Here is a 41,356-nt window from a genome sequence, read left to right as displayed (position 1 = left end):
GCTAGATTCATCCCCGAAGGGATTCCTCTCGCTCGACTTGCATGTGTTAGGCACGCCGCCAGCGTTCGTCCTGAGCCAGGATCAAACTCTCAATTTATAAGTTTAATCATTTGCTCATTCGTTGATTCTCTTTAGAATCGACTGGTTTCATTCCTCTGTTTAATTTTCAAAGACCATTGCCGCAAATTCGCGACTACCTTATGTTATCACTTAAATTTATTTTTGTCAACATTTTTTTTCGTTTTTTATAAATTTAAGTATCATTTTGTTTGCTTAGCTTGTCACTCATCTCGCAGCGACAAAAGTTATTTTATCAAATTTATTCTCTCTCGCATATTAATTATATTGCATTATCTGAAATTATATTATTAATAATCCTTAAATCTTATTTTTTCTTAATATTTCTCATAGTGATACGCTAGACAAAGTTGATATAATTTTATATAAAAATAGAAGCTATCTAATGAGTTTAATCCCATTAGATAGCCTTTATCTTCTTATTATTCTTCTGCTTCTTCTGTATTAACTACTTCTTCTTCTATATTAATTTTCTCATCATCATCATCTTCTTCAGCACTTATTTTTGCTATAGCTAATATTTTTTCATCTTTATCAGTTTTCATTAACGTTACACCCATAGCACTTCTACTAGTTATACTTACATCTGATACACATATTCTTATAGCTGTATTACTGCTATTTATAAGCATTAATTCATCACCATCTTTTACTACCCTAGCAGATGCTAATTTTCCTGTCTTTTCTGTTACTTTATAAGTTAACATACCCTTTCCACCTCTATTTTGTAGGGTGTATTCAGAAACAGGAGTTCTTTTTCCAAATCCATTCTTACTTACAACTAAAACATATTCATCTTCAACAAGTATATCCATACTAACTGCTATATCACCATTTCTTAAGCTTATAGCTCTTACTCCTGTAGCAGTTCTTCCCATAGGTCTTATATCTTTTTCACTAAATCTTATAGAGTATCCATTTTGAGTTACTATTAATATTTCTGCGTCTCCTCTTGTTACTTTAACTTTCAATAACTCATCATCTTCTCTTAAAGTAATTGCGTTTAAACCATTTTTTCTAATAGAAGAGAATTCTTTTATTGGCGTCTTTTTAATAATTCCACCTTTGGTAGCTATCATTAAATAACCCTTATCAATTTTCTCCCTCATTGCTATTACTTCTTTTATGTTTTCATCTGGATTTAAAGGTATTAAGTTAATTATATTAGTACCTTTAGCAGTTCTTCCTGCATCAGGTATTTGGTACGCCTTAATAGTATATACTCTTCCTGTATTAGTAAAGAATAATAAATCACTGTGGGTTGAAGTAATAAATACTCTCTTTATAAAGTCATCTTCCTTAGTTGTGGCTGCCTGTATACCCTTTCCCCCTCTTTTTTGGGATGAGTATGCATCGGCAGATATTCTCTTAATATAACCTGAATGAGTTAAAGTAATTACTACATCTTCTTCTTGTATTAAATCTTCAATGTTTATTTCATCAATATTTTGTTCTATTAAAGTTCTTCTTTCATCGCCATATTTATTCTTTATTTCATTCAACTCATCTTTTATTATACCGAGTACCAATTGCTCATTAGCTAATATTTCTTTTAGATGAGATATAGTCTTAACTAATTCATTATACTCATCTTCAATTTTATCTCTTTCTAACCCAGTTAATCTTTGAAGTCTCATATCCAATATAGCTTGAGCTTGTTTTTCCGTTAACCCAAATCTATTCATTAAGCCATTTCTTGCTTCTTCTGCATTTTTAGATGATCTTATTAAATTTATAACTTCATCAATATGATCAAGAGCAATTCTAAGACCTTCTAAAATATGTGCACGTGCTAATGCTTTATCTAATTCAAATTGAGTTCTTCTTCTAATTATTTCTTTTTGGAAGTCTAGATAATATACAAGCATTTGTTTTAAATTTAATACCTGTGGCTCATTATCTACTAAAGATAACATTATAACTCCAAAAGTATCTTGCATTTTTGTATGCTTATATAACTGATTTAAAACAACATTAGGATTTGAATCTCTTTTTATTTCTATAACTATTCTCATTCCCTCTCTATCGGATTCATCCCTAATATCTGATATTCCCTCTATTTTTTTATCTTTTACTAATTCAGCCATGTTTTCAATAAGTTTAGCTTTATTTACTTGATAAGGTAGTTCTGTAACTATAATTCTATGTCTATTCTTTTCTTCTTCAATATCTGCCTTTGCTCTTACAATTATTTTACCTCTACCTGTTTCATAAGCTTCCCTTATGCCACTAGTACCTATAATTGTACCTGCTGTAGGAAAATCTGGTCCCTTTATTCTAGTCATAAGCTCATGAATAGTAACTTCAGAATTGTCAATTATCATGCTTATTCCATCTATAACTTCATTTAAGTTGTGTGGAGGTATGTTTGTAGCCATACCTACAGCTATACCTGAAGAACCATTAACTAATAGGTTCGGAAACCTTGATGGTATTACTACTGGTTCTTTTTCTGATCCATCAAAGTTTGGAGCAAAATCAACAGTTTCTTTGTTTATATCTCTTAACATTTCTACTGCAATTTTACTCATCTTAGCTTCTGTATATCTCATAGCCGCTGCTGAATCTCCATCTACAGAACCAAAGTTTCCGTGTCCATCCACTAGAGTGTATCTAATTGAAAAATCCTGTGCCATTCTAACAAGAGCATCATAAACTGAGCTATCTCCATGAGGATGATATTTACCTAAAACATCCCCTACGATTCTAGCACATTTTCTATAAGATTTTTCTGGTGCTAATCCTAGTTCGTACATAGAATAAAGTATTCTTCTATGTACTGGTTTTAAGCCATCTCTAACATCTGGAAGAGCACGACCAACGATAACACTCATTGCATAGTCAATGTAGCATTTTTTCATCTCTTGCTTTATATCAATTTCCAAAACTTTTCCTTCATTGTACATCCAATTTCACACCTTCCACCTTATATATCAAGGTTTATAACTTTCTTAGCATTCTCCTGAATAAATTCCCTACGAGGCTCAACCTTATCCCCCATAAGTATAGTAAATATTTCATCAGCAGCCATTGCATCTTCAACTGTAGCTCTCAGTAAAACTCTATGTTCTGGATTCATAGTTGTTTCCCAGAGCTGTTCTGCATTCATTTCTCCTAAACCTTTATATCTTTGAATTTGTGTGTTATTATCTCTTCCACCCATTTCCTCTAATCTTTGTTCTAGCTCTTTATCAGAATAAACATATTGCTCTTTTTTATTTTTAGCTATCTTATATAGTGGTGGTTGAGCTATATACACATGTCCTTGCTCTATTAATTCTCTCATATATCTATAGAAGAACGTAAGTAGAAGAGTTCTAATATGTGCTCCATCTACGTCTGCGTCTGTCATTATAATTATTCGATGATATCTTATTTTCTCTAAATCAAAATCCTTACCTATCCCTGCACCAAAGGCAGTTATCATGGATCTTATTGTTTCTGAATTTAATATTTTATCTAATCTTTGCTTTTCAACATTCATGATTTTACCACGTAATGGCAGTATAGCCTGGAATCTTCTATCTCTTCCCTGCTTTGCAGAACCTCCCGCAGAGTCACCTTCTACTATATAGATTTCGCATTCCTTTGGATCCTTTGATGAGCAATCTGCCAATTTTCCAGGTAGTGCGTTACTTTCTAAAACTGACTTTCTTCTAGTTAACTCTCTTGCCTTTCTTGCTGCTTCTCTTGCTCTAGATGCCATCAAACCTTTATCTATAATTATTTTTCCTACATTAGGATTCTCTTCTAAGAAATTTCCTACACCTTCTCCTAGTACACTATCTACTATTCCTCTTACTTCACTATTACCAAGCTTTGTTTTAGTCTGTCCTTCGAATTGAGGGTTAGTTAGCTTTACTGATATTACAGCAGTTAGTCCTTCTCTAATATCATCACCAGATAAGTTTTTATCATTTTCTTTTAAATGTCCAAACTTCTTAGCATAATCGTTTAACACTCTTGTAAGGGCTGCTTTAAAACCTGCTAAATGTGTTCCACCTTCCATAGTATCAATGTTATTTGCAAAGGCAAATATATTTTCATTATATCCATCATTATATTGTAAAGCTATTTCAACGGAGCAATCATCTCTTTTACCTTCTATGTAAATAGGCTCTGTATGAAGTGCTACTTTATTTCTGTTTAAGTAAGAAACGAAGGATTTTATACCTCCTTCATAATGAAACTCTTCTTTTTTATCTATTCTTTTATCATTTAGTACTATCTTAATTCCCTTATTTAAAAAAGCTAGCTCTCTGAGTCTTTGAGCTAATGTGTCATAATCAAAATCTAACTCCTCAAATATTTCTGAATCAGGTTTAAAATATGTTGTAGTTCCATGTTCCTCTGTTTCACCGATTTTTTCTAGCCCAGTTACAGCTACCCCTCTTTCATATATTTGTCTCCATAGGTATCCATCTCTAGCTACTTGAACTTCGCAAACTTCTGAAAGAGCATTAACTACAGAAGCTCCAACACCATGAAGTCCTCCTGAAACTTTATATCCTTCTCCTCCAAATTTTCCACCAGCATGTAGAATTGTCATTATAACTTCTACTGTAGGTTTGTTCATTTTAGGATGCATTCCTACAGGCATCCCCCTGCCATTGTCTTTGATAGTCATTGAATTATCCTCATTGATAATTATATCTATCTTGTCACAATATCCAGCTAATGCTTCGTCTATACTATTATCAACTATTTCATATACAAGATGATGAAGACCTCTTAAACTAGTGCTTCCTATATACATCCCTGGTCTTTTTCTAACTGCTTCTAACCCTTCTAATACCTGTATCTGACTTTCATCATAATTTTGTTGATTCTTTTCTTCTAACATATTTATCCTCCTTAAATTTAAGGTTCATAGTATACTACTTGAGTTCTTTTAGCTAATGTTGCAGATGAAATCGGTGATAAATATATTTTGCTTTTTTTATTTACCTCTGCTATTATAAACGATTTCGGCTTTTCTTTAGTTATTCTTTCTACAAATCCATCTTCTTCAGCCAACCTTAAAAATTGCATAGTATCTGAACTATACATAGATTTTTCTATATCGAAAATTCCTATTACGTCTTTCAAAGGAACAACTACATTTTCTCCCAAATGTAAAAACACAAAAATTCCTCCTCTTTATTATTTATATCTTTTATACTCAATACAGTTTCCATTAGCCACTTTAAATATTTTTCCATTGTCATCTATATAATTTTCTATATGTTCTAATCCCGTACAAGTTATTATGGTCTGAATATCCTTAATTGATTTTAAAATATATTTTTGCCTCTTAGAATCAAGTTCTGAAAGAACATCATCTAATAGCAATACAGGATATTCACCAGTTAAATTTTTAATGATTTGGAGTGAGGAAAATTTAATAGTTAAAATAGATGTCCTTTGCTGTCCTTGCGATCCAAAGCTTCTAACATCTATATCATTTATTTTTATACTAAAGTCCTCTCTATGCGGCCCTATTGAGGTTATCTTTTTTTCAAAATCATTTTTTCTATTTTTCACTAAACCATTATAAAAATCATTTTCTATATTTCCCTTTAGAGAAATTGTAGAGATATATTCAAATTTAATGTTTTCTTTTGCAGATGTTATATCCCTATGTATATTATTGCCAATAAAATTCATTTCATTTACGTAATTTTCTCTTGACTTAATTAAATAACTACCATATTTTGATAATTGCTTATCATATACATCTATAATATTTTTATTATTCTCATCATTTTTCTTTAATAATGCATTTCTCTCGTTTAATACTTTATTATATTGAACTAAATTATAATAATATTTTTCATTTAATTTACATAATTCAATATCTAAAAACTTTCTCCTATAAGAGGGAGATTCTTTTACCACTTTTAAATCTTCTGGTGAAAACATAACTACATTGAGTATTTTAAAAAGATCATTTATTTTATTAATTTTTATTGTATTTACGTTAATTCCTTTTTTGCCTTCTTTAAATATTTTAATTTCAATTTTTTTATCTAGTCTTTGATTAGCTACATAAAGTTGTATATAGGCATTTTGTGCATTCCAATTGATCATTTCTTTATCTTTGTTGGTTCTATGAGATCTGCCTATACTAGAATAATAAATACTTTCAAGAATATTGGTTTTACCTTGAGCATTATCTCCAATAAATACATTTACATTTTTACTTAGCTCAATAAATAATTCCTTATAATTTCTAAAATTGATTAATTGCAAATATTTAACATACATAAAAACACCTTTTAATAATTATTATATCATAATATAAATATTCCACAAATTAGTATGCACAATGTATAGAAGATTATTTTAAGATATACATTGTGCACTAATAGGCTCTAAACTACAATATAACATTCATTTTCGATTTCTATTTTATCACCTTTAGTTATTTTTCTTCCTCTTCTGGTTTCTACCTCACCATTTACTTTAACCATTCCTTCACTAATTATTATCTTTGCGTCAGATCCATTAACAACTATACCTGACCATTTTAGAAAAGAATCTAGTTTTATTATCTCTGTAGTTATTTCTACTTCTTTCATAATACCAATTTCTCCTTAATTGTTTAATAATCTAACAGGTAAAATTAAATAAGTACAATTATCTATATCTTTATTTTTTATTATGCATGGAGTGATACTGCTAGATAACTCCATAACTATTTCATTTTCATCCATTATTTTCAATACATCTATAAGATATTTTGAGTTAAATGCAATTTGCAATGACTGCCCTTGCAATATTATGCCAAACTCTTCTCTAACCATTCCCAATTGAGAATTCGAAGTTATCACCATAGTATCATCTTCTATGTTAAATTTAATCAAACTTGTATTTCCGTCTTTAGCCATTAGAGATGCTCTTTCTATACAGTTTAATAAATCAGATCTTTTAGCAATAACTTTTAAATTATATTCTTCAGGAATTATTGAATTATATTTAATAAATTCTCCTTCTAAAAGTCTTGAAATTATTTTTGTCTCTCCAATGCTAAATAATATGTGATTAGGTGTAAAAGTAATGTTTACAACTTCATCACTTTCTTCTAATATTTTTGAAACTTCATTTAAAGTTTTTCCAGGAATAACTGCACTAATATTATTTTCATTATCTATATATTCAGTTTTTAGTGCCAATCTATATCCATCTAAGGCAACTAAATTTAGTTTTTTATCTTTTACTTCAAATAAAACACCAGTTAAAATTGGCCTAGTTTCTTCTTGTGCAGTAGCAAATATCACTGCTCTTATCATATTTTTTAATATTTTTTGTGAAATAGAAAATATGATATTTTCATTGATTTTAGGTAACTCTGGAAAATCCGTTGCATTCATATGTATTAAATTAAATTTAGATTTTTGGCATATTATATCAATAGTGTTATTTTCTTTTGAATATATTTCTATTTTATCATTTGGAAGTTTTCTTATAATTTCTCCAAATATCTTAGAATCAACAACAAAGGAACCCTCTTCAAAAACTTCTGCTTTTGTTTTAGTTTCAATACTTAAATCTATATCAGAGCCAGTAAATTTTATACTATCCTTTTCTACGTTAATAAGTATACCTTGAAGTATTTGCATTGTTGATTTCCCTGTAACTGCTTTTTGAGCTATAGATATAGCTTCACTCAATATATTTTTTTCACAAACAAATTTCATAAATGGGACCTCCTCAAAAATAATCCACATGTTATTTTTAGTATAGTATAGAGAAGATATTAAGAATTAATTTAGTAGTAATAGTAGTAGGGGCTGTGAATATGTTAATAACCCCTAAAACCATTGAAATCTCTAGGGAATAATGTACAAAATAATTGTGGATAAGTATCTATAAATCCTATACATTTATCCACATTATAAAGTTGAAAAAAATATTTTTTTATAATCAACAATCTGTTAAAGGGTTATTATAAACAGATGTTGATTATTTTTGATTAATTTTTTTCGTTAAGTCTCCTATTGCGTTTTGAAGGGATTCATCTTCCTTTAAGCTGGTAGATATTTTTTCGTATGCATGTATTACTGTAGTATGATCTCTACCACCAAATTCTTCTCCTATTTTAGGTAAAGAAGTATCGGTAAGCTTTCTACAAAGATACATTGCTATTTGTCTTGGGAAAGCTACATTTCTTGTTCTTCTTGCAGATTTGAAATCTTCTACTCTTAAACTGAAATAACTTGCTACTATATCTTGAATAAGTTCAATCGTTACCTGTTTTGAATGTTTATTAGAAATGATATCTTTTAATGCTTCTGATGCTAGATCAACACTGATTTCTTTATTAGTTAGTGAAGAGAAAGCCACAATTCTAATTAAAGCTCCTTCTAGTTCTCTTATATTAGATTTGATTTTAGTTGCTATATACACCATTACTTCGTTTGGTATATTTAAATGTTCAACATCAGCTTTTTTCTTTAATATTGCCATTCTTGTTTCAAAATCAGGTGCTTGTATATCAGCGATAAGTCCCCATTCAAATCTAGAACGCAATCTATCTTCTAAAGTAGGAATTTCTTTTGGGGGTCTATCACTAGATAATATAATTTGTTTATTTGCTTCATAAAGAGCATTGAAAGTATGGAAGAATTCTTCTTGAGTACGCTCTTTTCCAGCAATAAACTGAATATCGTCAATTAGTAAAATATCTACATTTCTATATTTATTTCTAAATTCAACGTTTTTATCATCTTTTATCGAATTTATCAATTCATTTGTAAATTTTTCAGAAGAAACGTATACTACCTTTGACTTTGAATTATTTTGTAAAACATAATGACCTATAGCATGCATTAAGTGGGTTTTTCCAAGTCCAACTCCTCCATATATAAACAGAGGATTGTATGCTTTAGCAGGAGCTTCGGCAACTGCTAAGGATGCAGCATGAGCAAATCTATTACTATTACCTATAACAAAAGAATCAAAAGTATATTTAGGATTTAACATAGTAGACATTTCATCATTTACTACTATATTAGTACCTTTTTTTATTTCTAGATTTTCTTCTTTATTATTACTAGTGTCTGCTGTAGCTTCTTCAGATGTAATGTAGAATTCAATATTATATTTTTTTGAAGTAATTAATTTTAATCCATTAACTATTAACTCCTTATATCTACTATTTAATATTCCTCTCGTAAAATCATTTGGAACACATAGATATACAGTATCATTTTCTAGTTTTAATGGAGTAATACTTTTAATCCAGGTGTTAAAACTTACTTCGGTAAGTTCACCCTTAATAATATTTAAGGTTTTTTCCCAAATATCATTTAATTGGATACTCATTTTTTATCCTCCAGTTCAAATTTATAATAATTAACAATTTATATACATAAATAAAAGACTATCTTAATTTCTTGACAAATGTTAATAAAATTATTCACATGTTCATAATAAAGTTAATATTTATTGGATATAATTAATTATCTACAGGTGTTGATAAAAGTTTTTAACATTATTAATATGTAAATAATAAAGAAAAAATAGGTTAAAATAAGAGTATAAATAAAAAAACAACAAGTTATACACAAAGTTATCAACAGCTGTTGATAACTTTTTTTGAATATGAAGTTATCAACATGTCTTTTATAATAATATCAGAACAGATACATGGTTTCAAGAAGTTATCCACAAAAAATATTTTTAAATATTAACAGTAGCCTTTTTCTTGACATTGAAGGGTCATGAATATATAATTTAATAGTAAAACTATAAACTGATAGTAAGTTATTTGCTATACATTATAATTAGTATAAAGGGGGTGTAGTTTGCATGTTTATGACATACCAACCAAAAAAGAGACAGAGAAAGAAAGAACACGGTTTCAGAAAGAGAATGAAAACTTCATCAGGAAGAAGAATTCTGAAGAGTAGAAGACAAAAAGGTAGAAAAAGATTGACAGCTTAAGGCCGCTATTATTGTGGCCTTTTTCTGCAACTGCAGAAAAAAGGAGTTTTCAATATGAAAAAATATAAGTTAAGAAAAAATGCTGAGTTTAGGGTTGTTTACAGAAGGGGAAGATCTATTTCCAATGATCTACTTGTGTTATATACACATAGAAATGGAAAGAATAATTTCAATAGATTAGGTGTTTCAGTAAGTAAGAAAGTCGGCAAGAGTGTAGTAAGGAATAGAACAAGAAGGTTAATAAAAGAAACATATAGGCTTAACAGTAGTAGAATAAAGCAAGGTTATGACTTAGTTGTTATAGCAAGAACTAATGCAAAAAATAAAAGTTATAGGCAAATAGAAAATTCATTAATAAATCTATTTAAAAGGGCAGGTATATTAAATAATTGAAAAGATTTTTAGTATATTTAATTAATTTTTATAGAAATAATCTATCACCTCTAAAAAGACCTTGTTGTAAATATTATCCGACTTGTTCACAATATGCATTGGATGCGATTAATAAATATGGAGCTTTAAAAGGTACTTTTATGGCTATTATAAGAATATTAAGATGTAATCCTTTTAGTAAAGGTGGGTATGACCCCGTTAAATAAAGTATCTGGAGGTTTAGGATGACTACTTATTTAAATAACTTTTTGGTTGAGTGCTTTGTTTTTATACATAACTTAGTTAACTCTGTGATTACAAATCCTAATTTTTCTTATGGTTTAGCAATAATATTATTTACGTTGATAATAAAGTTATTGCTTATGCCACTTAACGTAAAGTCAATAAGATCAAGTATAAGAATGAATAAAATGCAGCCAGAAATGAAAAAGATTCAAGATAAATATAAAAATGATCCTCAAAGGGCTCAACAAGAAATTATGAAAATGTATAAAGATAAAGGAGTAAGTCCTTTTGGAGGTTGTTTACCCTTATTATTACAATGGCCTATACTAATAGCTTTGTATTATGTGTTTAATAATATACAAGGAATTAATGGAGTTTCTTTTTTATGGATAAAAGATTTAAGTAAGCCAGATATAGTTCTTGCTGTTCTATCTGGAGCAACACAGTATTATTCAGGATTAATAATGAATCCACCTGGAGATAATCCTCAAGCAAAGCAAGCTAGCACAATGAATTTAAGTATGTCTTTAATGATGATTTTCATAACGTTTAGAATAAAAGCTGCTTTAGGACTATATTGGGTGGCAAGTAATATAATACAAACAGCTCAATCAGTAATTACTAAGAAGTTAGAAGAAAAACATATGGCAGAAAAAGATGCCTAGGGGGTGCTTACGGTATGAAAACTTTGGATATGGTAGGTAAGACCGTTGAAGATGCTATAAGTTCTGCTTTAAAGGAACTAAATCTAACTAGAGATAAAGTTGATGTAGAAATACTAGATGAAGGTAGTAGAGGTTTATTTAAACTTATTGGAGCAAGACCTGCTAAAGTAAGAGTTATAGTTAAAAGAGATTATGAATATGAAGCTAAAAACTTCTTAAGAGAAGTATTATTGTCTATGGGGATACAGGCTGAAATTAGAGTAAAAGATGAAGAAGACTCTTTAAAAATATCTATGACTGGTCCAGACATGGGTGTACTTATAGGTTATAGGGGAGAGACTTTAGATTCTCTTCAATATTTAGTTAGTTTAATAATAAACAAAGATCAAGATTCAGAATATAAAAGAGTTATTTTAGATACTGAAAATTATAGGCAAAAAAGAGAAGAAACTCTTAAAAGACTTGCTTTTAAAATAGCAAATAAGGCAAAAAGAACAGGAAGAACTGTTAAGTTAGAACCTATGAATCCTTATGAAAGAAGAATAATTCATTCAGTATTGCAAAATGACCCTTATGTTAAGACATATAGTGAAGGTGAAGAACCTTACAGAAGAGTTATTGTTGATTTAAAGAAAGCCTAAAGTGGCTTTCTTTTTAAATTTTTTAAATTATAGCCGATAAAATTTAATTTATCTCATAGATAAGCAGTTCTAGTATTCCCATCTATATAAAATGAGATTTCTCTATTACGAGAAGTAAGCTATTCGCGCAAAATCAAAAGTTTTAGACCACTGATTAGGTGGGAGATAAGTTCTGTTAAGCTGCTGGATAGTTTTCTAAGATTCAGCTAAAGTAAGTATTTCATATAAGAAAATTTTAGTTGAAACTTAGGATTACTTGATTGCTTATATTATAAGGAGGTGTAATAATTGAGAGAATTTGACACTATAGCCGCTATTGCAACAGTACTCGGAGAAGGCGGAATATCAATAATTAGAGTTTCAGGTAGCGAGAGTTTAAGAATAGTTGATAAGATTTTTAAAGGTAAAAAAGAAGGTAGTATTTTAAATATGAAGCCCTATACCATGAAATATGGACATATAATTGAAATGGATAGTGGAGAGATATTAGATGAAGTTTTAATAAGCTTTATGAAGGGGCCTAGAAGTTTTACTGCAGAAGATACAGTTGAGATTAATTGTCATGGAGGAGTAACCCCAACTAAAAGAATATTAGAAGAAGTTATAAAAGCAGGAGCTAGAATTGCAGAGCCAGGAGAATTTACTAAGAGAGCATTTTTAAACGGAAGAATAGATTTAAGTCAAGCAGAAGCTGTTATAGATATTATAAGAGCTAAAACAGAATTATCTATGAAATCTGCAGTATTACAATCTGGAGGTAGAATATCTAAAGAAATAGATTATTTAAGAAATAGACTACTTGAAACTATTGCTCATATAGAAGCTACTGTAGATTATCCAGAGGACGACTTAGAAGAAGTAACTGCAAGTGGAGTAAAAAAAGAATTAGATGAAATAAATAAAAATATAAATAGATTACTTACTACTGCTGAAGAGGGTAAAATATTAAGAGAAGGTTTAAATGTAATTATAGTTGGAAAACCTAATGTAGGAAAATCCTCTCTTTTAAATGCCCTACTTATGGAAAAAAGAGCTATTGTTACAGATATACCAGGTACCACTAGAGATGTAATCGAGGAATATATAAACTTAGATGGAGTGCCTATAAAAGTAGTAGATACTGCAGGGATAAGAGACACTGATGATGTTGTCGAAAAAATTGGAGTAGAAAAATCTAAAGAAAAAATAGATGAAGGTGATCTTATAATTCTAATGCTTGATTTAAGTAGAGAATTAGATCAAGAGGATTATGAGATAATAAACTATATAAAGGATAAAAAAAGTATTGTTCTTTTGAACAAAGTAGATCTAGAAAATAGATTTAATAAAAATGTATTGGAAGATATAGATTCAAAATATATAATAGAAACTTCAGCTAAGACAGGAGAGGGATTAGAAAAATTAAAAGAGTGTATTAAAGATCTATTTTTCGGCGGTGAGGTAAAGGCGGGAGATCTTATAATCACTAATACAAGACATAAAGAAGCACTAATAAGGGCTAGAGAAAGCCTAAATTCTGCCTTAGATGTTTTAGAGGTAACATTAGCTATAGATTTAGCCTCTATAGATATAAGGAATGCCTGGATAAGGCTTGGAGAAATAACTGGTGATACAGTTGAAGAAGATATTATAGATAAAATATTCTCAGAATTTTGTTTAGGAAAGTAGGGAGAATAGAAGATGAGTTATTTTGCAGGAGATTATGATGTAGTTGTAGTAGGAGCTGGTCATGCAGGTTGTGAAGCAGCATTAGCTGCTGCCAGAATAGGATGTAAGGTTTTAATATGTACTATAAATTTGGATAGTGTTGCTATGATGCCATGCAACCCTAATATAGGTGGTACAGCAAAAGGTCATTTGGTAAGAGAAATTGATGCACTTGGTGGAGAGATGGGTATAAATATAGACTATACCTTTATACAATCAAGGATGTTAAATACATCAAAAGGACCTGCTGTACATTCACTAAGAGCTCAAGCTGATAAAGCTAAGTATTCTACAAGGATGAAAGAAATTCTTGAGAAAGAAGAAAATTTAACGTTAAAGCAAGTAGAAGTAATAAAAATAGATATAGAAGATGGAAAAGTTAAGGGAGTGCTAACCAAGAATGGTGGATATTATAACACTAAATCTGTTATTCTTGCTACAGGAACATATTTAAATGCGAGAATAATAATAGGTGAAATATCTTATAGCAGTGGTCCTAATGGATTATTCCCAGCAAAGGAATTAACGCAAAATTTAATGGATTTAGATATAAACATCAGAAGATTTAAAACAGGAACGCCTGCTAGAATTAACAAAAAAACAGTAGACTTTTCTAAGATGATAGAGCAACCAGGGGATGAAAAAATAGTTCCTTTCTCATTTATTAGTGGAAATTTATCTAGAGACCAAGTATCGTGTTATTTGACATATACTAATGAAAAAACCCACGAAGTAATAAGAGAAAACCTTCATAGATCTCCTATGTTTAATGGTTCAATAGAAGGAGTTGGCGCTAGATATTGTCCTTCTATTGAGGATAAAGTAAATAGATTCCCAGATAAAGATAGACATCAAGTTTTCATTGAACCAGAAGGAGAAAACACAAATGAACTTTACGTTGCTGGACTATCTAGTTCTCTTCCAGAAGACGTTCAAATTGCTATGTATAGGACTGTTCCAGGACTTGAAAATGCAGAGCTGTTAAGGACAGCATATGCTATAGAATATGATTGTATAGATCCCCAACAGTTAAAGCTATCCTTAGAATTTAAAGAAATAGATGGCTTGTTTAGTGCTGGTCAAATAAACGGAAGTTCAGGATATGAAGAAGCGGGTGCACAAGGATTAATTGCAGGAATAAATGCTGCAATGAAAATAAAAGGAAAAGATTCATTAATTTTAACTAGATCTGATGGATATATAGGTGTGTTAATTGATGATTTGGTTACTAAAGGTACAAATGAACCTTATAGAATGATGACATCACGTTCTGAGTATAGACTTATATTAAGGCAAGATAATGCAGATTTAAGATTAACAGAAAAAGGTTATGATGTTGGATTAGTAACTGAGGAAAGATACAACAAATATATACAGAGAAAAGAATTTATAGAAAAAGAAATAGAAAGAATAAAAAGCTTACAAATAACTAATAAGAAAGAAGTAAATGAATTTTTATTATCTTTAGAGTCCTCTGAATTAAAAAAACCAATAAGTATGTATGAATTAATCAAAAGGCCAGAATTAGACTATTTTAAAGTTAAACAATTAGATGAATTTAGACCAGAATTACCTGAAGATGTTCAAGAAGAAGTAAATACTATGGCAAAATATGAAGGATACATTCAAAAGCAAATAGAGCAAGTAAATCAGTTTAAAAAATTGGAGAATAGATTAATTCCTTCAGATATAGAGTATAGTAATATTCACGGATTAAGGATTGAAGCAATTCAAAAGCTGGCTAAAGTAAAGCCTATGAATATAGGTCAGGCTTCTAGAATTTCAGGAGTATCACCGGCAGATATTTCTGTATTACTAATTTATTTAGAGCAAAAGTACAGAAGGGATAATTTATAATTATCCCTCAATAGCTTTGGAGGTAAAAATGCAATATTATGATATTTTAAAAACTGCGTGTTCAGATGTAGGTATAGATTTTAATGAAGAACAATATAGTAAATTTATTAAATACAAAGATATGATAAAAGATTGGAATAATAAAATTAATTTAACTGCTATTACTGAAGATGAAGAGATAATAAAAAAGCATTTTATAGATTGTATAAAGATATACAAATGTTCAGTATTAAGAGATTTAAACGATATAATAGATATTGGCACAGGAGCTGGATTTCCTGGTATACCTATCAAAATAATAGACAATGCAAAAAGAGTTGTTTTGCTAGATTCTTTAAATAAAAGAATTAATTTTTTGAATGAAGTAGTAAAGGAATTAGATTTAAATGATGTAGTAACACTTCATGGCAGAGCAGAGGATTATTCAAAGCAAGATGAATATAGAGAAAAATTTGATGCAGTTGTATCTAGAGCGGTAGCTAATTTAGCAGTTTTAAGTGAATTCTGTTTACCATATGTAAAAGTAAATGGATATTTTATTGCAATGAAGGGGCCAGCGGTAGAAGAGGAAATAAAGAATGGTACTAAGGCAATAAACATATTAGGAGGACAAATTGAAGATGTTATTCAATTAAACATAGAAGGAAGCGATTTAAAACATAATTTAGTAGTAATAAAAAAAGTTAAAAATACTCCTGCTAAATACCCTAGAAAAGCAGGAACTGCTTCTAAAAATCCACTTAAATGATATTCGTGAATTTGTCTGTTGTTTTTTGTCATAGAAATATATTTTTTTAAAGAAGGATTTTATTGTTTGATATAGAATTGTTAATAAGAGGAAAAGATAAGAGGGATGATTGAATATGGAAGAGAACATTAATTTTGTAGATACGGATTTAATATATCCTAACGTATATCAGCCTAGAAAAATATTTAATGAGGAATCTATAGATGAGTTAGCGAAATCCATCAAAAGTTATGGTATCATTCAACCGTTGTCTGTTAGAAGAATTGGAGAGGGTACATTTGAATTAGTAGCAGGAGAAAGAAGACTTAGAGCAGCTAAAAAAGCTGGATTAAAAGAGGTTCCTGTAATAATAGTAGATGTAACAGATCAAGACTCTGCAGCTATAGCTTTATTAGAAAATATTCAAAGAGAAGATTTAAGTTTTTTGGAAGAAGCAGAAGCTTTCTTTAACCTAATTAAAGAGCATAATTATACTCAAGAAGCTTTAGCAGAAGTCATTGGAAAAAAGCAATCTACTATAGCTAATAAAATTAGACTATTGAAATTATCAATTAATATAAGAAGAATGTTATTAGAAAACAATTTAACAGAGAGACATGCTAGGGCATTATTAAAGCTTCCGACAGAAGGAATGCAAATTAAAATATTAAAAATAGTTATTAAGAACAATTTAAATGTTAAAAAAACTGAAGAATTGATAGAGAAGGAACTAATAAAAATAACTGAAAATAATCCATCAAAAGATGGTAAGAAAAAAATAAAAGGTATATTTAGCCCTAAGGTGTATATTAATACAGTTAAGCAAGTATTTGATAAATATGGAGTACCTGCTCAATACTCTTCTAAAGAGTTAGAAGATAAAATACAAATTACTATTACTATTCCTAAAAAATAATAATTGTTTCACGTGAAACATTTTACATATAAGAGCCATAAAGGCTCTTTTTTATTACCATAATTTAAAATAAATTTTAACTTTTATTAATTAAAATGCTTTTAATATTCCAATATTGTTATATAATAAAATATAAGAGTATAAAAAGAAAGATAGGTGAGAAATATGAAAATAATCTCTATATTCAATCAAAAGGGCGGTGTGGGAAAAACTACTACAAATATTAACCTATGCTCCTATCTTTGCATGGAAGGATATAAAGTATTATCTATAGATATAGATCCACAAGGAAATACTACAAGTGGATTAGGTTTTGATAAAAGAAAGCTAGAAAATTCGGTGTATGATTTGCTCACCAGTGACAGAAGTATAAAAGATGTAATTAAAGCTAGTCCTGTATTAGAAAATTATCATATAGTACCCTCAAATATGGATCTGGCAGGAGCAGAGGTTGAGTTAATACAAAATAAAGAAAGAGAAAATATTTTAAAAAGTAAATTAGAAGAAATAAAAGATGAATATGATTATGTTTTTATAGATTGCCCTCCATCATTAGGTATATTAACAATAAATGCCCTTGTTGCATCTCATACCGTTCTCATTCCAATACAGTGCGAATTTTACGCATTAGAGGGAGTAGGACAACTGATAAATACTATTCAATTAGTAAAGAGATCCTTAAATAGGGATTTAGAAGTAGAAGGGGTTATCATGAGCATGTACGATGGAAGAACAAATCTCTCTTTAGAAGTTGTGTCAGAAGTTAAAAAATACTTTAAGGATAAAGTATATGATACTACTATACCAAGAAATATAAGACTAGCAGAAGCGCCAAGTTTTGGACTACCTATTGTTTTATATGATGGTAAATGTAAAGGTGCCGAAGCTTACGAAAATCTTGCTAAAGAATTTATAAGGAGGCAAAAATAATAATATATGAATAAAAAATTTGGATTAGGTAAGGGATTAGGAGCACTTATCCCTGAAGAGATTGAGAATGAAATAAATGATATAAATGATGTAAAAAATGAAATATCAATTGATCTAGTGTTACCTAATGATGGACAACCTAGAAAAAGATTTGATGAAGAAAAAATACTATTATTAAGTGAATCAATAAAAGAACATGGTATTATTCAGCCAATAATCGTTAATAAGGAAAATAATAAGTACATAATAATTGCAGGGGAGAGACGATGGAGAGCTGCAAAATTAGCAGGATTAAAGAAAGTACCTGTAATAATAATGGATACTAGTGATAAAAACATATTAGAAATATCTTTGATCGAGAACATTCAAAGGCAAGATTTGAACCCAATAGAAGAAGCAAATGCATATAAAAAATTGTTAGATGACTATGATTTAACTCAAGAAGAATTAAGTAAAAGAATAGGAAAATCTAGAACTGCTATTACAAATTGTTTGAGATTACTTAATTTAGATACTAGGGTTCAAGATTACTTAATTGATGGGGTTATTAGTGAGGGGCATGGTAGACCTTTACTATCAATTAACGACAATGATTTGCAGTACAACATAGCCCAAATTATAATAGATGAAAATTTGAGTGTTAGAGAAACCGAAAAATTAATTAAGTCTCTTAATAATAAGAAAGAAGAAAAAGATAAAGATAGTAATAAATTTAATCCATATTACAACGATATAAAAAATAAGCTTGAAGATTTATTTGGAACAAAGGTTTTTATTAACAATAAAAAGAATAAAGGGAAAATAGAAATAGAATATTATTCTGAAGATGATTTACAAAGAATATTAGAAATTCTTGAATTATAATATTGTTTCACGTGAAACATCTCTAGAAAGGAAGATACAATGGAAAGTTTAATAAATTTAATATCAGAATATCAACTAATATTATTAATAGTAGGATTATGTTTAATACTTATACTGTTTTTAATTATTACTATTCAGTTTAGTGCTATTAATAAGCTAGAAAGAAGATATAGAAAATTCATGAGAGGAGTAGATGGAAAAAACATAGAAGAAATAGTTATATCATGTTTAGATAAAGTAGATAATTTTACTGAAAATATGGATGATTTAAAAATCATTAGCAAAGAAATTGATATTAAATTAAATAATTGCATACAAAAAACATCAATAGTTAGATATAGAGCTTTTGAGAACGTTGGAAGCGATTTATCTTATTCAATTGCGTTGCTAGATAATAAAAATGATGGAATTATATTAACTGGTATATATGGAAGAAATGATAGTACAACTTATGCTAAACCTATAGACAAAGGATTATCTAGATATGAACTGTCAGAAGAAGAGAAATATGTATTAAAGGATGCAATGAGTAAAGGTATTTAGATATGAATAAAAACACCTTCTTTTGGTTAATATACCATAAAGGAGGTTTTTTGTATGATAGTGTGTGTTTCAGAAGAACTTTTATATATAAGAAAAGAATTAGAAAAAAGAGGATATAAAGTAATAACTTCTTTAAAGGACGAAATTTGTGATGCTATTATATGTAATTTAAAAGACGGAGGTTTAAAAGATTTAACCTTCCAAAATACATTAAATAGAGATGGTACATTAATTGTAGATTCAGGAAGCAGAAGTATCGATGAAATTGAATATATTTTAAATAATAGGACATATAGTTCAATATTTTAAAATTAAAAAACCAAGATTAAACTTGGTTTTTCTAATTTATCTTTGTAATATTATGAGGTTTTTTTCCTCCAACGATTTTTATAATACTGTGATATATCCCAGCAGATATGGCTTCAGCTAACTGCATAACAGTATGCAATCTTGTATTTTGAAGTACCATAAATTCAAGCATTCCAGATATATTAACAATACCTGTTATACTTAAGTCACCTACACTAGGTAAGTTTTTATTAACTGCAGAACCAGGTGAAATAGGTTTTTCTTGAACACATATTTTACCGATATTTTGTACATTTCCAAGACATGCATCAATAGCTATTATATAAGGTTTATCATATTTTGAATTTATCTCGTCTAATATTTCACATAAGTTTTTAGCATGTACAGGTTTCTCTAAATTACCATATATAAAAAAATTGTCTCTAGATAAAAATCTTAATCTATGGCCAATTAATGGACCGAGACTATCTCCAGTTGATCTATCTGAACCGATACACAATAGAATAATAGGTCTCTGAGATTTAACTATTGGTAAAAGATAATTACAAAGATTATCCCTTAATATGTTTATAGAATTATTATTAGTACAATCAATTAATAATTTTTCATTCATATAAAAAACCTCCTATATGGAATTGTATCCAAAAGGAGGTATTATATACAATATTTACAAAACCTTCGTTTGCTTTAATATTTTGAATGTTACTACCATAAACATACAAAAAACCATACCTTTAAAACCGGCAATCTTTAATCCAATAAAAATAGAAGCTAAAACAGATACAGGATGTATACCTAATGATGACGATACAATTTTAGGTTCCAATATTTGTCTTACAACAGTTACTACTACATACCAGATAAGTATTCCTATACCTATAAAATAATTTTTATATATAAAAATATAAATTAGTGATAAAGGAATATAAATTCCTCCTATTCCTAAAATAGGAAGTATATCAAATATAGCAGCAATGATGCTTAGAATAAGAGCATAGTTTATTCTTAAAAATGAGAATCCTACTAGGGTTTCTAAAAAAGTTATATTAATAACTAGAAGATAAGATAATGCATAATTTAACAACATTTTTCTAGATTGTTTCAAAATATCGTATATTCTATCAGATTTTTCAGGGATAATAGTACTCATTAATTTATTTTTAGCTAAACTAAAATCTTTAGTAAAAAAATAAGTTGAAAGTAATGTAAATAATATTAACATAAAAAGATAAGGTATATATGTTAAAAAGGAAACAGTAGCTTGTATTATTTTACTAGTGATAGATACAGTTATATTAGATAGTTTACTTACAAAACTAGCGAAATTACTCTCTACTGTAGCAATAATTGATGGATCTAAGTTTTTATAGTAATCGGCTAAATTATTAAAAAAATTATTAATATTAGCAGAATTGTTAGATATATAGTTCTGAGTGTTTTTACCTAATTGAATAGCTTCACGTGTGAAGGATGTAGCTATTAATGATATACAAAATAGTATTAGTGCAAAAAACAATAAAGTAGTTATAAGGGCAGCGAATCCTTTTTTTAACTTTAACTTTTTAATTAATAACTCTGTTGGTTTTTTTAAAATTAATGAAAAAATAAAAGCTAAAAAGAAAGGCAATGTATACTTAAGGGTTTTAAAAAATAAAATAAAAGTTAGCGTATAAATAATGAAAAAAAGTATATATTTATCGAATTTTTCAATTAGATTATCCATTTGCTCACATCCTATTCTACAAGTTGTTTAAATAATTTATAGTATGATCAATCTGTTTAGTCGAACTAAAATATCTTGAATAAGAACTATCAATCCCTTTCATATTTACTAATATGGTTGGAGTATATTCTAATGAAGCATTATAACCATATATCTTAATAAAATTCATATTTAGTAATTTTTGCATTTCCTCTAGAATGGCCCCAATATTTTTATGTGTTCAAGCATTTTTCCATACATCATGTCCTTGAATCTCTTAATTCAATTATATCATTAGACAAGTAGTAAATAAAAGAATTATAATGCCATATTAATTGTTTATTTACTATTTATGTAATATTATTATAATATAGAGAAGAGGTTTTAAAAGAAGATATATGTGGTATAAGTATCATTATTAATGAAGATAGGTTAAAATTAGTAAGAGAAATAATAAGTGAAAATGAACTTTATGTTGATGGTGTATATTTAGTGCAAAATAATTTATGTAAGTATAAATTAAATATTTAAGTGGAGGTAATGTAAAAGATTATGTGTAAAGTTTTCGATCTTGGAGATATTGTTGAGATGAAAAAAACTCATCCCTGTGGTAGTAAAGAATGGAAGATAATTAGAATGGGTGCAGATATAAAAATAAAATGTTGTATTTGCGATAGGATTGTAATGATAGAAAGAAATAAATTTGAAAAGGATATGAAAAAAGTAGTAAAAAAATCAGAAACTGATGAAAACAATTAAAACATATTGATTTTTAATTTGGATAGTGATAGAATAGATGGGTAGTCCCTGCTGTGGAAACCACAGCCGTTAGTCCAAGGGGAGGAGGTGAAATCTAATGAGAAAATATGAAACAATATTTATCCTACATCCATCATTAGATGAAGAGACAGTAAAAACTAATGTAGAAAAGTTTAAAGCTGTTATCGAAAATGCTGGTGGAGTAGTTGAAAACGTTGATTTTTGGGGCAGAAGAAAGCTTGCTTATGAAATAGAAAAGATTGGTGAAGGTTACTACACATTAATCAATTTTAGTTCTCAGCCAGAATTACCAGAAGAATTAGACAGATTGTTCAGAATCAACGACTCAGTTATAAGACATATCATCATAAAAGAAGAAAAATAGGTGGTGTTTAAATGAATAAGGTTGTTTTGATAGGTAGGTTGACCAAGGATCCAGAATTGAGATTTACTCCTGGAACAGGCACGGCTGTTGCAACCTTTACATTAGCTATCGATAGAAGATTTGCTTCTAAAGATGGAAATAAAGAAGCAGATTTTATACCTGTAGTAGTATGGGGTAAACAGGCTGAATCTACTGCTAATTATATGAGTAAAGGTAAACTTATGGGAGTTAGTGGAAGAATTCAGACTAGAACATATGAAGCGAAAGATGGAACACGAAGATATGTAACTGAGGTAGTTGCAGATGAAGTACAATTTTTAGAATGGGGAGGCAAGCAATCAGGCGGATCCCAAGGTAATTATGGTGATCCAATGAATAGTTTCCCTGAAAATTCTTATGGAGAGGATATAACACCAATAGATGATGGTGAAATCCCATTTTAATTATAAGGAGGGAAGAGAATGAATAAGGAAGCAGGAAGAGATGGCGGCGCAAGAAGAGGCGGCGGCAGAATGAGAAGAGCTAAGAAAAAAGTTTGTTCTTTCTGTGCAGATAAATCAGAAAGAATTGATTATAAAGATATAAATAAATTAAGAAAATATGTTACTGAAAGAGGAAAAATTCTTCCAAGAAGAATTTCAGGATGTTGTGCTAAACATCAAAGAGAATTAACAGAATCTATAAAGAGAGCAAGAAATATAGCATTATTACCATTTACAACAGAATAAAATAAGTTATCAATGGAGAGGAAAATTAATTCCTCTCCTGTTTTATTACAAACCTTATTATTGTATCATTATTGTAAAAAAGCTATACTACACATATAATTAAAGTATATGTGTTTTAATTTATATGTATATGTTAATAATTACAATAGATGTATTATAGGGGGAATGGTCATGAAAAAGGATAATTTAAATATCATGAGAAATGTCCAAATAATAGAAGATTTAAAAGCAGAATTGTTATGTGTAATAGGAGATTTTTTTAAGTTATTGACAAAAGGGACAAATGTAGCCCAGGGTGCCATATTAGATTGTATTTCTGGAGCAATAACTGTATTATATATATTAGCAGATAGGTTAGGGTATTCTTTCACAGCAGTAGATGAGAATATGAAGAAAAAATTAAAAATGGGTATAATTGATGAGGATGAAATTGAAAAAGAAGGAAAAGACTTGAGCAGATTATATTCCCATTTAAAAGAAAGACAATAATGGAGGAACATATGCAAAATAGAATTTATAACACTAAAGGTACTGTGGAAGCAGGAGTTATGACTGGTTTACTAGTTATACTAGCTTTAATGAATATATATTTACCTGTTTTTTCAATAATAGGTAGATTTATTTTACCTATACCTGTTGTTGTTTTGTTGTTAAGACACAATTTGAAAGTAACAATAACATCAGTTGTGGCTAGTGGAATCTTAGTTGGTTTTATATATAATCCTTTATCGGGTTTGACTTCTGCCGTAATGTTTGGAATAACAGGCATTTCATTAGGGTATTGTATAAAAAAGGATAAAGATGTATCAGTTAGTATTTTTGCCTTAGCTATTTCATCTCTTATAGGAACTATTATAGATTTTGTTGTTTATATTTCATTAATAAGCAAAAGCACTGTAGTAGGTTTGATAGACGAGATGGTTAAAATTATGAATGAATCATTTCAGTCAGTACTAAATATGTATAGTCAAATGGGGATAAGTGAAGAACAATTAAAACCTTTAACTGATTCACTTAAGTTGTTTAATACAGATTTTATAATTAAAGTACTTCCAGGACTACTTATAATGTCATCTATTATATTTGCATATTTCACATATAATATAACAAGAGCTATATTAAGGAGATTGAATTACGACATAAAAGAAATGCCTAAATTTACACATATACATGTAAATATAAAAATTGCAACTATAGTTGCAATAGGTTTACTTACAGGAATTATATTAGTTAGACAAAATATTAAAATAGGTGAATATATATTAAATTCATCTCAATTGATTCTGCAGTATATATTTCTTTTCAATGGTTTGTCTGTAGCTATTTATTACTTAAGAATAAAATATAAACTATCAAAAATTATGACCTTACTTATAATAATGTTTACCTTATTTTCGCCATTTGCAATGGTATATGTAATGCTGGGAATTTCGGATATAATTATTGACTTTAGGAAGATAGATAAAAATAGAATAGTCGATAATAAATAGTGAGGGTTAGACATGGATAATAAATATAAATATTTTATTTCATGGAATAAAAGCTATATACTTATGATAGCTATATTAATTTCTATTATAACATACTATAATATTCTACTAGGTATAGCATCACTTTTCATATATATTTTTTTAATAATAAATAATGTAAATAATAATAAATTAAAGAAAAGTGAATGGGAAAATTTCATAAAAAACTTTTCTACAGATTTAGATAATGCAACACGAAATACCCTTTTGAAGCTTCCATTACCTATGATTATATTAGGTGGAGGTGGAAATATACTATGGTATAATCAAAATTTTTCAACTGTAGTTAACAAAGAGAGTATTTTAGAACGTAATATAAATGATGTAATAAAAGATATAAACTTAAGGCATGTACTAGATGGAAAGAAAAATACTTATAGAGGCATAAAAATAGATGATAAATATTATGATCTCTATATTAATATAATTGATTCTTCTGATAATAAAAATAAAAAAGATAAATTAATATTAATATATTTATGTGATATTACAGATATATATAATAAAATAGTTGAAATAGATAATAACAAAGAAACAGTTATGTTGATAGAAGTAGATAATCTAGATGATGTAATAAAAACTACAGAAGAAGATAAAAAGCCTCAACTTATAGCAGAAATTGAAAAGATAATTAATAGTTATGGTCAAAATTTAAATGCTATGCTAAAAAAATATTCTTCTAATAAATATATAATGTCAGTTCAAGACAAATATATACAGGAAGAAATGAATAAAAAATTTGATATACTTGATTCAATAAGAGAAATAAATATAGGAAATAAACTAATAGTAACATTAAGTGTTGGAATAGGTAGGGGGGGTGCAACACCTCTTGAAAATGAAAGTTATGCTGTTGCAGCAAAGGAGCTTGCTTTAGGTAGAGGTGGAGATCAAGTTGTTGTAAAAAGTGGAGATAAGCTCGCTTTTTATGGAGGAAAAACTAAAGAAGTAGAAAAGAGAACTAAAGTAAGAGCTAGAGTTATTGCTCATGCCTTGCTAAATTTAATTAATGAAAGTGATAAAGTATATATAATGGGTCATGTTAACCCGGATATAGACTGTTTAGGAGCTGCTGTTGGATTATTTAGTGCTATAAGAAATTTAAATAAAGAGTGTTATATAGTTTTGGACAGCATCAATAATAGTATAAAATTAATAATGGAAAGAATCAAATCGGAAAAAGAATATAGTATTGCTTTTATAAATAGTGTAAAAGCTGCAAGTGAGATAGATGAAAATAGTTTACTAATATTAGTAGATGTCCATAGTAAAGGTCATGTAGAGAATATTAAATTAGTAGAAAACAGCAAAAAAACTGTAATAATAGATCACCATAGAAAATCTACTAATGCAATAGAAGGAACTTTATTAAGTTATATAGAGCCATACGCTTCATCTACATCAGAGCTAATTACTGAAATAATACAGTATATGTCTGAAAAACCTGAACTAAAAGTTATAGAAGCGGAGGCATTGCTTGCAGGAATATGCGTTGATACTAAAAATTTTTACTTTAAAACAGGAGTAAGGACCTTTGAAGCTGCATCATTTTTAAGAAAAATGGGTGCAGACACATTAGATGTAAAAAAGTTATTTTCTGACGATTTAGAAACTTATTTGAAAAAATACGAAATAATAAAGTCAGCTAAGGTTATTAATGGAATAGCTATAGCTATTTGTCCACCAGATATAGAAGATATTGTATTAGCTGCACAAGCAGCTGATGAGTTACTAAATATTACAGGTATCAATACATCTTTTGTTTTTGTTAAAATAGGAAATGAGGTATTGATAAGTGGCAGATCCCTTGGTGACATAAATGTACAAATTTTATTAGAAGCACTAGGTGGCGGTGGGCATATGACTATGGCAGGAGCAAGACTTCAATCTGTTTCAATTGAAGAAGCAGTGAATAAGTTAGAATATGCTATAGATAAATACTTAATGGAGGGTGAAGAGAAATGAAAGTAATTTTATTATCAGATGTTAAAGCATTAGGAAAAAAGGGTGAAGTAGTAAATGCCTCAGATGGATATGCAAGAAATTTTTTATTTCCTAGAAAACTAGCAATAGAAGCTACAGATGCTAACATGCATATATTAAATAACAAAAAAGAGGCTGAAAGAAAACAAAAGTTAGCTGAAATAGAAGAAGCACAAAAAATTGCTAATGGATTAAAAGGAAAAGAAATAAAATTAAAAGTTAAATCAGGAGAAAATGGAAGATTATTTGGATCAATAACAGGAAAAGACATTTCAGATGAGCTGAAAAAATGTTACAAAATAGATATAGATAAAAAGAAAATAGTAGCAGATGCAATAAGACAACTAGGATCATATGAAGTAGAAGTGAAAATATATCCTGAAATATCTACTAAAATAAAGGTGGTTGTTGAAGAGCAATAAGGAGGATAAGTGTGAAATCTGAATATATTAATGAATTTGCTAAAGAAGTATCTGATGTTCTATCATTAGACACTCAATTGAATGTATTATATGAGATAATGAAAAAAGTATTGGATGATAAAACAATAAGATCTAGAGTGGTAAAATTTAAACTTCAGGATTATATAGAAAATGAAGACAAATATAAAAAGTTATATGCTATAAATAAAATTATAAGCGATGGAAAAGGAATCAAAGTAGTTCCTGATGAAAAAAATATTCATGATGCCTTAGAAAGCACTAATAAATGGCTTTCTGAAGCATTAGCTAAAAGATATGTACAAAATAATATAGAAAAACAAGTTGAAAGAAACCTAGTAGAAAAACAACAAAAGTATATGGATGAAATAAGACTGGGTATTATAAGAAAACAAAAGGGTCCGGAAAATGGAAAAACTCTTAAAAAGTATGCTCAATTAGAAGTATTAGATGAAAAAAAACTTACTAAAAGTGTACAAAGCTTATTAAGACCAGAGTCATTTACGGAGATTGTTGGTCAGGAAATAGCTATAAAATCATTGCTTTCGAAAATAGCCTCCCCATATCCTCAACATATTATACTATATGGACCACCTGGAGTTGGAAAAACTACAGCAGCAAGACTTGCTTTAGAAGAAGCTAAAAAGTTAAAAAATACTCCATTTCAAGGGGAAGCTAAATTCATAGAAGTAGATGGAACTACTTTAAGATGGGATCCAAGGGAGATAACTAATCCACTTTTAGGATCAGTACACGATCCAATATATCAAGGAAGTAAAAGGGATTTGGCAGAGATTGGAGTTCCGGAACCTAAACCAGGACTAGTTACTGAAGCTCATGGTGGAGTGCTATTTATAGATGAAATTGGAGAGCTTGATTCAATACTTCAAAATAAATTATTAAAAGTTTTAGAAGATAAAAGAGTAGAATTTTCATCATCATATTATGATCCTGACGATGAGAATACTCCTAAGTACATTAAATATTTATTTGAAAAAGGAGCTCCAGCAGACTTCATTTTAATAGGTGCTACAACTAAGGAGCCTAATGATATTAATCCAGCATTAAGATCGAGATGCACAGAAGTATATTTTCAACCATTAACACCTAAAGATATACAAAACATAATAATAAATTCTGCACAAAAATTAAACATTGAACTAGAAGATGGTATATCAGAAATGATAAGCAGATATACTGTTGAAGGAAGAAAGGCCGTTAATATACTAGCAGATGTATATGGATATGTACTTTATAATAATAATTTAGATGCTGATAATGATAAAATAACAATAAAATTAGAGGATTTAAAACAAGTATTAGCTATAAATAGGTTATCTCCATATGAGGAAGCAAGTTGTGATAATAAATGTGAAATCGGTCATATATATGGATTAGGAGTAAGTGGATACATTGGGTCAACTCTTGAAATAGAAGCAGCTGTGTTCGAAGCAAAGGAAAAAGGACATGGAAAAGTAAGATTCAATGATACAGCAGGAAGTATGGCTAAAGACTCTGTATTTAATGCGGCTTCAGTTATTAGAAAGATTACTGATAAAGATATAAGTGATTATGATATACATGTAAATATAATAGGGGGAGGACGTATTGATGGTCCTTCAGCTGGAGCGGCAATAACAGTATGTATAATAAGCTCCCTTTTAAATAAACCTATAAGACAGGATATGGCTATTACTGGGGAAATATCCCTAAGAGGAAAAGTAAAGCCTGTTGGAGGAATTTTTGAAAAAATATATGGTGCAAGAAGAAAGGGTGTTAAGTTAGTAGTAATACCTAAGGATAATTTAAAAGATGTTCCAGTAGGACTTGATGATATAGAAGTAAAAGCTGTTGATAATATAGAGGAATTGATTAAAATAGCTTTTTAAACACAAGGAGAGATGATAATGAACGCACCATTGAAAAGTATGCCTCATAACATTGACGCTGAACAAAGCGTCTTAGGAGCTATGATAATAGATAGAACTGCTATAGTTCAAGCTTTAGAGGTGTTAACAACAGATGACTTTTACAAAGGAGCTCATCAAGTTATTTTCAATGCTATATTAGATTTATATCAAAAAGATACGGCTGTAGATTTAATTACATTAACGGAAAATCTACAATCAAAGGAAAAGCTAGAAGCAGCAGGAGGGATAACTTATATAACTGCAGTTTGTAGTTCGGTTTTATCTACGGCTAACCTTCAGTCGTATATAAAAATTGTAAAGGATAAATCTACTCTAAGGAGACTTATAAGAGCTTCAACAGATATTATTGAAGACAGTTATAATAAGCAGGATGATGTAGAGGCCATAGTAGATGTAGCAGAAAAAAGAATATTTAACATATCTAATAATAGAGACACAAGTGACTTTGAAGCCATGAGTACAGTATTAGAAAGAGGTTTTCTAGAAATAGAAAAAATCTATAATAATAAAGGTGGGGTTACTGGGGTAGCAGCTGGTTTTCCAGAATTAGACTCTAAAACATCTGGTTTTCAAAAAGGTGATATGATTCTTATTGCTGCGAGACCTTCCATGGGTAAAACTACATTTGCTCTAAACTTAGCACAATATGCAGCCTTAAGAGATGGTAAAAGCGTAGCTGTATTCTCTTTAGAAATGTCTAAGGAACAGTTAGCATATAAATTATTATGTGCTGAAGCTAATGTAGATATGTTAAAGTTAAGAACAGGTAATCTAGAGGACAGAGATTGGGAAAACATTGCAAAGGCATCAGGACCTCTTTCAGCAGCTAAAATATTTATTGATGATACTGCAGGTATCTCTGTAATGGAAATGAGGTCAAAATGTAGAAGATTGAAAATAGAGCAGGGAATAGATCTTATAGTAATTGACTATCTTCAACTTATGTCAGGTAGTAGGGGTTCTGAAAGTAGACAGCAAGAAGTATCAGAAATATCTCGTTCGATAAAGGCATTAGCTAAAGAAATGGAATGTCCTGTAATAGCACTTTCACAGCTATCAAGAGCGCCAGAGCAAAGAGCTGATCATAGACCAATGTTATCAGACTTAAGAGAATCCGGATCTATTGAGCAGGATGCAGACTTAGTTATGTTTTTATATAGGGACGAATATTATAATAAAGAAACAGAAGATAAAAATGTTGCAGAATGTATCATAGCAAAACAAAGAAATGGTCCAACAGGTACTGTAAAACTAGCTTGGTTAGGTCAATATAGTAAATTTGGTAGATTGGATATTATACATCAATAAAAAAAGGAGGAATATGTCCTCTTTTTTTTATTACAATTTAATTAAGTATTTCCTAGGAAATTAAATATTCACAGGTTGATTTTGACATAGTCTAATTGTTAGGCCAAGGGAAAATTTATTTTTTGTTCTTTCACATCCAACTAAACCGTTGTATTTTTCAATCTTAGCATTATCTAGTTTAGTTACTATTTGAAGTATCTCTGCAGATAGTAGTTCACAATAAATTTTCTCATTGAAAACTTCATTATTTGAGAAGAATAAATCATTATAATCGTCTTCTCCAATAGTTTCCATGGAGCCATTAATTAGATTATATTTGATATTGGGCTTATTTTTTTGTAGAACAGGTGGAGTAGTAAATTCAACTCTAGTTACGCATTGAAAAGGTATATTGACGGTTATATGCTTTGCTTTACTTGATATATTGTTATATTGAATGCTTTCTCTTATGTAGCCGGATATGAATAATTTATTTGCATCAACTATTAAGCTATATTCAGTGATATGTATATTACTTTTAACATCTATTATGTTTATAGCGGGCTTACTAAATCTTATATCTGCTTCACAATCTATTTGAACTTGGAATTGTGACAATATTACTGGAAGCTTACATGTCAAAGGACCATTTGATGAAATTTGAGAGACAGGAATATTGGAACATAGTGGAATTACTTTGGAAACTACAAAAGTAGAGCTACTTGTTTTACTGTCTATGTGCTCAGTATGTTTTCTAAAATCTTTTTTCTTTTCTTTTGTAGTTTCAACTTGAATGGGAGCTTTTTTAATTTTTTTTTCTTTTATAGATTCAACTTGGACGGGAGCTATTTCAACTTTATTTTCTTTCATAGATTCAACTTGGATGGGAGCTATTTCAATTTTGTTCTCCTTCATAGTTTCAACTTGAATGGGAGTTTTTCTAATTTTTTTTTCTTTTATAGATTCAACTTGAATAGGAGCTATTTCAACTTTCTTCTCTTTTATAATTTCAATTTCAATAGAAGCTTTTTTTCTTTTCTTTTTTTTTCTAGTTTCAGTTTTAACAGGAGGTTTTTCAGCTTTGTTTTCTTCAATAGTTTTCGCTTTAATAGGAGTTTCTTCAATTTTAGTTTCTTTTTTAGTTTGAATTTTAATAGGAGTTTCTTCAATTTTAATTTCTTTTTTAGTTTGAATTTTAATAGGAGGTTCCTCAAATTTGATTTCTTTTATAGTCTCAGTTTTAACTGGAAGTTCTTCAATTTTGATTTCTTTTATAATCTCAGTTTTAACTGGAAGTTCTTCGATTTTGATTTCTTTTATAGTCTCAGTTTTAATAGGCAGTTCTTCGATTTTGATTTCTTTTATAGTTTCAGTTTTAACAGGAAATTCTTTAATTTTGATTTCTTCTATAATTTCATTTTCAACATAAGTTTCTTCAATTTTGATTTCTTTTTTAGCTTCAGCTTTAACAGGAGGTTCTTCAACGTTGCTTTTTTTAATAGTTTCTACTTTATTAGGAGCTTCTTCAATTTTAGTTTCTTTCTCAAATTCAACTTTATCAGGAGTCTTTTCAACTTTATTTTTTGCTATATTGTTATTATTTTTTAGTGTATTTTGATTATATAGCAATATAACTTCTCGTATTAATTTCTCCCAATATACAGTATTTTTTTGATTTTGTTTCATATTAACCTCCTAAAACATAATATAAATAGGAAGGCTCAAAATAAATTGAGCCTTTTTATCATTATAAGTTTATTATTTATCGCATTTGTCATGGTGTGGGTGTATTCCTGGGAAAGTTACGCCAGGGATACATACTTGTCTGTTCTGTAATAATTTTACCTTAAGGAATATTACCATTTTTTCTCTAATTTTTTGGAATGTGTGTTCCATATGATCATCGTGATCATTACATTTATCTCTATGGTCTTCGTGATGAATGTGACATTTATCCATTTCGATGTCAGATTCAAAAATAGTAGCTTCTTCTATTTCGCAGAATACTTTTTCATTGAATACGGAGTTGTGAATGAAGTTATGGTCTACTTCTTTATTAATAACGTTTTTATCTTTTCTACAGCAATGAGGTTCTTGAGTTTCTATTTCGATTGTTCTTTCATTTTCTCTAAATATATTTCCAGCATTAAATCCGTTTAAGAAATCCACTTTTGTTACACAGCTAAATGGTACTCTTAAAGTTGTGTGTTTAATATCACCAGATACGCCATGTTTACTTACGCATCCCTTTGTAGAGAAAACGATATTCTTTTTAACGAATCCTTCTAAGAAAACTTTATCAGTTCCAGGAACAAGATGACATTGAGTTACTTTTACATCTTTATCAATAAATTTTATATCTGTAGCTGGATCTTCTAAGGTTAAAGTTGCTTCTGTGTCTATTTGAACTGTAAAGAAAGCTAGAACTGTTGGTATTTTAAATAGTGTAGATCCTTTTGCGCAAGAATTTGTTATAGGCCAATTTTCACACATTGATTTTGTCATTGCATCAGAAACTTTAGCCTCACAGTGGTGTCTTTCGCTAGCACATGAACTAGCACATGAACTAGCTTCAGAACTTGAACTTTCATATGAACCTCCACCATAACCTTCTCCGTAACATTTATTATAACTGCTTATAAGACTCATTAATAGTTCCTCCCTTTTTTATTATAAATTATAAATCATTAATCAATTTCTTATCTTTGGCGCTAATACATACTATTCATATATAGTGAAAAATGAAACCTATAAATTAAAAATAATTTATAACCATATTTATCCGGATGTATAGCATATATATTAAAAGTATTGTTAATAAGAAAAGTGGGGGGGAAATTATGAAAAAAAGTATTAAAATATTTATTTTAGTATTCTGTTGGTTTACTTTTTTAAGTAGTAAAGCTAATGCTAAAGATAATATCAATTATGAGCTACCTGTAATAGAAAACACAATATTAAAGAATGCGGAGATGAACTTTGATAATTATCCAGTTTATGAAAATAAGTTGATAGACTACACTATTAATTCTAATTACAAAGGTGAAGTAAATTATAGAGTGTTTCTTAGGTCTTTAGAGAATGAAAATTTAATAGAATTAACTAATGGATATACTTTTGATAGAGATGGGGAAAAACCATTTAAGTTTTATATATTCGATATACAACCTGGAAATTATGATATATTAATATTTGCAAAACACAGTAATGGATTAGGAAGTAGAGATGTATCAATTGGTGAATATGATATAGGATATGACGATTATAAAATTATTGAATTTGAGTGTTTGAAAAATGGAGAGCCAAAGTTAGACGTATCTATACTAAATAAACCACCATATTTTGAGAATTTCAATTTAAATTTAAAAATAAAAACAAAGGGATATTATGGGCCTGTACAGTATAGAGTATTTTTATTTTCTAATGTGTCTAAAAAATGGAGTGAAGTAACCAATGGTTATTCAAATCAAATTTATTCTACGAATGAATTTGATATAAACACAGAAAAGCTAAAAGAAGGTTCTTATAAGTTATCTGTTAGAGTTAAGAGATGGGAGATACCTGGTGTATATAATGATTCATTAGGGGAGTATGATGATGTTAAGAATATAGATATTACAGTATCAAAGAAACCAATCAAAAAAGATAGTAATTCATCAGCACCTACTATTAGTGAACTATATGTTGGAAATGCTAGTGAGACAACAAGAATAATGGTAAGAAAAGATGCAAGTTTAAATTCTCAGATTATAGGATATATTTATGGAAGTACACAAGAAGTGAAGATATTAGGTAAAAAGGGTTCTTTTAATTATGTACAAGTTTTAAATTATGGAACATCAAAGGAAATTAAAGGCTATATACATGAAAATTATATAAAAAAAGTTACTCCATCTAAATTATATAGCATTGTTGTTGATATAACTAAGCAAAGAGTGTATGTTTATAAGGATAGTAAGCTTATAAAAAACTTCATATGTTCTACAGGATTAGATGCTACTCCAACTCCTATAGGAAGGTTTTTAATTGGAGATAGAGGTCATAGCTTTGGATATGAAAAGGGATATATATGTTATGATTATGTTAGATTTAATTATAACTATTTATTTCATAGTGTATTGCATGATTTAAATGGAAGAATAATCGAACATGAATATAAAAGGTTAGGTAGTAAGGCTTCTAATGGATGCATAAGATTAGAAAAAGATGCAGCAAAGTGGATATATAATAATATACCTAAAAACACATTGGTAGAAATTAAAAAATAAAAAATATTAAAAATATTGTGTAATCCATAGAAGGACAGTTGTATATATGTTTTAACTGTGTTAATATTAGGCATATAAGTATGTTATTCAAAATTATATGAGGTGGTTATATGAATGATAGGTTTTTAATGATACATACTAGTGTTTTGCCTGATGTTTTTGAAAGAGTTATTGAAGTAAAAGAATTAATGAAAACTGGAAAAGTAAAGGAAATTACAGAAGCAGTAAAAATCGTAGGAATAAGCAGAAGTACTTATTATAAGTATAAAGATTTTGTTTTTACTGTAGCTGGTAACATGAATAATCATAAGGTTATAATAGCGCTTACTTTAGATCATGAACCAGGAATATTATCTAAGATATTAGATAATATTGCTTATTATAAAGGTAATATACTTACTATTAATCAGGAGATACCTATAAATAATACTGCAAATGTGAATATAACCTTTGATATATCTAATTTGAAAATTGAGTTTAATAAACTTCTTGATGAAATAAAAAATATGGATTATGTGATAAAATTAGAGTTAGTAGCTATGGACTAAAGAAAATATTGGAGGTATAAAGCATAATGAAGGGAGTAATAGACAGAATAGAAGAAGATTATGCTGTAGTTGAATTAGAAGAAGGAACTATGGTTAATTTAAGTATAAATATAATTCCTCCTGAAGCTAAAGAAGGGGATGTTATTATCATAGATAATGATAATAATATAACTATAGATGAGGTAGAAACAGAAAATAGAAGAAAATTAATAGAAGAGTTGACAAAAGATTTATGGGATGAATAAAAAACAGGGACACATTAAATTTGTGTCCTTTATTTTTTTGATTTATTTTGTTTTAGATAAAAAATCAAATAGTTAAAAAAAGCGATAATAGCACTGCCTATAGCAATATCTAAAAAATATCTGCCATATTGTTCATTGAAAATTAGAATAAAAATAGCTAGATAAAACATACAGGTGGCTACTTTACCAAATATGTTTGAAGGGATTATAAAATCCTTATTATATAGAATTGCACCGGCAATAATCATAGCTAGTTCTTTTGATGCTACAATAAGCAACATCCAATGAGGAATCATATTATCAATAGTTAGACAGCTTAGCACGGTAATTAACATAAGTTTATCGGCTAAGGGGTCTAAGACTACACCCCACTTTGTAACTATATTATATTTTCTAGCCCAATATCCATCTAAAACGTCAGTAATTCCAGCTATGAAGAAAATAATTGTTGAGAATAAAAAACTATTCTTTATGCCAGAAAAAAATATTAGAATGAATACAGGTATTAGAAATATTCTAAATAAGGTTAATATATTTGGAATATTCATAGTTATCTCTCCTAATTTATATATATATATTATTTTATTGGAAATAATAAGTACATATAATAAGTATAATATAATTATTTAATTTGTAAAATAAATTTGTAACAATAAAAACTTTGAAACAATATTATGCGAAATATAAATAAAAATTAATAAATAATATTCGTATTTCATTGACGGAAAAATTTATTTTTGTTACCATATTATAGGAGGGGATGGAAATGAAAAATAGATATGATTTAATAATTATAGGCGCTGGTCCAGCAGGAATATTTACTGCATTAGAGACAGCAAAATTGAAACCAGAAACAAATATATTGATAATAGATAAAGGAAGAAATATTGATAAAAGAAAGTGTCCCGCAAGAACCATAGGAAAGTGTGTAAACTGTGAGCCTTGCGGTATAACATTCGGTTGGTCAGGAGCGGGGGCTTTTTCAGATGGGAAGCTTTCTTTAAGCCCAGAAGTAGGGGGAAGAATATTAGAATACTTCACGGAAGAAGATTGCAATAAGCTTATAGAATATTGTGATAATATATATCTAGATTTCGGAGCCAATAAGACTGTTTATGGGCTAAATAGTGAAAAAACGGATAAAATAAAATATGAATCTAGTAAGCATAATATCCGTCTTGTAGAATGTCCTGTTAGGCATTTAGGTACCGAATTAGCTTACAATGTTTTAAGAGACATGTATTATCACCTTATAAATAATACAAATACAGATTTTAGTGAATTAACAGAAGTTAAAGATTTTATAATAGAAAATAACGAAATAAAAGGTGTCATTGTTCAAAGTAAAGAAGGAAGCAAAGAAATAAATGCTGATTATATTGTAGCTGCGCCAGGAAGAGGAGGAGCTGAATGGCTGACAGAACAGGCCAAGAAGCATAAATTAAAAACCACAAATAATGCTGTAGATATAGGTGTTAGAGTAGAAGTTCCTAATTCAGTAATGGATCATTTGACAAAAGATTTATACGAAGCTAAGCTCGTTTATTATTCTGATACTTTTGAAAACAAAGTGAGAACTTTCTGTATGAATCCAGGTGGTGTTGTTTCTGAAGAACACTATGATGGAGATATAGCAGTTGTAAATGGACATAGTTATTCTGAAAAGGAATTAAGAACGGACTATACAAATTTCGCTGTATTAGTATCTACAACATTTACTGAGCCTTTTAATCAACCAATAGACTATGGAAAATATATCGCTAAATTAGGAAACATGTTAACTGGTGGAGGAATAATGGTACAAAGATTAGGGGATCTTTTAAATGGAAGAAGAACTGATTATTCTAGATTAAAAAAATCAACTACTATTCCAACGTTAAGTTACGCAGTCCCAGGAGATTTAAGTTTTGTTCTTCCTCAAAGACACCTAACTTCAATAGTGGAAGCATTAAAGGCTTTTGATAAGATTGCTCCAGGATTATATAGTAAAAATACGTTACTATATGGTGTAGAGGTAAAGTTTTATTCAAGTAAGTTTGAAACTAATAATAAATTTGAAACTGCAGTAAAAAATTTATATACCATAGGGGATGGAGCAGGAATAACAAGAGGACTTATGCAAGCGTCAGTAACAGGAGTTGTTGTTGCTAGAGATATAGCTGAAAAGATGTAAAATTCTATTCTAAAAGTGGGGAGTGATAAATATGTCAGCAGTAGTAGTTTTAGGCGCTCAATGGGGTGATGAAGGTAAGGGGAAGATGACAGATTATCTTGCTGAAGGAGCAGACGTGGTTATAAGATATCAAGGTGGGAATAACGCAGGCCATACTGTAGAAGTAGAAGATAAACAATATAAATTACACTTAATACCTTCAGGGATATTATATGAAAACAAAATTAATGTAATAGGAAATGGAGTAGTAATAGATCCTAAGGCACTTTTTGAAGAAATGGAATACTTAAATGAGCTAGGTGTTTTAATTACACCTAATAATTTTATAATAAGTGACAGAGCACAAATTATCATGCCATACCACAAAATTTTAGATGGTATTAAGGAGAGAGCAAGAGGGGAAAAAGATATTGGAACTACAAGAAAAGGAATAGGTCCTTGTTATACTGATAAAATGGAGAGAAGCGGGATTAGAGTTTGTGACCTTATATATGAAGAGATATTTAAAGAAAGATTAAGAAATAATATAGAAGAAAAAAACAATATAATTACTAAAATATACTCAGAAAAACCATTGGATTTTGAAGAGATTTTTAGAGAGTATACCTCATATGCAGAAAAAATAAAACCTTTTGTAAAGGATACATCAGTTGAAATATATAAATATATAAAAGAAAATAAAAAAGTTTTATTTGAAGGAGCCCAAGGAACATTGTTAGATATTGATTACGGTACTTATCCTTATGTAACTTCATCGAATACTATAGCTGGTGGAGTTTGCATAGGAACAGGAATTGGGCCAACAATGATAACTAATGTTGTAGGAATCGTAAAAGCTTATACTACAAGAGTTGGTAAGGGACCCTTCCCTACTGAACTAATGGATAAAACTGGTGATTGGGTAAGAGAGAAAGGTCATGAATATGGAGTTACTACAGGAAGAGCTAGAAGATGTGGATGGCTTGATCTTGTAATATTAAAAACCGCAGCTAGGGTTTCAGGTTTAACTAGTTTTGCTATAACTAAGATAGATACTTTAGCTGGATTAGATAAAATAAAAGTTTGTATAGGATATGAATTTAAAGGAAAAAACATAGATTATGTACCTGCTAGTTTAGAAGATTTAGCTCAATGCAATCCAATATATAAAGAATTTAATGGATGGGATGAAAGTATATATAATGCTAGAAGTTATGAAGATCTACCCGAAAATGCTAAAATATATTTAAAAGGAATAGAAGAGTTATCAGAGACTAAAATATCCATAATCTCTGTAGGGCCAAGAAGAGATCAGACTATTAAAATATCACAATTATAATATTTATAGGTATGGCATCTTGAATCAAGTATATAATAATTATATACTTGAAACATATTAAATTGTAAATTATAATATAATTAATAAAGCCTACTATTTTAGTGCACTTTATTAATTATAAATAATAATCAAAAGAGAGGTAGAAAACTATGCAAATAAACAAAGATATGACTATCGGTGAAGTTATAAGAGTAAAGCCAGAAGCTGCAGAAGTATTAGCAAGCTTTGGAATGGGTTGTGTATTTTGTCCGTCAGCTCAAGGAGAGACTGTAGAACAAGCAGCAATGGTACATGGACTTGATTTAGCTAAGTTATTAGATGCATTAAATAAATAATTATTAGGAGTCTATAAGTTAAAAACTTATAGACTCTTTTTAACTATATGCTGTTACCAACTATATAGCCACTACTCCATGCCCATTGTAAATTATATCCACCACAATCTCCGTGTACATCTAAGATTTCACCAGTGAAAAATAAATTTTCGACAATTTTAGATTGTAGAGTATAAGGGTCTATATCTTTAGTATTAATCCCACCACAAGTTACCTGAGAATTTTTAAAAGAATTTGTATCATAAACAACAAAATCCCATTTCTTCAACAAAGATATTATTGAGATCTTTTCTTTCCATGACAATTGATAACAGGGTTTGTGTATATCAGATATATTACACTCTTTTAGCAAGATGGGTATAAGCTTTTTATTTACTATACCTATAAGTGAATCATGTAAGCTTCTATAGCTAAAAGTACCCCAATGATTTTCTAAAAAAGCTGATAATTTTTCTTTAGTGGTGTTTGGATTAATATCTACTGATATCATAACTTTATTTTTTTCATAAAGTGCTCTTGAAATAATACTACTTATTTGAAGTATGGGCGGACCGGAAATACCATAGTCAGTAAATAATATTTCACCATGTTCCTCACGAACTAATTCATCATTTATAAAAATTTTTACATCTCCATCAAATTTAATTCCAGATAAAGCTTTTAACTTGTCATGCTGTAATTTTAACTGGACAAGACCTGGCACTGGAGATATAAGGTCATGACCTAAAGATTTGGCTAATAAAAATCCGGAACCGTCGGAGCCAGTGTTAGGAGCGGAAGTTCCTCCACAGCTCAAAATTAATTTATTGCATGTAAAATTTATGTCTTTTGAAGTAAATAATTTATATGTATTATTTAGCTTTTGAATTTTACTTATCTTTGAATCTAAATACAATGGGATATTTCTCTCATCTATAGCCATTCTAAATACATCTAATACAGAAGAAGCTTGTAGCGACATAGGATATATCTTCCCATCTTCTAATTCTACTAGTGGTAGGCCTAAAGAATTGAAAAACTCCATTGTGTCATTAATATTAAAATTTTCAATAACACTTTTAAAAAAATTAGTGTTATTGCTGTAATATTTTAAGTTATTTACACATGTATTTGTAATATTACACCTACCATTACCTGTAGTTAAAATCTTTTTACCGATTCTATCATTACCTTCAACTATAGCTACATCTAAACCTCTATCTTTAGCAACAATAGCTGCTACTAGTCCTGAGGCACCTCCACCAATAATAATAATATCATGGAACAAAACAAACCTCTCCTTTTAATAACAAATAATACTCATAATATAATTATATACAAAAATCATATATAATTACGAGCTATAATTATATAATATAAGTATATAATATTAAGTATATAATATAATTTAAATAATAAAAAGGAGATGGATTTATATGGAGGCTCAACAATTATTAGAATTTAAAAATTGGGTGGTAGCAGGAGATGTTTTGAATGAAGATAAATATGCTTATAGAATATTAAATAAGCTAATAGACAATGAATTTAATGCAAAGGGTGTAAGTCCAAATAGTAATAATGACGATGTTTATAAATCTTTAAAAGATATACCTAATAAAATAGATGTGGTAGATTTATGTATAAATCCTAAAAGTGGAATGGATATAGTTAGAGAAGCATATGATTTGGGCATAAATAAAATATTAATTCAACCTGGAGCATCAAGTGAAGAAATATTGAGTTTTTGCAAAGAAAAAGGTATCATAGCTATAGAGGGATGTGCTTTGGTAGAACTTTCCTACTATACAAGAAAGAGGTAGATAATTGAATGTTAACAATTTATGCTGTATCGGACTCTATAGGGGAAACAGCAGAACAAGTTGCTAGAGCTACTGCAAGTCAATTTAATGAGAAAATAAGATTAAAAAGAGTAATATATATAAAAAATTTTGAAGCAGCAGAAG

The 41,356-nt window shown here is 29.0% G+C and carries 45 protein-coding genes and 1 rRNA gene (1 of these 46 running past the window's edge); 31 read left to right on the top strand and 15 right to left on the bottom strand.

Going from position 1 to position 41,356, the window contains the following annotated elements; all coding sequences use genetic code 11:
• From KQI86_RS19095 to dnaA, 8 genes are all read right to left on the bottom strand, one after another.
• Nucleotides 1-97, bottom strand: a 16S ribosomal RNA gene (locus KQI86_RS19095); the annotation flags it as partial.
• 403 nt (nucleotides 98-500) lie between these two features.
• Nucleotides 501-2,984 carry a DNA gyrase subunit A gene (gene gyrA / locus KQI86_RS19090; protein WP_216441012.1) on the bottom strand — a complete coding sequence of 828 codons (2,484 nt, stop codon included), beginning with the start codon at nucleotides 2,982-2,984 and terminating at the stop codon, nucleotides 501-503.
• 20 nt (nucleotides 2,985-3,004) lie between these two features.
• On the bottom strand, nucleotides 3,005-4,921 hold the full coding sequence (gene gyrB, locus KQI86_RS19085; protein WP_216441011.1) for a DNA topoisomerase (ATP-hydrolyzing) subunit B: 1,917 nt from the start codon (nucleotides 4,919-4,921) through the stop codon (nucleotides 3,005-3,007).
• 17 nt (nucleotides 4,922-4,938) lie between these two features.
• Complete coding sequence (remB, locus tag KQI86_RS19080) at nucleotides 4,939-5,202, bottom strand: extracellular matrix regulator RemB (RefSeq protein ID WP_216441010.1); 264 nt, start codon at nucleotides 5,200-5,202, stop codon at nucleotides 4,939-4,941.
• Nucleotides 5,203-5,220: 18 nt separating this feature from the next.
• Nucleotides 5,221-6,324, bottom strand: a complete 1,104-nt coding sequence (gene recF, locus KQI86_RS19075; protein WP_216441009.1) for a DNA replication/repair protein RecF — start codon at nucleotides 6,322-6,324, stop codon at nucleotides 5,221-5,223.
• 107 nt (nucleotides 6,325-6,431) lie between these two features.
• Entirely contained in the window at nucleotides 6,432-6,638 is a 207-nt protein-coding gene (locus tag KQI86_RS19070; protein ID WP_216441008.1) for an RNA-binding S4 domain-containing protein, read from the bottom strand.
• A gap of 15 nt (nucleotides 6,639-6,653) precedes the next feature.
• A complete protein-coding gene (gene dnaN / locus KQI86_RS19065; RefSeq protein WP_216441007.1) occupies nucleotides 6,654-7,757 on the bottom strand; it encodes a DNA polymerase III subunit beta in 1,104 nt (367 codons plus the stop codon).
• Between the two features lie 265 nt (nucleotides 7,758-8,022).
• Nucleotides 8,023-9,384 carry a chromosomal replication initiator protein DnaA gene (dnaA, locus tag KQI86_RS19060; protein ID WP_216441006.1) on the bottom strand — a complete coding sequence of 454 codons (1,362 nt, stop codon included), beginning with the start codon at nucleotides 9,382-9,384 and terminating at the stop codon, nucleotides 8,023-8,025.
• 486 nt (nucleotides 9,385-9,870) lie between these two features.
• Between dnaA and rpmH the strand changes: the two genes are divergently transcribed.
• The 13 genes from rpmH (at nucleotide 9,871) to KQI86_RS18995 (ending at nucleotide 19,782) form a co-directional block, all read left to right on the top strand.
• Nucleotides 9,871-10,005, top strand: a complete 135-nt coding sequence (rpmH, locus tag KQI86_RS20555) for a 50S ribosomal protein L34 (protein WP_216441005.1) — start codon at nucleotides 9,871-9,873, stop codon at nucleotides 10,003-10,005.
• A 54-nt stretch (nucleotides 10,006-10,059) separates the two neighbouring features.
• Nucleotides 10,060-10,398 carry a ribonuclease P protein component gene (gene rnpA, locus KQI86_RS19050; protein WP_216441004.1) on the top strand — a complete coding sequence of 113 codons (339 nt, stop codon included), beginning with the start codon at nucleotides 10,060-10,062 and terminating at the stop codon, nucleotides 10,396-10,398.
• Nucleotides 10,395-10,604 (top strand): membrane protein insertion efficiency factor YidD, encoded by a 210-nt coding sequence (yidD, locus tag KQI86_RS19045; protein WP_216441003.1) that lies wholly within the window; start codon nucleotides 10,395-10,397, stop codon nucleotides 10,602-10,604. Before rnpA ends, yidD begins: the two co-directional genes overlap by 4 nt.
• A gap of 18 nt (nucleotides 10,605-10,622) precedes the next feature.
• Nucleotides 10,623-11,288 carry a membrane protein insertase YidC gene (locus KQI86_RS19040; RefSeq protein WP_216441002.1) on the top strand — a complete coding sequence of 222 codons (666 nt, stop codon included), beginning with the start codon at nucleotides 10,623-10,625 and terminating at the stop codon, nucleotides 11,286-11,288.
• A gap of 14 nt (nucleotides 11,289-11,302) precedes the next feature.
• Nucleotides 11,303-11,929, top strand: a complete 627-nt coding sequence (jag, locus tag KQI86_RS19035) for an RNA-binding cell elongation regulator Jag/EloR (RefSeq protein ID WP_216441001.1) — start codon at nucleotides 11,303-11,305, stop codon at nucleotides 11,927-11,929.
• 288 nt (nucleotides 11,930-12,217) lie between these two features.
• Nucleotides 12,218-13,597: a tRNA uridine-5-carboxymethylaminomethyl(34) synthesis GTPase MnmE gene (mnmE, locus tag KQI86_RS19030; protein WP_216441000.1), complete on the top strand. Its 1,380-nt coding sequence runs from the start codon at nucleotides 12,218-12,220 to the stop codon at nucleotides 13,595-13,597.
• 12 nt (nucleotides 13,598-13,609) lie between these two features.
• Nucleotides 13,610-15,493 carry a tRNA uridine-5-carboxymethylaminomethyl(34) synthesis enzyme MnmG gene (gene mnmG, locus KQI86_RS19025; protein ID WP_216440999.1) on the top strand — a complete coding sequence of 628 codons (1,884 nt, stop codon included), beginning with the start codon at nucleotides 13,610-13,612 and terminating at the stop codon, nucleotides 15,491-15,493.
• Nucleotides 15,494-15,521: 28 nt separating this feature from the next.
• A complete protein-coding gene (gene rsmG, locus KQI86_RS19020) occupies nucleotides 15,522-16,241 on the top strand; it encodes a 16S rRNA (guanine(527)-N(7))-methyltransferase RsmG (protein WP_216440998.1) in 720 nt (239 codons plus the stop codon).
• A 115-nt stretch (nucleotides 16,242-16,356) separates the two neighbouring features.
• On the top strand, nucleotides 16,357-17,136 hold the full coding sequence (locus KQI86_RS19015) for a ParB/RepB/Spo0J family partition protein (protein ID WP_216440997.1): 780 nt from the start codon (nucleotides 16,357-16,359) through the stop codon (nucleotides 17,134-17,136).
• A 165-nt stretch (nucleotides 17,137-17,301) separates the two neighbouring features.
• Nucleotides 17,302-18,066 carry a ParA family protein gene (locus tag KQI86_RS19010; protein WP_216440996.1) on the top strand — a complete coding sequence of 255 codons (765 nt, stop codon included), beginning with the start codon at nucleotides 17,302-17,304 and terminating at the stop codon, nucleotides 18,064-18,066.
• Nucleotides 18,067-18,072: 6 nt separating this feature from the next.
• Nucleotides 18,073-18,930: a ParB/RepB/Spo0J family partition protein gene (locus tag KQI86_RS19005; RefSeq protein ID WP_216440995.1), complete on the top strand. Its 858-nt coding sequence runs from the start codon at nucleotides 18,073-18,075 to the stop codon at nucleotides 18,928-18,930.
• Between the two features lie 39 nt (nucleotides 18,931-18,969).
• The gene (locus tag KQI86_RS19000) at nucleotides 18,970-19,473 is read left to right on the top strand and encodes a DUF4446 family protein (protein ID WP_216440994.1); all 504 of its coding nucleotides are present in this window, start codon (nucleotides 18,970-18,972) and stop codon (nucleotides 19,471-19,473) included.
• A 54-nt stretch (nucleotides 19,474-19,527) separates the two neighbouring features.
• Complete coding sequence (locus KQI86_RS18995; RefSeq protein WP_216440993.1) at nucleotides 19,528-19,782, top strand: YkuS family protein; 255 nt, start codon at nucleotides 19,528-19,530, stop codon at nucleotides 19,780-19,782.
• Nucleotides 19,783-19,813: 31 nt separating this feature from the next.
• Here KQI86_RS18995 and yyaC read toward each other — a convergent pair whose 3' ends face one another.
• From yyaC to KQI86_RS18980, 3 genes are read right to left on the bottom strand one after another with little or no spacing between them, the layout of a single operon-like run.
• On the bottom strand, nucleotides 19,814-20,395 hold the full coding sequence (gene yyaC / locus KQI86_RS18990) for a spore protease YyaC (protein WP_216440992.1): 582 nt from the start codon (nucleotides 20,393-20,395) through the stop codon (nucleotides 19,814-19,816).
• Between the two features lie 54 nt (nucleotides 20,396-20,449).
• Nucleotides 20,450-21,505 carry a sporulation integral membrane protein YtvI gene (gene ytvI, locus KQI86_RS18985; protein ID WP_216440991.1) on the bottom strand — a complete coding sequence of 352 codons (1,056 nt, stop codon included), beginning with the start codon at nucleotides 21,503-21,505 and terminating at the stop codon, nucleotides 20,450-20,452.
• Nucleotides 21,506-21,521: 16 nt separating this feature from the next.
• Nucleotides 21,522-21,674 carry a hypothetical protein gene (locus KQI86_RS18980; protein ID WP_216440990.1) on the bottom strand — a complete coding sequence of 51 codons (153 nt, stop codon included), beginning with the start codon at nucleotides 21,672-21,674 and terminating at the stop codon, nucleotides 21,522-21,524.
• A 362-nt stretch (nucleotides 21,675-22,036) separates the two neighbouring features.
• On the opposite strand from KQI86_RS18980, the gene KQI86_RS18975 reads away from it, so the two are divergent.
• The 10 genes from KQI86_RS18975 (at nucleotide 22,037) to KQI86_RS18930 (ending at nucleotide 30,547) form a co-directional block, all read left to right on the top strand.
• A complete protein-coding gene (locus tag KQI86_RS18975) occupies nucleotides 22,037-22,243 on the top strand; it encodes a DUF951 domain-containing protein (protein ID WP_216440989.1) in 207 nt (68 codons plus the stop codon).
• Nucleotides 22,244-22,340: 97 nt separating this feature from the next.
• Nucleotides 22,341-22,628 (top strand): 30S ribosomal protein S6, encoded by a 288-nt coding sequence (gene rpsF, locus KQI86_RS18970; RefSeq protein WP_216440988.1) that lies wholly within the window; start codon nucleotides 22,341-22,343, stop codon nucleotides 22,626-22,628.
• Nucleotides 22,629-22,639: 11 nt separating this feature from the next.
• A complete protein-coding gene (locus tag KQI86_RS18965; RefSeq protein ID WP_216440987.1) occupies nucleotides 22,640-23,071 on the top strand; it encodes a single-stranded DNA-binding protein in 432 nt (143 codons plus the stop codon).
• An 18-nt stretch (nucleotides 23,072-23,089) separates the two neighbouring features.
• Nucleotides 23,090-23,356, top strand: a complete 267-nt coding sequence (gene rpsR, locus KQI86_RS18960) for a 30S ribosomal protein S18 (RefSeq protein ID WP_216440986.1) — start codon at nucleotides 23,090-23,092, stop codon at nucleotides 23,354-23,356.
• A gap of 171 nt (nucleotides 23,357-23,527) precedes the next feature.
• A complete protein-coding gene (locus tag KQI86_RS18955) occupies nucleotides 23,528-23,845 on the top strand; it encodes a MazG-like family protein (protein ID WP_216440985.1) in 318 nt (105 codons plus the stop codon).
• 11 nt (nucleotides 23,846-23,856) lie between these two features.
• Nucleotides 23,857-24,846: a YybS family protein gene (locus tag KQI86_RS18950; protein ID WP_216440984.1), complete on the top strand. Its 990-nt coding sequence runs from the start codon at nucleotides 23,857-23,859 to the stop codon at nucleotides 24,844-24,846.
• Between the two features lie 12 nt (nucleotides 24,847-24,858).
• Entirely contained in the window at nucleotides 24,859-26,850 is a 1,992-nt protein-coding gene (locus tag KQI86_RS18945) for a DHH family phosphoesterase (RefSeq protein ID WP_216440983.1), read from the top strand.
• Nucleotides 26,847-27,290 (top strand): 50S ribosomal protein L9, encoded by a 444-nt coding sequence (gene rplI / locus KQI86_RS18940; RefSeq protein ID WP_216440982.1) that lies wholly within the window; start codon nucleotides 26,847-26,849, stop codon nucleotides 27,288-27,290. The genes KQI86_RS18945 and rplI overlap by 4 nt, the downstream gene beginning before the upstream one ends.
• 11 nt (nucleotides 27,291-27,301) lie before the next feature.
• Entirely contained in the window at nucleotides 27,302-29,197 is a 1,896-nt protein-coding gene (gene lonC, locus KQI86_RS18935; protein ID WP_216440981.1) for a Lon family ATP-dependent protease, read from the top strand.
• Nucleotides 29,198-29,215: 18 nt separating this feature from the next.
• Entirely contained in the window at nucleotides 29,216-30,547 is a 1,332-nt protein-coding gene (locus tag KQI86_RS18930) for a replicative DNA helicase (RefSeq protein ID WP_216440980.1), read from the top strand.
• A gap of 60 nt (nucleotides 30,548-30,607) precedes the next feature.
• Here KQI86_RS18930 and KQI86_RS18925 read toward each other — a convergent pair whose 3' ends face one another.
• Together KQI86_RS18925 and KQI86_RS18920 are read right to left on the bottom strand one after the other, a co-directional pair.
• Nucleotides 30,608-32,212 carry a hypothetical protein gene (locus tag KQI86_RS18925; protein ID WP_216440979.1) on the bottom strand — a complete coding sequence of 535 codons (1,605 nt, stop codon included), beginning with the start codon at nucleotides 32,210-32,212 and terminating at the stop codon, nucleotides 30,608-30,610.
• Between the two features lie 72 nt (nucleotides 32,213-32,284).
• Nucleotides 32,285-33,175: a CsxC family protein gene (locus KQI86_RS18920; protein ID WP_216440978.1), complete on the bottom strand. Its 891-nt coding sequence runs from the start codon at nucleotides 33,173-33,175 to the stop codon at nucleotides 32,285-32,287.
• Nucleotides 33,176-33,366: 191 nt separating this feature from the next.
• On the opposite strand from KQI86_RS18920, the gene KQI86_RS18915 reads away from it, so the two are divergent.
• The 3 genes from KQI86_RS18915 (at nucleotide 33,367) to KQI86_RS18905 (ending at nucleotide 35,587) form a co-directional block, all read left to right on the top strand.
• Nucleotides 33,367-34,794 (top strand): L,D-transpeptidase family protein, encoded by a 1,428-nt coding sequence (locus KQI86_RS18915; RefSeq protein ID WP_216440977.1) that lies wholly within the window; start codon nucleotides 33,367-33,369, stop codon nucleotides 34,792-34,794.
• A 110-nt stretch (nucleotides 34,795-34,904) separates the two neighbouring features.
• Nucleotides 34,905-35,342: an ACT domain-containing protein gene (locus KQI86_RS18910; RefSeq protein WP_216440976.1), complete on the top strand. Its 438-nt coding sequence runs from the start codon at nucleotides 34,905-34,907 to the stop codon at nucleotides 35,340-35,342.
• Between the two features lie 26 nt (nucleotides 35,343-35,368).
• Nucleotides 35,369-35,587, top strand: coding sequence for a DUF3006 domain-containing protein (locus KQI86_RS18905; RefSeq protein WP_216440975.1), 219 nt, complete (start codon nucleotides 35,369-35,371; stop codon nucleotides 35,585-35,587).
• Between the two features lie 29 nt (nucleotides 35,588-35,616).
• Here the strand turns inward: KQI86_RS18905 and pgsA are convergent, their stop codons facing one another.
• On the bottom strand, nucleotides 35,617-36,135 hold the full coding sequence (gene pgsA, locus KQI86_RS18900; RefSeq protein ID WP_216440974.1) for a CDP-diacylglycerol--glycerol-3-phosphate 3-phosphatidyltransferase: 519 nt from the start codon (nucleotides 36,133-36,135) through the stop codon (nucleotides 35,617-35,619).
• A 218-nt stretch (nucleotides 36,136-36,353) separates the two neighbouring features.
• Between pgsA and KQI86_RS18895 the strand changes: the two genes are divergently transcribed.
• The 3 genes from KQI86_RS18895 to KQI86_RS18885 all read left to right on the top strand — a co-directional run bounded on the left by KQI86_RS18895 (nucleotide 36,354) and on the right by KQI86_RS18885 (nucleotide 39,413).
• Complete coding sequence (locus KQI86_RS18895) at nucleotides 36,354-37,760, top strand: NAD(P)/FAD-dependent oxidoreductase (protein WP_216440973.1); 1,407 nt, start codon at nucleotides 36,354-36,356, stop codon at nucleotides 37,758-37,760.
• Between the two features lie 31 nt (nucleotides 37,761-37,791).
• On the top strand, nucleotides 37,792-39,078 hold the full coding sequence (locus KQI86_RS18890; protein WP_216440972.1) for an adenylosuccinate synthase: 1,287 nt from the start codon (nucleotides 37,792-37,794) through the stop codon (nucleotides 39,076-39,078).
• Nucleotides 39,079-39,227: 149 nt separating this feature from the next.
• A complete protein-coding gene (locus tag KQI86_RS18885; protein WP_216440971.1) occupies nucleotides 39,228-39,413 on the top strand; it encodes a DUF1858 domain-containing protein in 186 nt (61 codons plus the stop codon).
• Nucleotides 39,414-39,456: 43 nt separating this feature from the next.
• On the opposite strand, the gene KQI86_RS18880 is transcribed toward KQI86_RS18885, so the two are convergent.
• Complete coding sequence (locus KQI86_RS18880) at nucleotides 39,457-40,680, bottom strand: BaiN/RdsA family NAD(P)/FAD-dependent oxidoreductase (protein WP_216440970.1); 1,224 nt, start codon at nucleotides 40,678-40,680, stop codon at nucleotides 39,457-39,459.
• A gap of 148 nt (nucleotides 40,681-40,828) precedes the next feature.
• On the opposite strand from KQI86_RS18880, the gene KQI86_RS18875 reads away from it, so the two are divergent.
• Nucleotides 40,829-41,212, top strand: a complete 384-nt coding sequence (locus KQI86_RS18875; protein ID WP_216440969.1) for a CoA-binding protein — start codon at nucleotides 40,829-40,831, stop codon at nucleotides 41,210-41,212.
• An 8-nt stretch (nucleotides 41,213-41,220) separates the two neighbouring features.
• Nucleotides 41,221-41,356: the 5' portion of a pyruvate, water dikinase regulatory protein gene (locus KQI86_RS18870; RefSeq protein ID WP_216440968.1), read on the top strand. The gene runs 680 nt beyond the window's last position; only the first 136 of its 816 coding nucleotides appear in the window; it begins with the start codon at nucleotides 41,221-41,223; the stop codon falls past the right edge of the window.

The organism is Clostridium mobile, assembly GCF_018918285.1.
GTDB lineage: Bacteria > Bacillota > Clostridia > Clostridiales > Clostridiaceae > Clostridium_AW > Clostridium_AW mobile.
The sequence above is the reverse complement of the archived record's forward strand: the minus strand, read 5'-3'. Positions and strand labels throughout refer to the sequence as shown.

Bases quoted from the DNA above. Each gene is read 5' to 3' on its own strand.
- gyrA (WP_216441012.1), bottom strand. From the start codon at position 2,984: ATGTACAATGAAGGAAAAGTTTTGGAAATTGATATAAAGCAAGAGATG.
- gyrB (WP_216441011.1), bottom strand. From the start codon at position 4,921: ATGTTAGAAGAAAAGAATCAACAAAATTATGATGAAAGTCAGATACAG.
- recF (WP_216441009.1), bottom strand. From the start codon at position 6,324: ATGTATGTTAAATATTTGCAATTAATCAATTTTAGAAATTATAAGGAA.
- KQI86_RS19070 (WP_216441008.1), bottom strand. From the start codon at position 6,638: ATGAAAGAAGTAGAAATAACTACAGAGATAATAAAACTAGATTCTTTT.
- dnaN (WP_216441007.1), bottom strand. From the start codon at position 7,757: ATGAAATTTGTTTGTGAAAAAAATATATTGAGTGAAGCTATATCTATA.
- dnaA (WP_216441006.1), bottom strand. From the start codon at position 9,384: ATGAGTATCCAATTAAATGATATTTGGGAAAAAACCTTAAATATTATT.
- rpmH (WP_216441005.1), top strand. From the start codon at position 9,871: ATGTTTATGACATACCAACCAAAAAAGAGACAGAGAAAGAAAGAACAC.
- rnpA (WP_216441004.1), top strand. From the start codon at position 10,060: ATGAAAAAATATAAGTTAAGAAAAAATGCTGAGTTTAGGGTTGTTTAC.
- KQI86_RS19040 (WP_216441002.1), top strand. From the start codon at position 10,623: ATGACTACTTATTTAAATAACTTTTTGGTTGAGTGCTTTGTTTTTATA.
- jag (WP_216441001.1), top strand. From the start codon at position 11,303: ATGAAAACTTTGGATATGGTAGGTAAGACCGTTGAAGATGCTATAAGT.
- mnmG (WP_216440999.1), top strand. From the start codon at position 13,610: ATGAGTTATTTTGCAGGAGATTATGATGTAGTTGTAGTAGGAGCTGGT.
- rsmG (WP_216440998.1), top strand. From the start codon at position 15,522: ATGCAATATTATGATATTTTAAAAACTGCGTGTTCAGATGTAGGTATA.
- KQI86_RS19015 (WP_216440997.1), top strand. From the start codon at position 16,357: ATGGAAGAGAACATTAATTTTGTAGATACGGATTTAATATATCCTAAC.
- KQI86_RS19010 (WP_216440996.1), top strand. From the start codon at position 17,302: ATGAAAATAATCTCTATATTCAATCAAAAGGGCGGTGTGGGAAAAACT.
- KQI86_RS19005 (WP_216440995.1), top strand. From the start codon at position 18,073: ATGAATAAAAAATTTGGATTAGGTAAGGGATTAGGAGCACTTATCCCT.
- KQI86_RS19000 (WP_216440994.1), top strand. From the start codon at position 18,970: ATGGAAAGTTTAATAAATTTAATATCAGAATATCAACTAATATTATTA.
- KQI86_RS18995 (WP_216440993.1), top strand. From the start codon at position 19,528: ATGATAGTGTGTGTTTCAGAAGAACTTTTATATATAAGAAAAGAATTA.
- yyaC (WP_216440992.1), bottom strand. From the start codon at position 20,395: ATGAATGAAAAATTATTAATTGATTGTACTAATAATAATTCTATAAAC.
- ytvI (WP_216440991.1), bottom strand. From the start codon at position 21,505: ATGGATAATCTAATTGAAAAATTCGATAAATATATACTTTTTTTCATT.
- KQI86_RS18980 (WP_216440990.1), bottom strand. From the start codon at position 21,674: ATGAATTTTATTAAGATATATGGTTATAATGCTTCATTAGAATATACT.
- KQI86_RS18975 (WP_216440989.1), top strand. From the start codon at position 22,037: ATGTGTAAAGTTTTCGATCTTGGAGATATTGTTGAGATGAAAAAAACT.
- rpsF (WP_216440988.1), top strand. From the start codon at position 22,341: ATGAGAAAATATGAAACAATATTTATCCTACATCCATCATTAGATGAA.
- KQI86_RS18965 (WP_216440987.1), top strand. From the start codon at position 22,640: ATGAATAAGGTTGTTTTGATAGGTAGGTTGACCAAGGATCCAGAATTG.
- rpsR (WP_216440986.1), top strand. From the start codon at position 23,090: ATGAATAAGGAAGCAGGAAGAGATGGCGGCGCAAGAAGAGGCGGCGGC.
- KQI86_RS18955 (WP_216440985.1), top strand. From the start codon at position 23,528: ATGAAAAAGGATAATTTAAATATCATGAGAAATGTCCAAATAATAGAA.
- KQI86_RS18950 (WP_216440984.1), top strand. From the start codon at position 23,857: ATGCAAAATAGAATTTATAACACTAAAGGTACTGTGGAAGCAGGAGTT.
- KQI86_RS18945 (WP_216440983.1), top strand. From the start codon at position 24,859: ATGGATAATAAATATAAATATTTTATTTCATGGAATAAAAGCTATATA.
- rplI (WP_216440982.1), top strand. From the start codon at position 26,847: ATGAAAGTAATTTTATTATCAGATGTTAAAGCATTAGGAAAAAAGGGT.
- KQI86_RS18930 (WP_216440980.1), top strand. From the start codon at position 29,216: ATGAACGCACCATTGAAAAGTATGCCTCATAACATTGACGCTGAACAA.
- KQI86_RS18925 (WP_216440979.1), bottom strand. From the start codon at position 32,212: ATGAAACAAAATCAAAAAAATACTGTATATTGGGAGAAATTAATACGA.
- KQI86_RS18920 (WP_216440978.1), bottom strand. From the start codon at position 33,175: ATGAGTCTTATAAGCAGTTATAATAAATGTTACGGAGAAGGTTATGGT.
- KQI86_RS18915 (WP_216440977.1), top strand. From the start codon at position 33,367: ATGAAAAAAAGTATTAAAATATTTATTTTAGTATTCTGTTGGTTTACT.
- KQI86_RS18910 (WP_216440976.1), top strand. From the start codon at position 34,905: ATGAATGATAGGTTTTTAATGATACATACTAGTGTTTTGCCTGATGTT.
- KQI86_RS18905 (WP_216440975.1), top strand. From the start codon at position 35,369: ATGAAGGGAGTAATAGACAGAATAGAAGAAGATTATGCTGTAGTTGAA.
- pgsA (WP_216440974.1), bottom strand. From the start codon at position 36,135: ATGAATATTCCAAATATATTAACCTTATTTAGAATATTTCTAATACCT.
- KQI86_RS18895 (WP_216440973.1), top strand. From the start codon at position 36,354: ATGAAAAATAGATATGATTTAATAATTATAGGCGCTGGTCCAGCAGGA.
- KQI86_RS18890 (WP_216440972.1), top strand. From the start codon at position 37,792: ATGTCAGCAGTAGTAGTTTTAGGCGCTCAATGGGGTGATGAAGGTAAG.
- KQI86_RS18885 (WP_216440971.1), top strand. From the start codon at position 39,228: ATGCAAATAAACAAAGATATGACTATCGGTGAAGTTATAAGAGTAAAG.
- KQI86_RS18875 (WP_216440969.1), top strand. From the start codon at position 40,829: ATGGAGGCTCAACAATTATTAGAATTTAAAAATTGGGTGGTAGCAGGA.